This window comes from Helicobacter sp., assembly GCF_014799995.1.
Lineage (GTDB): Bacteria > Campylobacterota > Campylobacteria > Campylobacterales > Helicobacteraceae > Helicobacter_D.
The window spans coordinates 1-46068 of record NZ_JAAVGY010000013.1; the positions used below are offsets into that span (position 1 = coordinate 1).

A 46068-nucleotide genomic window follows, 5' to 3' on the forward strand; every position below is an offset into this window, starting at 1 on the left:
AAGAATTTTACCATAAAAGAATTTAAGAAGCGGCTAAAACATTTTTTCGTTTTTCTCGTGGTTTAGGTAGATTTTACCATAAAAGAATTTAAGAAGCGGCTAAAACCAGTTTGTTAATTAGTTTATCTAAAAGTTGATTTTACCATAAAAGAATTTAAGAAGCGGCTAAAACCTCGTCTGGGTGTAATACAGCCTGTGTCACATTTTACCATAAAAGAATTTAAGAAGCGGCTAAAACTAGCTCTTATAACTTCTGCTTTGCTAAGAATTTTACCATAAAAGAATTTAAGAAGCGGCTAAAACCCCATCGAAATCTTTAATCAATGTTTTAAAATTTTACCATAAAAGAATTTAAGAAGCGGCTAAAACTGTCGTCTATATTAAGATACATCATAGAATATTTTACCATAAAAGAATTTAAGAAGCGGCTAAAACCGAATTTTCTCGTGAATGTCATTTTAGCGTATTTTACCATAAAAGAATTTAAGAAGCGGCTAAAACAAGATAACGTAAAGTATGTTCGTTCATAGAATTTTACCATAAAAGAATTTAAGAAGCGGCTAAAACCCATGATAACCGTTTAGCGTTTTGGCTGATATTTTACCATAAAAGAATTTAAGAAGCGGCTAAAACACGAAATTCATATTTTTATTTGTTTAAAAAATTTTACCATAAAAGAATTTAAGAAGCGGCTAAAACTAAATCTAAACTCACATATTGATTAGTTTCATTTTACCATAAAAGAATTTAAGAAGCGGCTAAAACAAACCCACAATTAAAAGCAGCGAGAGAGATATTTTACCATAAAAGAATTTAAGAAGCGGCTAAAACCGCCCCGTGTTCCACAATTACTGAAACACTATTTTACCATAAAAGAATTTAAGAAGCGGCTAAAACCTAAATAGCTCTCTGGCTATTTCTGTGTTGATTTTACCATAAAAGAATTTAAGAAGCGGCTAAAACTTGGTTAAAATAGTCGCGGGTATATCTTGATTTTACCATAAAAGAATTTAAGAAGCGGCTAAAACCTTTACTTTTAAATGCCTTAGCGCAATGTCATTTTACCATAAAAGAATTTAAGAAGCGGCTAAAACTGTGAATCATACCTATATTAGAGGCAAGAAATTTTACCATAAAAGAATTTAAGAAGCGGCTAAAACAATGCATGTTGTAAAATTTTATACACAATAATTTTACCATAAAAGAATTTAAGAAGCGGCTAAAACTTACGCTCTTGGCGGTAATATGCCCGGATAATTTTACCATAAAAGAATTTAAGAAGCGGCTAAAACTTGCTGTCATATCTGTTGCCATGTCGTCAATTTTACCATAAAAGAATTTAAGAAGCGGCTAAAACGAGCAAGCATAAGTCATTATGGAATCCTAGAGTGAAAATCTATAATTTATCAAAACATTCTGAAGCCAAGCAAAATACACTTATCAAAGTAAGGCAAGACACACATTGCTTTAATGTCGCCGTCAATCCCAATGTCTCGCAAGGTTTCATAATAACGAATATCAAATTGTAAATGACTATTTGCAGTCGTTGAGATTCCTACGCCGTTTTGCTCGTTAAAATAAATAAACCAAGAAATTTTGCTAAAGACTAGCACGAGTGCGTGGAGTTGATTTAAGGATTCCTTTTCTTTGGGGGTTAAGGAATGATAACCCTCACGACTTACAACAATGCGATGACGAAAACGCACGAAATTTCGCGCAAGGGTTTGTTTATGCACTTGAGCATAAAATTGGTCAAAACTCATAAAATTGGGTTGTATTAAAGAAGTATTGGAATCTTGCGCATTGAGCAACAAAGGGAAAGATATAAGAAATAAAAGCCGATTCAAACGCGCCCCGAGATTCTGCAATAGAATCCCAGAGGCAAAACTAAAGCGTCTCAACAATATTTTGAAATTGCTGATAGAATGTTTGGTGTGCATTTTGAAGCGAAAGAGAGATTTTGTCTATTTGGAGTGCTGCACCGTCAAGTGTTGCAATTTTTGTCAAAGTCAAATTAGAATCCTCTAGCAAAGAGGAAAGATTCTTGAGATTTTGAGGCTCTAGGGCAACCAAAACTTGTGTAGGTGCTTCACCAAACCATTCGCTAAAACTAAGATTTGCCACACTTTGAACTCCGATATTGCCCCTTATGCACGCTTTAGCTAGAGCCAATGCTAAGCCACCTTGATAAATATCCACAGCAGCCTTTAATAATCCGTGTTCGTTCGCGGTATTTAATGCACTCCATAAAAACAGCTCGTCTTTTAGACTGATTCTTGCAATTTCGCTTTTGAAAGAATTGCCAAAATATTTTGCTACTAAGCTTGCGCCAAATTGTGGTTGAATGTCTCGTGGAGCTAACCGATAAACTTCTAATCCTGCTTCATTAAAATGAGATTGCAAAACATTATCTACCGCATCAATGACGCCAACGCCTGCAATGCTTGGGGTAGGATAAATGTCTTTACCATTGGTTTGATTGTATAAGCTGACATTTCCACTCACAACAGGAGTATTTAAGGCTTTGCAGGCTTCTTTGATTCCCTCGCAAGATTCTTTGAATTGCCACATTACTTCGGGATTTTCTGGACTTCCGAAGTTTAAACAATCCGTAATTGCTAAAGCGCGTCCTCCGCGTAAAGCAATGTCGCGTCCGACTTTTGCGACAGCTTGCTTTGCACCTTCTTTTGGGTCAAGAAAGCATAATCGGCTTTGGCACGCGACACTCATTCCCAAGCCTTTGCCATTTTCTTTGACGCGAATCACACTTGCGCCTCCTGCGCCACTAGGGATAATCGTGTTGGTTTGCACGCTAGAATCGTATTGAGTATAAACCCAAGCTTTATCGCAAATCTCTGGACTTTTAAGCAAAGATTCAAAGACTTTTTGGGTGTCTTGTGTCTCTAAACTTTGTTTATCTAAAGGCGCAATAGAATCTAAATAATGTGGATTCTCACTTATTGGGCGACGCAAGAGGGGAGCTTTTTCACTAAGCGGAGCGATAGGAATCTCTGCGCATTTTTCATTATACCAGAAGAGCTCCATTTTGCCACTATTGGTAACTTCACCGATAATTGCGCAATCTAGTTCCCATTTAGAAAAGATTTCTATAATTTTTGCTTCGCAACCCTTTTTAGCACAAATGAGCATTCTCTCTTGTGATTCACTGAGCATAAGTTCATAGGGAGTCATTCCACTTTCACGCATAGGCACTTTATCTAGGTGCATTATCATACCGCTTCCGCTTCGTCCTGCCATCTCAAAGCTAGAGCTTGTAAGTCCTGCTGCTCCCATATCTTGGATTCCTACAATTAAATCTTGTTGGAATAATTCTAGGCAAGCTTCTAAAAGTAGCTTTTCGGTAAAGGGGTCGCCCACTTGGACGGTGGGACGAAGAGATTTAGAATCTTCGCTAAAAGAATCGCTGCTCATCACTGCACCGCCCAAGCCATCGCGTCCTGTTTTAGAGCCAACATAAATGACAGGATTGCCAATTCCCTCTGCTTTTCCATAGAAAATTTCATCATTTTTAACGATTCCAAGAGAAAAGGCATTCACGAGAATATTTCCCTCATAACTTGGCTCAAAACTCATTTCGCCCCCAATGGTTGGCACGCCCATACAATTACCATAACCACCAATTCCTGCGACAACACCGCGCAATAAGTAGCGATGTTTTGCGCCCATAGAATCTTTTTTAGTAATATCTCCAAAACGAATAGAGTTAAGGCTTGCTACTACTCTAGCTCCCATTGTGAAAATATCTCGCATAATTCCACCTACGCCTGTTGCCGCACCAGCGTAAGGCTCAATGAAGCTTGGGTGATTGTGGGATTCCATTTTAAACACTGCTCCATAGCCTCCGCCAATATCAATAATACCGGCATTTTCTCCCGGTCCTTGAATCACCCAAGGTGCGCGGGTAGGAAAACCATTGAGATAGATTTTGCTAGATTTATAGCTACAATGCTCGCTCCACATTGCTGAAAAAATGCCAAGTTCTACTAGATTTGGTTCTCGCCCCAAAATACTTAGAATCTTGTCGTAATCCTCTTGCGTGAGTTTGTGTTGTTTTAAAACTTGGGATAGATTTTCCATTTTTTTCCTTAAAACATAGTATGCGATTTTGTGTGCATTTTAGTGTGTAAAATTTACAAAATAAATGAAAGTTTATCAAATGACGCATAAAGTATAGATAAACTAAGATTGAGATAAAGTTAAATTGAGTAGAATATACGCGTTTTATTTCATAAAACAATTTTTATGCAGGAATTTCAAGGAGAAATTTAAGATGAAATACATCAAGTTTTTCAAAGAGTTAAACAACAAAGATGTCCCTATCGTTGGGGGAAAGAATGCAAGTATTGGAGAGATGTTTCAAGAGCTTGTGCCAATGGGAATCAAAGTCCCAAATGGTTTTGCAATTACAAGTGAAGCATATTGGTATTTGCTAGATAGTGCAGGGATTCGAGAGAAAATCAAAGAATTGCTTGATGGGATTGATGTAACTGAAATTGATGTATTAAATGTTCGCTCTAAAAAAATTCGCGATATGATTTTTGGTACTCCATTGCCAGAGGATTTGCGTGAAGAGATTTTAGAAGCTTATAAAATCTTAAGTGCAGAATATAAAATGGAAGAAGCAGATGTTGCGGTGAGGAGTTCCGCAACTGCCGAGGATTTGCCTGATGCAAGTTTCGCAGGGCAACAGGATACTTATTTGAGTGTGCAAGGACAAACAGAATTAATCCACTATGTGAAATCTTGCCTTGCTTCTCTCTTTACCGAAAGAGCAGTGAGTTATCGTGCTTCAAGAGGGTTTGACCATTTCAAAGTCGCCTTATCTGTCGGGGTGCAAAAAATGGTGCGTTCTGATAAGGGAAGCTCTGGAGTTATGTTTAGTATTGATACCGAAACAGGGTTCAAAGATGCGGTGTTTATCACTTCTAGTTGGGGATTGGGTGAAAATGTTGTAGGCGGAACAGTGAATCCTGATGAATTTTATGTTTTCAAGCCCTCTTTGGAATTAGGCAAGCGTCCTATTTTGAAACGTCAATTAGGATTTAAGAATATTAAAATGGTTTATGCTGCGCCGGGAGCTAAACACCCAACTAAAAACATTGAAACCACAGAAGAAGAATTAAAAAGTTTTTCACTAGAAGATGATGAAGTGCTGACTTTAGCGCGTTATGCAATTTTGATTGAAAGACATTATTCCAAAGAAGCAGGCGAATATCGTCCAATGGATATGGAATGGGCAAAAGACGGAAATAGTGGTGAGATTTTCATCGTGCAAGCGCGTCCTGAAACCGTACAAAGCCAAAAAATGAAAAAACAAAGCAATACCTTTGAAAAATACTTCTTCAAAGATAAATGCGCAAAAGAAATTCTGCTGACAGGCAAGGCTGTTGGAGGCAAAATAGGAACAGGTAGGATTCGCGTGATTGATAGTATTTCTAATATGGGAGAATTAAAACAAGGTGAAATCCTCGTTACAGACAATACTGACCCAGATTGGGAGCCTGCGATGAAAAAAGCGGCGGCGGTTATTACAAATCGTGGTGGGCGTACTTGCCACGCTGCGATTGTAGCGCGTGAAATTGGTGTGCCTGCAATTGTGGGAGCAGTAGGAGCAACAGAGAAACTAGAAACAGGTATGGAAGTTACCGTTTCTTGCGCAGAAGGGGAAGATGGCTTTGTTTATGAGGGGGTTTATGAATATGAAATAGAAACCATTGACTTAAGCACTCTTGAGCAGCCTAAAACCAAAGTTTATATGAATATTGGGAATCCCGAAAAAGCATTTTCATTTTCTATGATTCCAAATAATGGTGTAGGGCTCGCTAGAATGGAGTTTATCATTAATAATTACATTAAAGCACACCCTTTAGCCCTCGTGGATTTGCACAATGGGAACAAAGAATTTGAGGGGATAGAGGGCGTGAAAGAAATTATGTCAGGCTACACTAATCCAAAGGATTTCTTTATCAAAAAAATTGCTGAGGGTGTAGGAATGATTACTGCTGCTTTCTATCCAAAGCCTGTGATTGTGCGCACAAGCGACTTTAAATCCAATGAATATTGTCGTATGGTAGGGGGGAAAAGCTATGAACCACACGAAGAAAACCCAATGATTGGATATAGAGGAGCGAGCCGCTATTATTCCGAACAATATCGTCAAGCTTTTGAATGGGAATGTCAAGCACTCGCAATGGCAAGAAATGAAATGGGATTCTCCAATATGAAGATTATGATTCCATTCTTAAGAACGCCAGAAGAGGGACGCAGAGTGCTTGACATTATGCGCAAAAATGGTTTAGTGCAAGGTGAAAATGGCTTAGAAATTTATGTAATGTGTGAGTTGCCTGTAAATGTCATTTTGGCAGATGAGTTTTTGCAACTCTTTGATGGATTCTCCATTGGTTCTAATGACTTGACGCAACTGACACTAGGAGTAGATAGAGATGGTGAGCTTGTGAGCCATATCTTTGATGAACGCAATCTAGCGTTATTGAAAATGTTTAAAATGGCGATTGAAGCTTGCAAGAAACACAATAAGTATTGCGGAATCTGTGGGCAAGCTCCAAGCGACTATCCAGAAATTGCAGAATTTTTGGTAGAAAATGGCATTACTTCTATTTCGCTCAATCCAGATTCTATGATAGAAACTTGGGATAGAATCGTCCAGCTTGAAAAGAAACTCGGAATCTCTTAAGAATAAGCGGAGCTTTTGAGCTCTGCTTGCTTTAAAAAACCTGAAAAAATAAATTAAACTTCATTTTTGAAATACTTTTTATTTTGGCATTGTATAATACTTGTTATTTTAGACTTTAAGGATTCGTTTGAAACTCGCAGTGTTTGACTTTGATTCTACTTTAATGGATGGGGAGACGATTGATTTACTTGCGCGTGCAAATCATAGTGAAGCGGAGGTAAGTCAAATCACCAAAGAAGCAATGGCAGGCAAATTAGACTTTCACGATAGCTTAAAAAGACGCGTGGCAACTTTAAAAGGTATGCCTTTAGAAAAAGTATATCAGGTGTGCAATCATTTGTGTTACAATCTAGGGGCAAAAGAGTTAATTGAGGAGTTAAAAAAACGCAATTACAAGATTGTAGTTTTTAGTGGCGGTTTTGATGAGGGAGTGAGTGCAGGGCAAAAAGCATTGGGCTATGATATGTATTTTTGTAACACTCTGCACCGAAAAGACAATGTATTGACAGGAGAAGTAGGGGGCGAGATGATGTTTGCGTATTCCAAAGGGCGTATGCTTGAGAAGCTGCAAATTTTGCTTAATGCGACTTATGAGACGACAATCGTGATTGGCGATGGAGCAAACGATGTTTCTATGTTTAAATATGCAAGCAAAAAGGTAGCGTTTTGCGCCAATCAGGTGCTACAAGAAGCAGCAAATATCATCATTACTCAAAAGAATCTTATGTTACTTACAGCTTATTTGGATTAAGGAGAGAATATGCAAGAGAGTGCTTTACTTTCGCTTTGGTGTGATTTTATAGAAAGAGATTTCTTAGAAAACGATTTTGTTAAGATGATTGAGGGGGATTTGGTGGAAGGTGCGACAAGCAATCCAACAATCTTTCAGCAAGCTTTTTTGAGCGAAAGTTACCAAGCCCAAAAAGATTCCCTAAAGGGTAAGAGTGCAAAAGAAATCTATGAAGCACTCGCCAAGACCGACATTCAACGCGCTGCAGAATTACTTGAACCACTTTATAATGCGAATCCTAACGATGGCTACATTAGTATTGAAGTAGATCCTAATCTGTGCGAGGATACAAAGGCGACTATTGAAGAGGGTGTGCGATTATTCAATGATATTGGCTATCCTAATGTAATGATTAAGATTCCAGCGACAAAAGCCGGCTTTGGAGCAATGGAGGAATTGATTGCGCAAGGAATTTCTGTTAATGCGACTTTAGTTTTCAGTAAAGAACAAGTTGTGGGTTGTATGGAGGCATTTAAGAAAGGCTATGAGCGATTAAAAAATACGAGCAAAAAAGAGTTTAAAGATTATCCACGTGCGGTTGTTAGTATTTTTGTCTCTCGCTTTGATCGTAAATGCGATTCTATTCTGCAAGAACACGGGATTCCAAGTGCGACATTGGGGATTAAAAATGCGCAATATTTGTATCATATCTTAAATAGTTATTCCCTTTCAGGAGTGCGAGCACTTTTTGCCAGCACAGGCGTTAAGGGCGAGGATTTAGAGCCAGCATATTATATCAAAGAGCTTTACCACCCTTATGCAATCAATACCGCACCACTTACCGCGTTAAAGGCTTTTGTGGAATTAGACGAGATAGAAGAAGCTTATTTGCCAAATTTAGAGGAATTAGAAGAATATTTTGCCATTGTCAAAGAAGCAGGAATAGACTTGAATAAGGTTAGCAAGGAACTCTTGGAGCAGGGTTTGCAAGATTTCAAGGTAGCCTTTGAAAAGATTTTGTCAAGTTTGGAATAAATTTAAATTAAGTTTTAAAAAAATCCGCTATAATGGCGAGTTTATTTTAATTTTAAGGATACGAAATGTTAAGTGGAATAATTAGAGAGAGTATTTCTAAGTCTGATGTCAAGGCTTTAAGAAAAAATGGTTATCTAATTGCCAACATTTATGGAAAAGGCAAAGAAAATATCCATTGTGCTTTTAAGCGTAATGCTTTTATTCGCGAAGTCAAAAGCAAAACAGATTTAATCTTTGAAGTAGAAGTTGGCACACAAAAATATCCTGTTGTCATTCAAGAATATCAAAAAGACCCAGTTACAAGCGAAATTATCCATGTGGATTTAATGCTAGCACAACAAGGTGTGGAGGCAAAATATTCTGTCAAAGTTCGCACGGTTGGCACACCCAAAGGGCTTAAAAACAAGGGTGTTTTGATGATGTCTAAAAAACGTATTAAAGTCAAATCTAAACCTGAAAATTTGCCTAAAGAATACGCAATCAATGTAGCAGATTTAGATGTAGGTGATGTTGTGCTTGTGCGAGATTTGCCAGCATTTGATGGTGTGAAGATTGTGGAACGCGATGATGTTGCGATTGTTGGTGTGATAAAATCTCGCTAAAATGTTTTTAATCGTAGGTTTAGGGAATCCGGGTAAAAAATATCAAAATAACCGCCATAACATAGGCTTTAGGGTTTTGGATTCCTTAATCTCTTCTATTGGTGCAAGTAGGCAAAGTGATAAAAACTTTCAAGGTGAAGTCTATAAATCCAATCAACTCTTATTTTTAAAACCCCAAACTTTTATGAATTTATCGGGCGAATCTGTGCAGAGCGTTAAAAATTTTTATAAAATTGTTCATTTTGCTGTTGTGCATGATGAGCTAGATTTGCCTTTTGGAGCAGTGAAGTTTAAATTTGGTGGAGGAAATGGGGGGCATAATGGATTGAAGTCCATTGATTCTTTATGCGGCAATGAGTATTATAGAATCCGCTATGGAATCAGCAAACCTAAGATAAAATCCGAGGTAAGCCATTGGGTTTTGAGTGATTTTGATACACAAGAGGAATCTACCAATCCAACCCTCATTGAACATTGTGCCAAAGCAGCTTTAGAAATCTCCAAGCTAGAATCGCCCAAAGAGTTGGCAAGCAAAATTTCTAGTCTTTTTACTCTAACTCCAAAATCCTCTGATATGGAATCACAAAAGATTCCTGAAGTAACCAAATGAGTTTATTTTTTCGCTATATTGGATTGTTGTATTTAAAATACTTTTTCTTTTTGTTTGTCTCTTTGGAATGCTTTTTTGTTGTGATTGACTTAGTAAAATATTTGGACGATTTACCGAGTTCTGCTAATTTAATCGTTCTTTTACTGGCTTATGATTTTATGTATGCAAGCCAATTTATTTTGCCTCTCTCATTGGTATTATCGCAAATTGTATTGATGATTGTTTTGCTTAAAAGTTCGCAATGGACTGCATTTTTAGCACTTGGATATTCAAAGTTAAAAATTTTCTTACCCATTTTTACTCTTAGTTTTTTGATAACATTTTTCTTTATTGCTCTCAATGCGACACCCTTTGCTTATGCAAAAGAGCAAATAGATTTAATTATTGACCAAGGATTATTGAGTGATTACAAGAGAAATTTATTTGTAAAATACAACAATACTTATATTTATTTTGAAAAGATTTTCCCCTTATTGCAAAGTGCGGAGGGTGTGCATATATATGAATTTGACAAGGAATATAATTTTGTTTTGCGCATAATGGAATCTCCTAAGGCATTTTTCAATGGTGAGGAGTGGAATCTGCAAAATGTTACAATTACAAATCTTGAGGATAATTTGCAGATTGGACAAAATCCATTAATAATTCAAGAGAAAGAAACTTATACAACCTTAAATGGATTTAAGCCTAAGATTTTGGAGAATATCTACGAAAAAAATGGTAGCACCTCTATCCTAGATGCGTATGAAGCAATTTCGCTTTTTAATGCGCAGGGAGTCAATACGCAAAAAATTCGCGGTTTGCTGTATAACTTGATATTTTTTCCGCTTTTTTCACCCTTAATGATGATTTGTTTGAGTAATTTCACTCCCAATTCTAATCGTTACACTAATTTGGGTTTGATGACATTAAGTATGATTTTAGGAATCTTGATAAGTTGGGGGATTTTTTTTAGTTTTTCAAGATTGTCTATTAGTGGATTCTTGCAGCCAGAGTTTAGCATTTTGTTGCCGATTTTTGCATTGTTTTTAATGAGCTTATTTGTCTTGTTGAGAATGTCAAAGGAATAATTATAAATCATAATATAAGGAGTAGGGTATGACAGCACTTTTGAGTGTAAGCGATAAGAGCGGAATTGTAGAATTTGCGCAAGAATTAGTGAAATTGGGATATGAGATTCTATCCACAGGGGGGACATTAAAGGTTTTAAAAGAAAACAATGTCCAAGCATTAGATGTTGCGCAATACACACAAAGTCCAGAAATGTTTGATGGACGCGTAAAAACCTTGCATCCTAAGATTCACGGAGGGATTCTGCACCGCCGCAATCATAAAGAAGATGTTGCAAAAGCACAAGAATTTGGAATCCGCGATATTTCCTTAGTGTGCGTGAATTTGTATCCATTTAAGGCTACGATTGAGCGCACAAATGATTTTGCGGAAATCATTGAAAACATTGATATTGGCGGTCCTTCAATGGTAAGGGCTGCGGCAAAGAACTTTGAATCTGTTCTGATTCTGACGAATCCTAAGGATTACCAAGAAGTCTTAACGCGCCTTAAGAATAATCAAAACACATTGGAATTTCGCCAAAGTATGATGATAAAAGCTTTTGAACATACTGCAAGTTATGATTGTATGATTGCAAACTATATGAACCAACGTTTTAAAGGTGGGTTTGGCGATTCTCATTTTATTAGCGGAAAGCTCGTCAGCCCTACGCATTATGGGGAAAATCCCCACCAAAAAGGCGCGTATTATGAATTTGGCGATTTCTATTCCACGACTTTTAAAAGACTCAAAGGAGAAATTAGCTTCAATAATCTAACGGATATTAATAGCGCAGTCAAAATCGCCTCTAGCTTTGGCGAGCGTCCCTGTGTGTGCATTGTCAAACACGCCAATCCTTGCGGATTTGCACTAAAAGATAATTTGGTAGAATCCTATGTAGAAGCACTCAAATGCGATTCTATCTCTGCTTTTGGCGGTGTGGTAGCAGTCAATGGAATCGTGGATTTGGAACTCGCACAAGAGATTAATAAAATATTCATTGAAGTCTTAGTCGCGCCAGAGATTACACCAGAAGCTTTGGCACTTTTTGAGACGAAGAAAAAAATCAAACTTTTCACTTGTGGGGGTAAATATTTAAAATTCCCTAAAGATAAACAAGATTTTAAACATATTGAGGGAGGGTTTGTCTTGCAGGATTCCGATAAGATTGCATTAGAGGAAGTGAAAAATGCGCAGTGCGTTAGCCAAAAAGTCGCAAACAAAGCGCAAATGCAAGATTTAGAAATCGCTTATAAAGTCGCAAGTTTAGTAAAATCTAATTGTGTAGTGTATGTGAAAGATTCCGCAATGGTAGCCGTTGGTATGGGAATGACAAGTCGCGTAGATGCCGCAAAAGCTGCCATTAGAAAGGCACAAGAAATGGGATTGGATTTGAGAGGTTGCGTTTTGGCAAGTGAAGCATTTTTTCCTTTTAAAGATAGTATTGAGGAGGCGCACAAAGTCGGTGTAAGTGCTATCATTGAACCCGGTGGCAGTATCCGAGATGAAGAAGTGATTGAATGTGCAAATGCCAATGGAATCGCACTTTATTTCACAGGTAAGCGACACTTTCTGCATTGATTGCAGAATCGCAAAGTGATTAAATAGCCACACAAAATATTAATTTTTGGAATGCAAAGATTCAAAAGTGGCTTGTGCGAGTGTTTGAGAAAGCACTTGCATTAATTCTTCTAAGGTGGCATTATGGATTGCTTCAAAATTACCAAAATAAGACAAAAGCCTATTTTGTGTCGCTTTGCCGATACCCTTGATTTCTAAAATCTTAGATTTTTTCATTGTTTTTTGTTTTTGTTTTTGGTGGAAAGTAATTGCGAAGCGGTGTGCCTCATCACGTAGTTTTTGAAGGAATTGCAAACGTTTATCACTAGAGGGGAGACGATATTCCTGCAAAAGTTCATCACGCAAAATATCCTTTGCCGCTCCTTTAGCGCGGTGGGCTTTGTGGTCTAGCTTTTCCTTTGCGATTCCAATTACCTCTAAATTCACGCCTGCACTGCTTAATAAGTCTTTTGCCAAATTAATTTGTCCAGCCCCTCCATCTAAAACCCACAAATCCGGGGGTGATTCTTTGGCAAAATCTGCGATTCTACGTTCTAGCATTTCGCGCATTTGTGAATATTCATCTGAACCTTTTAATAAATAATGCCGATAAGATTCTTTGATAAAAGTTTTGTTTTCATATACAATCATTGCGCCAACGCATTGCTGCCCTTTGTGGTGCGAGGTGTCAAAAACTTCAAAACGTAAAGGAATGTTTTGTAGGTTGAAGAGTGATTTTAACGCCTCAAGCACTTCTTCTTCATCATTTTTTTGCAAGCGCAAGACTTCTTTACCATTTTGTATAGCAAGTTCGCATAATCTCCTTTTTTCTCCGCTTTTGGGATTATGCAATGGAATCTTTTTGTGGAATTTTTGTTGCAAGAAATTTTCTAGCTCTCTTGCAATCTCTCCCAAGTCAAAAGGAATCAAGATTTGTTTGGGCTTCAGGGGTAAATCACTATCATAATAATTAATTAACGCTTGTTTATAAATTTCACTTTCATCAAATCCCATTTCACTTTTAATCATCTGTGTTGCGCTAGAGACGATTCTGCCCTTACGCATAAAAAACTTTACCAAAACCGCACTTTTTCCCTCACAAACCAATGCAAAGACATCTAAATCCTCTAGGCGAGCAAAATCAACTGATGAAATCGTATGGAGTTGTTGAATCTTTGCGATTTTATCTCGTAAAGCCCCCGCTTCTTCAAAACGTAAATTTTCGGCTAGAAAGAGCATTTTTCCTTCTAATTTTGTAAGGATTTTTTTAGGATTCTCAATGCAGTCTAGCGCATTGTGTAAAATGGAATGATAAGATTCTATGCTAACCCTCCCTTCGCAAGGAGCTAAACAGCGTTTGATTTGATAGAACAAACAGGCTTTTTTGCCTTGTTTGCAAGATTCTTTTTGCACAAGAGGAAAGATTTCATAAAGACATTCTAGCAAGTCGCGCGCGCCGCTAGAATAAGGTCCAAAATAATGTAAGCCTTGCGTTTTTTTCAAGACTTTTCTTGTAAGAATGATACGTGGAAAATCCTCTTGCATATCTACACAAAGATAAGGATAGGTTTTGTCATCACGCAAGAGAATGTTGTATTTGGGCTTGAGTTGCTTAATCAGTGAATTTTCCAAAATCAATGCGTCATTCTCATTTTCTACAATAAGATAACGAATCATTGCGATTTGCTGCACCATTTTTGCGATTCTTAGGCTCAAATTGGGAGCAGGGGCGAGTGTGGGAGTGAAGCGAAAATAGCTTTTGACGCGATTTTTGAGATTCTTTGCTTTGCCAACATAAAGCAATCTTCCCTCGCTATCAAAATAATGATAAACTCCGCTTTTATCTGGAATCTTTTTTAATGTTTCTAAAACCTTATCAGAAAGTGGCGTAAGTTTAGGATTGGTTGTTTTGGATTCCATTAAGTCTCTTAAGCCTCAAGGGATTCTTGATTTTTTAGGATTGCTTGGCGGATATTTTCAAAGATTTTATGGATTTCTTTATCCTGTGCATAATTGATAAAGTTACCGCAAGAGAGCTCACCATAACATTGTTGTGTTGCATTTTCTTGTAATGCTTGCACTTCCTTTTGATAAGCATTATAGGTTACGAAATATTTAATCTCTCGCACTTCTAAAAGATTAGATTTTTCCTTTTGGTAAGTTTTGAGAAGTTGTTTTATGAGGGAGATTTTATGATAAAATTCTTGTTTAAAAGCAGGGTGTCTAAGAGCCAAAAATAAAATATCGTTTTGGATATAGCCAAAAGCAATTCCGCTTTTAATAGTAAGGGGAAGCAAGCGAATAAAACGATTCACTTGGTTGATTTCACGATATTTGTAATAACAAGGAGCACTAAAGAGATGCGACAAAATTTCCGATACATTTTTCATTTTTTAATTATAGCACAGATTTTTTGTCTAAGTTTTTTAAGCGCAGGTTGTGGCTTTAAAGATGACCCTTTCAATCCCCAAAACAAGACAAGCAGTGCAGAGCATTTGGGGAGTAGGAATCTTGCGATAAGTCAAATTAACTAGAAGTAAGGACTGAAATATGTTTTATTTTGATGTGATTATTGTAGGGGCTGGCGTTGCAGGATTGTATGCGTCATTGAATCTACCCAAAAATCTAAAAGTCTTGATTCTCTGTAAGGAGCAACCTTGGGAGTGCAATACCTTTTATGCACAAGGTGGAATCGCAGTTGCAAAAGATGTGAATGACATTCCGCTACACGTCAAGGATACACTCAATGCAGGTGCTGGAATGTGTGATGAAAAGGCGGTAAAAACCCTAAGCGAAGAGAGTTTGGAGGTATTAGAAGATTTGATTGCGCGTCAAACTCCTTTTGATAGAGACGCGCAGGGAAATCTGCTTTTTACCAAAGAAGCCGCCCATAGCACTTCGCGTATCATTCACGCAGGAGGCGATTGCACAGGGAGGGCATTACATTCGCATTTGATTGCACAGATTTCGCATACATTATGGAAAAACGCCACCGTTACAGAATTGTTGATTGAGGGGAATCATTGCTATGGAGTGAGCGTTTTAACCAAGAGAGGGAATTATAACCTTTACGCTAAGCACGTAATTCTAGCTAGTGGAGGAGTGGGGGCACTTTTTGAATACCATACCAATGCTTATACAATTTCTAGTGAATTGCACGGAATGATTTTGGAAAATGGCTTGAAATTGAAAGATATGGAAATGTTGCAATTCCACCCCACCGTGTTTGTGAAAACTCCGCACGCGCGTAAAATGCTTTTGAGTGAGGCTTTGCGAGGAGAGGGGGCGAGGATTGTAGATTTTTTTGGGAATCGCTTTTTGTTTGATTATGATTCTAATGGAGAGTTAGCTCCTCGTGATAAAGTAGCGCGTAGCATTTTTGACTATAAGATGAAATTAGAAGAAAAGAATCCCCAAGCCCCGCAAGAGCAAAAAGAAGTTTATTTGGATTTGAGCCCATTTTCTAAAGAGTTTTTTTATGAACGTTTTCCCAATATTGCACGCAATCTAAGTGCGCTTGGATACGAATTACCAAAGGACAGAATCCCCATTTCTCCTGCCTTTCATTATTGTATGGGAGGGATAGAAACAGACGATGTTGGCAGAGTTGTGGGTATGCAGAATCTCTATGCAATGGGAGAATGCGCCTGCACAGGAGTGCATGGAGCAAATCGTTTAGCCTCTAATTCTTTGTTAGAGGGATTGGTGTTTTCAAGACGCAGTGCAAAAGAGATTTTGGGAAGTTATGGAGTGGGGCAAAATACAATTCAAGATTCTAAATTGCGGGAATTTCCTTTGCATTCTCAAGTCTTGCAAAAGGAACAAGACGAAAACTTAAAGGCGATTTTGCGTCATTTAATGTGGCATAAAGTGGGTATCATTCGTAGAAAGTCTGGCTTGAATGAAGCCTTGGGCGGAGTGGAAGTAATGCTTCAAAGTGGTGTAGGGAGACTTTTGCGTTTGCGCTTATTAACAGCTAAAAATATCATAGAATCTGCTTTGAAACGAGATTTCTCCGTAGGCGCACATTATATTGAATAAGTTTGCTCTGCTGTTTTTATCAATGCAAAGAAAATCGTAAGTGCGAGGGTTTGCCTCAAAACAATCCATAATCTTGCAAAAAGTAAATTTTACAATGAAATCTTTAAGGCGAGATTCTAAATGATAGATTGCCACGATTTCTTACAAAATCTCGCAATGACACAGTGGCAAATGCTCTTTTCATCATTGCGAGGCAAAGCTAAAGTAATCTATAACCTTAATATAGAATGGAATCTTTCAATGTCGTTTGCGACATTTGTAGGCAATTTTCATCAAAAATATTATAAAATAGCTTTTAAACACTAAACTATTTGGATAAAAATGAAAAAATATTCCTTTGGAATTTTGCTTTGTGCGACTTGTGATTCTGCCTTTGTGATTGGTTCAATGATAGCCAATATCAAGGCAAAATGCGGTGAGATGATTGATATTTTTTATTTAATCCACGATGGATTTAAGCAAAGTGATAAGGAAGCTTTGCAAAGAATCGCAGGAACAAGTGCGGTAAAATTCCAGACTTTTACCAAAGAGGATTTCATCTCGAATCTTAATGCTTTCGCCAAAACCCCGCTTGATTTGAAAAACAACAAGTTCTTAGGACGTTGGACGCATATGGTTTATGCGTGTTTTGAGGGTTTTAGATTTTTAGATGAATGCGAATGTGTGGTGTATTTGGATTTTGATATTTTATTGCTTCAAGAGATTACGCATTTAAAGGATTTGAGGAAGCAAGGCTATGTGCTAGCTGCTAGAAAGGGGAAAACAAGTATAGCCAATACAATGCCAGCTTATCAAGGAAAATTTCAAAACACCAATGTTTTTCAAACCCCCATCATTGTCTTTAATGATACTTTGAAGAATCCCCAAGAATGCTATGATTTTATCTATCAAATCAGCGCGCAAAATCCGCTTAACATTAATGACCAAGGCACTTTTTCACTGCTTACTCTTGAGAAAAATTTAAGAATCAAAGACTTGGGCAATCGTTATGTCGGTAGCGTGCTATGGCGCAAGAATCAAAACCCTATCTTAATCCACGCCTATGGCTCAAAGAATCGCTTTTGGAATAATCGGCTTTGCAATCAGATTTGGCAAGAATGGAATCACTGTTACCAACAATGGCTAGAAGCAGGGGGAAGTCAGAATCCGAAGGGATTTGTCGCAAATACAACTTATGGTTACGAGAGGATTCGCTACCATCTCTCCTATAAGCTTGGCTATGCAATCATTGAACATTATAAAAGTTTTTGGGGACGCTTGAAATTGCCTTTTATTTTAGCCTCCATTACCCTAAAGCACAGGCAAGAAGCAAGATTCTATGCACAAATCGTCTTAACCAAGCCACATTTAAAATTACCTCCTTTAGAATCCTATGATGATTACCAAAGTGCGATTAAAGAAAAGCAAACCTTTTCCTATCGTCTAGGAGCGGCACTTATTAAAGCCTGCAAAACAATCCATAAGGGCGGATTATCAAAATTCTTCAATGAAGTAAAAACACTGCAAAAAGAAGCGCGGCAGTTTTCTGTTAAAAATTAAGCTAAGATTGTTTTAGGATTTTGCTTGCGTTTAGGGGTATTTGTCAGTTTAAGCATTGTTTGTTATTGCCTCTGTGTAGGGGTAAGATTCTATTATCCTTTCATCTTGAGTGCCTATCCGCAATATTTCTATAATGAAGCACTTCTGCTCAATACACACGATGGTTATTTCTACGCGCAAGGTGCGAAGCATCTACTCTTCATTGCACAAGAATTTTATTCAAATTTCACTTGGGAATTGTGGCAAAATCCCCAAAAGTTTTTTACGATTCTAAACTCTCCTAACCTATCCCAAACTTCTCCCAAATCTGCTAATGAGATTCTCTCTATACTCACTGCATTTTTGGCTTTTTGCTTGCCCTTTAACCTAGAGCAAATTCTTCACCTTATGCCCGGAATCTTTGGCAGCTTAGTTGTGTTTCCCGTAATGGCTTTAATGCGAAGCTTTGGAGTGATTCCTTGCGCCTTAAGTGGCATTTTGAGCGGCATTAGCGTGAGTTATTATAACCGCACGCTCTTTGGCTATTATGACACAGATATGCTCGTGATTGTCTTGGGTTTGAGCGTAGGAGTGATGATTCTGCGCACTTGGCAAACACAACGCACACGAGACTATGCTATTTTACTCGTTTTAAGTACTTTGGCACTTGGATATTATGCGAATTTGCGTTATGTTCTGCTAGGATATATTTTGATTTTATGCTCCTTTTTCCTAAAAGACTTGTGGGGCAAATCACACAAAGAATCCCAAATACAATGGATTCTTTTGGGCTTGCTTTGGACGCTAACTTTAGAGATTTTTTTGCCGAAACTCACTTTTGCTTGGATATTTTTAGGATTCTTTTTGGGCTTAGGTTTGAAATCTTTATGCCAATATTGCAAGCCAAAGGCTTTATTCATACTCTTTTTCTTGGGCAATCTTGGATTCTTATTGTGGAAATTATTGCCCAATATGTTCTCTAGTGATTATTTAGGCTATTTTTTAGCTTCTGATACTCAAGGCGAGAATTTTCATTATTTAAATGTCCTAGATTCTATTGCAGAGGTTTCAAGCATTGGCTTTGATGAATTTGCCTATCGTGTGAGTGGTGGAATCGTCTGGTTCATACTAGGTACTTTGGGTTATGTTTGGCTTATTTTGGCGTATAAGAGATTCTTAATCTTTTTGCCATTCTTGGCTTTGGGTTGTTTTTCTCTTGTGCAAGGCTTACGCTTTAGCTTTTATGCTACGTCAATCTTTGCCATTGGACTTGGATTTTTACTCTACCAAACGCAAGAGGCTTTAAGGTATTTCAAATATGCAATTCTTAAAAAGATTTTGATTTTTGGAATCGTATTTTTAGCGATTCTGCCCCATTTATGGCATATTAAGAATTATATTATCGCCCCTATTTTAGAGGCAAGTGAAGCAGAGATTCTCCGCGCCATTGATACCAAAAGCGGTGATTTTGCATTAGCTTGGTGGGATTATGGTTACTATATTACCTACTTTAGCGGCTTAAAGACTTTCATTGATGGTGGAATACATTCTGGAAAACAAAATTTTCCTATTAGCCTAGTGCTAAGTTCTAAAGAGGAGAAAATCAGTTACAATGTCGCCAAAATGCTTTTAAATGCAGAATCCTTAGAGGATTATTTAAGGCAAAATGGGATAGAGGAAGGACTAAAAAACCTAAAAACACAAAGGAATTTTGCCAAGACACAAAAGAATCTTTATATTATTTTGCCTTTTCGTATGCTTGAAATTTTTCCAAATATTATGCGTTTCTCTTCTGTGGATTTAAACAATGGCAAAGTGCCAAAGCTTGATTTCTTTGCTTTATCTATCAGCGAAAATAACGAAAGGATAAGTTTCAAAAACGGAATCTATTTCAACAAAATCACGGGTAAAGTCTCTGCACAAGATTTTCAAATCACCATTCAAAAAAGCATAGACTTAAAACACAATCTTACGCAAGATTTTGACGCTACAAGCGCGCTTATTGCGATATTTTTGCCCAATGGCAAAACACTACTTTGCGCAGAATCGTATTTGGAAAGCTTTTATTTTAAAGGTTTATTCTTTGAAAATTTAGATTCTAATTTATTCCAAAAAGTGCTAAAAAATGACACAATTACAATTTATAAACTCTTATAATTCAAGAAAGGAAAGATATGGAACTTACGCATTTAGATGAACGACAAAATCCCAAAATGGTAGATGTTTCGCCCAAAGATTCTACCCATAGAGTCGCTCTTGCAAGGGGGAAAATTTCAATGAGCGCAGAGGCTTTTAGTGCAATCAAAGAGCAAAGAGTCAAAAAGGGCGCAGTTTTGCAAACCGCTATTGTCGCGGCTATTATGGGGGCAAAACGCACTTCAGAGTTGATTCCAATGTGTCATCCGCTTTTCTTAACAAGCGTCCAATGTGAGATAGAAGAAATCGCGAGTGAAAATGCCTTTATTTTGGAAGTGTGTGCCAAATCTTATGGGCAAACAGGCGTAGAAATGGAAGCTTTGATGGGTGTTAATATTGGCTTATTGACAATTTACGATATGGTTAAAGCTATTGACAAAACAATGGTTTTAAGCGAGATTTATTTAATGGAAAAGAGCGGAGGAAAAAGTGGGCATTTCGTGCGCTAAATGAATCTTATCAGATAAAATTATTCAGATTTGTAAATTAAAATGCTTTCCAAAATTTTGTAAAACAAAAAACGATTTTTATTTCATTTTGTTAAATTTGCAACTTCAATACAAATTTTCACAATGGAATCCTTAAAGATTCCTTGTGAAATGAGGTTAATGGAGAAAAGTGATTACGCTTTCTTTTCGCTTACGATTTCTACGATATTGTCTCCCACCATTACCGCAATTTTTGCCATAAACTCTTCAGGACTTGTAAATCCAACGCATGAGCAGTTGATTTCGCCTAAAATATAGCGGTCTGCACCTTTTTCGTCTGTGTCTAGGATAAAGTCTGCTGTCCAAATAAGCGGTAAGTCATAGTTGCCTAGTTTGCTTTTGATTTGTGGAAGTTGTCCTAAGAACCAATCTACCAATGTTTGCCAATCTTTTGGCTCATCGTAGCGATATTTTGCCCCGCTAAAGAGAGTTGCACTAAACGCATCACCACCTTCTGCTGGTTTTTTATGCACAACATACACAGGAGTTTTATAAAGCATAAGGATTCTAATCTCACCCTCTTTAATACGTGGCAAGAAAGTCATATCTACGAGCATACCATTATCGCCCACTAAATAATGCTCACAAAAATCCATAAACTCGCCTAATTTTCGCTCTTCTGTGTGATTATCCTTTGCTTCTGTGCAGATGATTTTAGTATCTAGCGGGAGAGATTCTACTTTATTATAATCACTGCTAGATTCTAGTCTTACGCGCCAAATCCCCTCACCTGTGGAACCACGATTTTGCTTTAAAACCCTTTCACCTTTTGCTAGAGTTTTAGGAAAAGTTTTCTTAAAATCGTGTTTGTCGCTGAAAGTTACTCCGATTCTTTTTGCTTCTGCTGGGTCATAATACGCATAAGTATCACTAGGAACTAAAGGAGTGTCGGCTAATTTTGTCAAAGCATCTTTTGCTCCATAACCAATCATTGCGTCAGGGTGGGGCATACCTACCAATCCATCGGCACAAAGTTTGCGCAAAACATCAAAATAGAGTTTTTCTTCTTTTAAGTTTCCGGGATTGACGCGAGAAACATAACCATCGGCACTTTCACGCACTTTTTTATAGATTTCCTCTCGTTTGGCAGAATCACGCAATGCCTCATCGGTGAGTTGCACTACTTCCGCATCCCAACCTTTTGCTTTTAGGGCATTTACCATTGGCATAGTGTCTTTTCTATGTCCATCTGCACCTTTATCACTACCGCCAACTGCTTCAAAAAAGACAATATTCTTTTTCATACTTTCCTCCAAAAATAAATTATGATTTAGAAGAATATCAAAATAAGTCTTAAACTTATTATCCTTAAGAGCACCCTCCGAGTGATTTCATTTGTGAGTGTTACTAAATTATACAAAATTTGCCTAAAGTTTAACCTTTAGAATTATATTAAGGTTATTTCTTGCTCAAGAGATTTAAAAGTTTTTTGGGATATAATTTCGCCATTAAATTAATCTAATTTTAAGAAATTTTCTTGGATTTTTATTTGGCTTAAAATTTTCTAATTAAGGAATCCAATGCCTGCTGGGATAGAATCTCAACTTCATAGTCTTTTGCTAGTCGCTATCACCATTCTTGCGGTGTTAAATCCTTTTGGCAATCTCCCTCAATTTATTTCTATGACAGACGATTTAGACACAACAACGCGTCAAAGCCTCTTTCGCAATATTCTTTATGTCGCTTTTATGATTGTGATTCTGTTTTTACTCACAGGTCCTTTTATTATGAAATTTCTTTTCAAAATAGAATTGAATCATCTGCGCATTGCGGGAGGATTCCTTTTGATTTTGGTTAGCCTTAAGGGATTATTATTGCCTACACACAAAGATGCGCAACACCACGAGGGTTTAAGCAAGACAGAATTACTCAACCAAAGCATCGTTCCAATGGCGTTTCCTATGCTTGTAGGTCCAGGAACGCTTTCTACGGTCGTTGTATTATCCGAAGAAGAGGGTCTCATTCTCACGATTGTCGCTATCATCACTGCTTTTGCCTTTATGCTTGGACTTTTTCATTTTTCCGCTAGTATTGAGCGCATATTGGGCAAACTTGCATTACACGTACTTTCTCGTATTGCACTTGTATTTATTATGGCAGTGGGGGGTTAAGATGATTATTATCGGCTTAAAGGCTATGTTTTAGGCAATGGAATCCAATGAACTTTTTTCTGCTCTTTTTAGCGCATTAAATGCTAAAAATGCCCAAGAAAAATGTGTCTTAACGCAAGAAATTTGGCAAAATTTCCAAAATTTCACCCTAGAGCATAACCAAATCATTTTGCCCATAAATTCCCCGACTTTTGCACACTTTTGCTCTATCGTGCCACCCTCTAAAGTCCCACAAGGCAAATACCTAAAAACAGACTTAAATGTCGCGCATTTATTGCATTCTGTCGCACACATTGAATTTTCAGCAATTGATTTAGCCCTAGATTGTGCCTATCGCTTTCGGGGATTGCCTCTAAACTTTTATTATGATTGGGTGGAAGTGGCAAACGAAGAGGTTAAACATTTCTTAGCACTCCAATCACTTTTAGAGACTTTAGGATTCCATTATGGAGATTTTGGCGTGCATACTTTGCTATTTGATTCTATGAAAAATTGTAATGTGCTTTTAGACAGAATCGCTCTGATTCCGCGCGGAATGGAAGCCGTTGGCTTAGATGTCAATCCCTTTTTATGTGCAAAAGTTCAGGCAAGCCACCATTCCATTAAAAAAGAGCTTTTGAATACTTTAGAGATGATTCTAAGAGATGAGATTTCACACGTTTTCAAAGGTAGCGTATGGTTTGCTTATGTGTGCGAACAAGAAAAAATCGCACCTCAAGAGAGAGCCTCAAAATACTTTGAAATTCTTAAAAATTATCATTTTTCTTTTCCAAAAGCCAATACGCAATTCAATATCCACGCAAGATTACAAGCAGGATTCAGCCAAGAAGAATTAAAAATGCTAGAAAATGAGATTTTTCTCTCGCAAAATCCCAAATAAAGAGATTAAGATTCCTTGTGCGTTACCCTTTCGTTATTGCGAGATTCTGTAAGAAATCACGGCAATCTATCATTTAGAATCTCGCTTTAGATTTCATTGCAAAATTTACTTTTTGCTAGATTATGGATTGCTGCGTCATTACACTCTTCGCAATGACGCGGTGGTTGGCTTGTCGTCATTGCGAGAAAATTTGAAAAATTTTCGTGGCAATCTATAATCCCACACAAAGCAAGCTACGATATTTTAGAAATCCTACTATTTCATTTTGTAACAGAATCACAAGCAAAAAAACCTAAGCAGATTTTAAAACTATCTTCCTATAATACAGACCCAACTCAAACAAAATTCTATTGACAAGGAAATCTAATGAATATCTTAATCACGGGTGCGTCTTCAGGATTTGGACGCGCCATTGCAGAAGAATTTGGGACAAAAGGACACAAAGTCATCGCACTTGCAAGGCGCAAAGAAGCATTAGAATCCCTTGCGCGCAAGATTCCATACTGCATTCCTCTCCCTTGCGATATTTGTGATAGAATCTCTTTGCAAAAGGCGATAGAATCTCTCCCCCAAGAGTTTAAAACGATTGATGTCCTAGTCAATAATGCAGGGCTTGCACTCGGCTTAGAAAGTGCCGATAAATGCAACTTTGAAGATTGGGAAAGAATGATTGAAGTTAATATTAAAGCCCTTACCTACCTCACGCGTCTAATACTACCCCAAATGGTAGAACGCAAGAGTGGGCATATTATCACGATTGGCTCTATTGCAGGACGTTATCCTTATCCCGGTGGCAATGTTTATGGTGCAAGCAAGGCATTCGTGCGGCAATTTGCTTTGGGTTTGCGTGCGGATTTGAGTGGTACAAATGTGCGAGTAAGCGACATTGAACCCGGACTTGCTGGAGGAAGTGAATTTTCACTCGTGCGATTCAAAGGTGATAAACAAAAGGCTGACGCGCTCTACAAAGGAGCAAACGCCCTCACTCCACAAGACATTGCCCAAGCGGTCTATTGGGTGGCTACCTTGCCACAACATATCAATGTCAATACATTAGAAATTATGCCAACAAGTCAAAGTTTCGCAGCATTAAATGTATATAAAGAAACTTCTTGTTAGCCTCTATTAATTCGCAAGAATCCCTTGCGGATTAAACGAGCAAATTACTTCTTATAATCTCTGCAAAGACGAAAATCTTTCACTAACAGCAAGAAATTTTGATTTTTAAGCAGATTCTTTTACTTAGCGTTATAAACTTTTATTTTAAAACCTCTAAAGGAATCGTATGCAATGGAATCGTTTTGACACGCGTTGGACGCTCTCACTCTTTGGCACAGCAGTAGGAGCTGGTATTTTGTTTTTACCCATTCGTGCAGGGACAGGAGGATTTTATCCTGTGGTGTTGATGACACTTCTTATTTTCCCTATGGTGTGGCTCTCGCACCGCGCACTTAGTCGTTTTGTCAATGAATCCCAAAGCATAGAACACGACATCACACACGCGGCAGAGGAATATTGGGGACGCGGGATTAGTTTCTTTATCACATTCTTGTATTTTTTCGCTATCTATCCTATCTGCCTCGCTTATGGAGTTGGAATCACAAATACTTTCGCAAGCTTTTTTATTCATCAGCTTAACCTCACAAGCCTTTATGATGCAGAGACAATGACACTTTACCCCCTAGTGCGTGCAGGGCTTGCCTTTGTGCTTGTCAGCGCAATGATGGGAGTAATGGTGCTCAAAGAAGAAACGATTACCAAAGCCTGCAATGCACTTGTATATCCCTTGTGCGCGGTGCTTTTTATATTTTCTCTTTATCTGATTCCTTATTGGAAGCTAGAATCTCTACAAAAAATACCGAGTTTGGAGGAGCTTATCCAAGTGATTTGGCTTACTCTGCCTGTGCTCGTCTTCGCCTTTAACCATTCTCCTGCGATTTCAACCTTTACCCTTAGCGTGCGCAAGACTTATGGCGACACTTCACAAGCAAAGGCAAATCAGATTCTTTTCCGCACAGCCATTTTATTGCTTGTCTTTGTAATGTTTTTTGTCTTTTCTTGTATTTTATGCCTTAGCGCAGAAGACTTCACAAAAGCAAGAGAGGCAAACATTCCGATTCTTTCTTATTTTGCCAATCAATTCCAAACTCCAATCATCGCTTTAGGTGCGCCACTTGTGGCATTTTTAGCGATTGTAAGTTCGTTCTTTGGGCATTATTTTGGCGCATTTGAAGGTTTGAATGGAATCGTTAGAAAAGCCATTAAACTAAGCGGCAACGAAACCCCAAATATCCGTAATATCAAGATTTTTAGCACCTTGTTTATGTATGTAACGATTATTCTTGTCGCCTATCTTAATCCTAGCATTTTAGGATTCATTGAGGATTTGGGTGGTCCAATCATCGCTGCAATCTTATTTCTAATGCCAATCCTTGCAATTTGGCGTGTAGAGAAACTTAAAAAATACAAAAACCCTTTATTAGATGGATTTGTATTTATTACAGGATTCCTAACCATTACAAGTGTGATTTATAAGTTTTTTCTATGATTTCGGATTGCCACTGCGTCCTTGCAAAGCCTTTGTGAAAGGGTTGTAATCTATCATTTAAAGATTTCATTACAAAATTTGCTTTTTGCTAGATTATGGATTGTTTTGGCTTTGCCTTGCAAGGACGCGGTAGAAAATGTCATTGCGAGCAAGTTTATAAAACTTGCGTAGTAATCCATAGCTTAGAAATGCAAAAACTTTTACATTGGATTCTTAATTACCACGCGTGATAAATCAGGCTCGTAAGGACAGAACGTGCAAGAATAGAAAAAGCTATTTGCGCAGACAAAAAGTAATTTGCTTATAATGTTCTTTGATTTCGGATTCCTTTTCACGTTCATCAGGCGGAATTTGTTCTATAATCTCTTTTGCTCTAATGCAGTCTTTTAACTTGAAATAGCCCCAAGCAAGAGAATCTAAGTAGTAAGTATTTTGTGGTTCTTTATCTAGGGCTAATTGCACATATTTCATTCCCTCATTAATGCGCCCAGAGTCCTTAAAATCGTGTTCAATCATTAAATATCCTAGATAATTCCAATACAATGCATCATCTAGGCTTTGAGCGGAAATCTTTAAATCGTGTTCAATTTCTGCTAATTTAGCGCGTGGATAGGATTTCAAGCCCTCATAACTCATCATTGCGTAGTATGCGAGATAATTCAAGTCTTGCGTATTTTCATAGAGTAGTTTGGCTTGTTTGAGACTATTTGGGTAGTCTTTTTGTAAGCGATAAATTTCTAATAAGATTTCATCGTGTGCATCAATTTTGGGATTCTTGAGCAAAAATGCTTTGGCTAGATCTAGCCGTTTGAGCCTGAAATAAAATTCCAATGCAATTTTGGCATAATTTTGATCGCCTAGAGATTCATAAAGATTGGTATAAACACGAGCAGCTTCTAAATGGTTTTTGGATTCTGTGTAGAGGAGTGCGAGCTTCTCGCCAATGAGTTTAGAGATTCCGTGTGTTTTGATATGTGTTTCATAGAGCGTGATTGTTTTTTGTGGCTGTTTCAAAAAAAGCAGGTAAATTGCACCCAATCTATCCAATATCATTTCATCTTGTGTGAGTGCGTAAGCGCGACTTAAAGTTTGAATGGCATTGGCGAAATCTTCGCGCAAGAAATAAACAGAGGAAAGCGTTTCGTAATTTTGCGCACTTTTGTTGAGAGAGATTAGAATCTTTGCTTCTTTGAGTGCTGTATCTAAGTCTTTAGAGCCCGTGAGAATCCCTACCAACGCCCCGCGCACTTCTTCATCTTTGGGATATTTTGTTAGATATTCGTAAGCTTTTATTTTGGCGTTTTCAAAGTCTTGTTGCGCAACTAGAATCCCTAAAATTTCTTTAAGATAATTTTTATCCGGGTGGATTGCATAGGCTTTCATAAAGGATTCTTTAGCACTCTGCAAGTCTTGAATGTCTAATGCTGCATAACCTTGCATAATGTAAATATCCTCTTGATTCTCCGGAAAACTTGCGCGTGCAAAAGGCAATTTAAAGTCATTTCTCAAGCAACCCATAAGCCCAATTAATACAATCAAGGCAATACCGCTAAAACTTATAAAAAATTTATTTTCTAACCACACCAATACATTCCTTTAATAAATCTGTCCAATCTTCTTTGTAGCAATCCCAAAAAGGAAATTTTACACATTGTGTCGGACGTTTTTGATAGATTTGGCACATACCGTTTTTGAAAAAAATGCAAGAATATGCGCCATTGGTTTCTAAAACTTCGCACAAAGAATAACGATAGCCGACTTTTTTGACGAAATTTTGACAAAATTTATCAAAATCAAAGCCTAGAAACTCTGCGATTCCTTGTATTTCCTTTGGAGTTACAAAGATATAGCCCCGCTCTCCTGTGCAGCATTTACCTCCACATTCGGCGCATTTGCTTGCGTCAAAACGAAAGGGGAAATTAGAATCTTCTAGCATTTGATACTCCAAGTGTTTGCGCGCTTGTAAATTGCAAGCACTTCTTGTGTGAAATCTAAACCGATATGCACGATGAGTGGAGGTAGAATCTCACATTGACTTTTAGAATTTTTTTTAGAACGACACAATACCAAAGTTGCGCTTTTATCTACCTTTGGATAAACAAAACGTAAGCAAATTGGACGCATTTTGTGGAAATTTAACACATTTAGGAGATGAAAGATTGCCTTTGCGTCATAGCAAAAGATAAATTCTCCTTGTGGTTTGAGTAGGGAATTGACCTTGCAAACAAAATCTAAAAAGGGCAGATTCTGTGCATAGCGCGCACTAAAAATATCAGCATTTTGAGATTTCATCACGCCATCGTGATAAAAGGGTGGATTGCTTAAAATCATATCAAATTGCATTGTGGAATCTGTATTGCGTGGTTTAGTTTCTTGTGCAATTTGGCAAGGGTTGGCGAAGTCGTATTCTAAAAAGTCTGCGCAGATCAAGTGTGCTTTTGTCCGGTTAATGCGTAGGTTGTGCGCGCAGAGTTCTGCCATTTTGGGATTCTTTTCTATCATTGTGAGTTGGCAAGCAGAATCTCGTGCGCACAACAATCCTAAGATTCCGCAACCCGCACCAACTTCTAGGATATGGTAGCGGTGTTTTAAAAAGGGAAGTGCGAAATCATACAAAAATAATGTGTCGCTGTTGTAGCAATAGCCATTTTTGGGTTGATAGATTTGCATTTAAGTCTCGGGTAATGCGTTGATTTCTAGCGCAAATTTTATTTTGGATTGCGGATTTTGAATCTGTAAAAGGATAGAATCTTCCTTGACCTGATAGTGTAATAGGGAGTTTCCTCGCTTAATTATTTGGGTAAAACCGCTAGAATTTGTTTGTTTGTTTTGTCCAAAAAAGATTTCCTCGCCTAAAAGGATAGCCCTGAAATCCAAATCATCAAAAGTATCCTCTCCCAATAAGCGTCTGCTAAAGGATTCTTTGGCATAGCAAGTTTGATTGAGGCAAACTTTGTGTTTGTAGCATTCCATTTGTAGTAGTAGAGTGCCTGCATTGAAAATTTCTAGGGTTGTGTGATTGGGATAAGTCTTAATCAATCCTAAATCATAGAATCTAAAATCTTTTGTGGAGAAAAAAATTGTTTTGGAAACAGAATTTTGTATCTTTTGGGGCGTTTTGGCGCACCCCAAAACCACAAATAAGGCTAAGCAGGAGAATGCTAGCCTTAGAATTGTTCGCCTGTTAAGATACGATACCATCGTTTTCCATCAAGTTTGAGTTCCATACTAACTTGGCAAAGTCCGTCTTTATATACGGTTTCCACGATTTCTGCATTGCGAATCACTGCCAATACTTTTGTTTTCACGGTTGAGTTTTTAAGCACCATATCACGCACGGTGTCTTGTGCATTGACGCGGATTCCATACATTTTTTCACCGATTTGGCGGTAAGCATCTACGATTGCTGCGCGTTTTGCTAGAGCTAGAGCTTGTGCTGGAGAAAGTGTGGTTTCTGGCGCGACACCCATACCAATTGCGCTAATTTCAATGATACTTGAGGGAGTGATGATAGGAGCGTTTGGAATCACAATATCATCTCCGCCTACTTCAATGCCTTGCAAACCTGAAGGGTAATTAGAGTTTCTGCCGTGTGAGCTTGCATAAGGGTTGCTAGGCTGGTTATTTGTGCTTGCAATGACTTGATTGCCTGCGCTACCGATTGGGCTAATGGTTTCACTGCTAGATACAGAATTAATTTGCTGTGCTGCAAATAAACTACTTGCTAAAAGCGTTCCCGCTAAAACTAATGAAATTGATGTTTTTCTTGTCATTTCAATCCTTTTTGACATTTGAGATAAAAACTCTTAAGCAACTAGTGTTCCACTTTTGATAAAAGCACTTCGCGTAAATGGCTCATCATCTCTTCCATTGCCTCTGCATAGAGCATTTGAGCCTTTTGCCAAAGATTTTGCATAGAATCGTGTGGCAAATGCAAGCTTGCAAGAGCGATTGCGTAGAGGAAATGGCTCAAAGTCCCACTAAACAAAATCCCGATAAAAGGATTATTTTGCCCCTCTTTAGAAAGGATTTCAAAGATTTGGTCTAAGACGGTAAAGAGGGATTGTTTGGATTCCACCTTGACTTTGAAGCTATCTTGGATTTTATTTTTGAAAGCAAGTGCTTCAAAGAGGTGTTTTTGCGTCTCTTTGGTATAAAAATTTTCTTTCATTGGGTCTTTAAAAAGAGATTTGAGATTCTTAATTTCTTGTGCCTTATCAATGGATTTTAGCTCAAAATCTTGATAATGCACTGCTTGTGCGCCTGTGATTTTTGCTCCGTCATTGAGATTTAAGATATGAAAAGGTTTCAAAGCCCTAAAAGCTTCTTCTAAGGCGGTGCGTGAGAGGGAATAAAGTGCGTCAGAGTAGATGTCATCACTGAAATTTCCTGCCACAGGATAAGCATCTTTTGGAATCTGTGCTTCTTCCTCTTCATAATAAGAGTTTTGGGCGTGTTTTTTCGCTCCTTTTTTATAACCACAATCCAAGCCGCACAAGAGGACATCACTGCCTAAATAACTTGCGAGTGAAGCTCCCGCATTGCCAACCAAAGGCGCAGTAAAGCGCACCTTGAATTTTGGCGCATTCAAATTTGCCGCACTAGAGCCATCACGTTCAAAAAGATAAATTTCTTTTGCAAGACTTTTTGCCTTTTTGTCTAGCACACTAGCACAAAGCAATGGAATCTCCCCTAGTGGAGCGGCTTCTAGCACCTCGTGCAAATAATTGTGCCGTTCAATTTCTATTTGAAAATCCGGTATAATGCCCGCTTTAAGCAATGGCTTAAGAGCAGTTCCACAACTAAAGAGAATCATTTTTTCTTGATTTTGTTTAATAAAAGGAAGCAAGAAGTCAAGACTAGGACCATTGGCGATAACGCAAATGGGAGCATTAATGCGTTTAGGTTCAATCAGCATTGGCTTGCGAGGAAAGCTTAATTTATTGACGATTCCACGCATTTCATCTTCAAAAGTTCCCCAACCACGCAAAGTTTGTGAGTGTGTTTCAAAAACGATTCCACGCGCACTTTGATTCATTGGTGTTTGATACATCATTAATTCAAAACGGACGATAGAAGTGCTAATCTTGCGCGTTAGAAAGAAGTGGTTAATATAATCGCGCTTGAGCATACTTTCTAAAAAGATATAGCCCGCCCTATGCTCTGTCTTGCTAAATAACAAAGCAAAATCTACGAAAAAGCACGCAATGCGGAATAAATCAAAGGATTCTTCAAAAATAAAAAAATTATGAATCCTTGTGTAGTTCTCCGCTAGAATTTGTAAGAAAATCCCTCCGCCTAAGCCAAAGAGATTCAGGCTTGGCAAAAAATCACTCGGTAGGTGATAAGCAGAAACGCCCCCATTTTCTGTGGCATATTCAAGGATTCCATTGACTAAAATTCCGCTATAAGGGAAGTCTTCGCTCATCATTTCTGCGCGTGAGCCATAAATGCGATTCCATTTTTCATTAATTGGGGGATTGTAAGCGCAGTTTTGGTGCACCTCTAACATACTAGATTTGCCCTCAATGATTGGGAAAAGAAAGCTGTTTTGTGCGAAGTTTAAGATATTGACTCCCTCATTGCCAATATAGAGTTGGTATTCTTTGGCGGGTTGTTGCAAGGCTTCAAAGAGATTGGGATAATCAGATTTAAAAAATGCAAGGTTTTGGTGGAATCGCGAAGAGACAAAGGATTCTATTTCCTCACAATTACTATTCTTTAGTATTTCTACAATGCCTTTGTAATTTTGGTTTTGATGCGTCATTACGATTCCTGAAATTTTATTGCGCGCATTTTAGCAAAAATTTCAAAAACCAATCCACAAAAAAGCAAAAATTTTGAGTTTCTAGTTTATAATGCCCTTTTTGAAATTTTTTTAAAGGCGGCTTATGCAAGATTACAAGATTTTTACAGGGACTGCGCACCCAGAGTTTTCTCAATGTGTTGCAAGGGAATTGGGCATTGAATTATCCAAAGCAGAAGTAACGCGCTTTAGCGATGGTGAGATTGGAATCCGTATTTGTGAGAGTGTGCGAGGCAAAGATGTTTTTGTGATTCAATCCACTTGCGCACCCGCAAACGATAATCTAATGGAGTTGCTCATTATGACAGATGCACTCAAACGCAGTTCAGCAAAATCTATCAATGTGATTACGCCTTATTTTGGTTATGCTAGACAAGACCGCAAAGCCGCCCCACGCGTTCCAATTAGTGCGAAGCTTGTCGCAGATTTATTGCAGCGCGCAGGCATTACGCGCCTTGTGGCAATGGATTTGCACGCAGGACAGATTCAAGGGTTTTTTGATATTCCCGTGGATAATCTTTATGGTTCTATTGTGTTTAAGGAATATATTGTTGCAAAGAAATTCAAGAATCCTATCGTGGCGAGTCCGGACATTGGAGGTGTAGCGCGTGCAAGATATTTTGCCAAACTTTTGGGATTAGAGATTGTGATTATTGATAAGAGACGAGAAAAGGCAAACGAAAGCGAAGTGATGAATGTAATCGGGAGTGTAGAGGGCAAAGATGTCATTTTGATTGATGATATGATTGACACGGCAGGCACAATGGTAAAGGCTGCGAATGCCTTTAAGGAAAAGGGCGCAACAAGCGTCATTGCACTAGGCACGCACGCGGTTTTTAGCGGACCTGCTTATGAGAGAATCCAAGCAAGTAAGATTGATGAGGTGATTGTTACTGATACGATTCCTTTGAAGCAAACTTGTGAAAAAATCAAGATTTTGAGTGTTACCCCTTTGTTTGCAGAAGTGATTAGAAGGATTAATAAAGATGAGAGCGTTAATTCACTTTTTGTTTAAATTGCTAGTGGGATTCTTGAGTATAGAAATCCTAGCCCAAGCACAAGAGCCGCAATCTCAAAAAATCCAAGCCGTCTTAGAAACGACTTCGGGCAAAATCACTTTAGATTTGTTTCCACAAGTTGCCCCTAAAGCCGTAGAAAATTTTGTTACGCATATCAATGAGGGATATTATAATGGCACGATTTTTCATCGTGTGATTCGTAGGTTTATGATTCAAGGAGGAGACCCTAGTGGCACAGGAAGAGGAGGGGAATCTATCTGGGGAAAAGACTTTGAAGATGAGATTGTTAAGGGATATGCCTTTGATGCAGCGGGGATTTTGGCAATGGCAAATGCGGGAGAAAACACCAATGGCAGCCAATTTTTCATCACGACCACACGCACACCACATCTTAATGGCAAGCATACGATTTTTGGTGCAATCAGTGAGGATTCCAAAGAGGAAAGTTTCAAGACTTTGCGCAAGATAGAATACATGCCTACTAATTCCCAAGATAAACCGATAAAAGAACAAAAGATTCTTAAAGCCTACATTATCCAAAGCGATAAATGAGGGGGGATTTGGATATAGTATTCAATGTGCAGTTTAGTTATTCTTGCAAAGTAAGCAATCTATTCCCAAGATTTGCCTCTGCTAGCGGAATCAGTGGATTGCATATTTTAAGATTTTTCATCAAAAGCCAATCTTAATTTTTTTATTCTATAATTATTTAATTTATTTTCTAAAATTTGGTGATAATTTGCAAACACTTCATCAGGCTTTGTTATTAAAAAAGCTATATTTGTTACAATCTTGCGGATTTGTTTATTGCGACCCGCAGTATCTAGTGCCTGCACAAAGAGGATTCCAAAGTCAAAATCAAAAAGATTTAAGAAAATGGATAGAATCTTGTAAATTATGTGTGCAAAAGTCTTCTCCTGCTTGCGCTGGGCTATGCAATCAAAACTCTCAATTAATCTTTCTTACCTTTTTGCCTTTGTTGGATTCTCAATTGCGTTTTGCCTCTAAAAGTGCGCAAATGTTGAAAAATATCATAGAACGTGTGTTTCATCTAAGCTTACAAAATGTCTCTATTCTCTCGCTTTTGAAGTGTGAGATTCCACAAAATGCACAAAAAGATTGTGTGGAATCGTGTATGAGCTATTTTTTGAAGCAAGTTGAGTTTGCGCAAGGCAAAGTGATTGTTTTGCTCGGAGCGGAAGCGTATTTTTACCTAACGCAAGACGGAAGTCGCTATGAGAGTGTGCAAGGCAAATTACTCCAATGGAATCATTTGAGTCTTTTTCCTACCTTTAGCCTAAACCAACTGCTTAGGCAGCCGGAGTTAAAGACAAAGGCACATAAAGAGTTTTTGAATCTTAAAGCATTATTATAAGGAAAGGTTGCAATGCGATTAAAAAGAAAATTAAAAAGAAGTTTGAAAAATTTATGTATGCTCCTAATGGTGGGCGTATTGATTCTACCGCCTTTTGTCAATGCAAGCGGCAAATATCTCTCCCCCCTGCCTGTTCCTAATATAGAAGTTTTAAATGTAGAATCCCAAAAGTGTAATAGCAGTTGTCTTAAAGAGTTTTTGGCAAATGAGCAGGTTTTTTCGTTTATCGCAAATATTGATGAAAGCAATCAAAGCAAAGACTTAATGGAGCAGTTAGACAAGCTGATTTCTCAACTTGAAATTTCTGAAATTCCTTATTTTGTTGGATTGCAAAAGCCGTTTTTCAATATCGCATTATTGTTTCCACGCAAGGCGATTGGACGCTATTCTAGCACGACAATGAATACGATTTTAAGCTATCTTTTGGTTCAAAAAGGACGTTTTAACTTTGAGGTTTTTGATTCTCAAGGAGAATCATTAGAGGATTTGCAAACTGCATTAGAGGAGATATATTCTAAGGGTCATCGCCAAATTATCGCAGTTTTAACCCAAGAGGGAGCAAACAATCTTAACGCAATTAATCCTAGTGTGCCTATTTTTATCCCTAGTGTGCATAAGTCTCAAGTTGTGTCTGATTCTAGTTTGTCGGCAAATCTTACCTTTGGTGGAATCAGCTATGAAGCACAGATTCAAAAACTATCCGCAATGCACCCCCAAGTGAGTGCGACAAGCTTTTATGATTCTGGAAATATTGGAAAACAAATGCAGCAATACACGCAAGAGGCGAATGAAAATTTGAAGTATTCCAAAAGCTTTAGCCTCAAACAAGGTGCGGAACTTCCAAAAGAAATTAAGGCTTTAAAAGGGGCTTTGCAGGGGACAAGATTATTTTTGAATACACCCATTACAAATTCTAGCATTATTCTTTCGCAATTGACTTATAATAGCATTCATCTTGATGGCATTTATTCTACACAGATTAATTATAACCCGAGCTTGCTCTCTATCACGCAAGAACGTGATAGAAAGAATATGTTTATTGCTAATTCTATTTTGCCACTTGATGGATTGCTTGTAGAGCAGGCTAAAATGCTAGATGTGGATTTGGAATATGATTGGATAAATTATGCGACTGCCTTTGGGATTGAGTATTTTTATCTCAAAAGTGCGCCGGGTGCGAAGCGATATTTCAAAGAAAGAATCAGAGAAAATCAAGTGCAATACAGAATCGAGATTCTCACTCCTGCGAATAATCGTTTCGCTCCCCTTTGATGGAGCAGAATCCCTTAAATGTCCAAAAGTTTAAGACTTCCTGAAAATTTCCCTCCCAACCTTACTCTAAAGATTGTGCAAAAAAGAAATTTTAGGCATTTAAGAATGCGCTTTGGTTGCGATTCTGCTTTGATTGTGAATTTGCCAAGATACACCACGCAAAGAGTTTGCGAAGAGTTTATTCAAACAAATATTCAATGGATTCTTACGCATTTTGAAAGAAGCAAACAAGAAGAAGCAAGGATTCCTTTGTGTCAATTCTATCTTTTTGGGCAATGGGTAGAGTTTGAGACGCTTCAGCCTTATTTGGATACGGGATTGGAATCCAATGTACAAAAGGCATTGCAGAAGTGGAATTGTGGGCATTTGCAAGAGATAGAAAGGGATTCTACAAATCTTGTGCAAAGACTATGGCAGGCAATAATGCAAGAGGAGTCGGAGAGTGATTTGCAAGATACAATCTTAAAGGACATAAAGTCCAAAGCCAAGCTCCAATCTCTCCTTGTTGCGATTTATCAGAGGGCTTTAGAATCTTATGTTTCTTTGTGCATAGGGGAGATTTCCCAAAAAATGCAGCTTTTTCCTCATCGTATTACTTATGGGAGGAGTTATCGTCAATTGGGTTGCTGTAAGACAAAGGAACAATCCATTCGGCTAAGCTTGCGTTTGGCACTGATGCCACAATTTTGTATCCATTCTGTCATCATTCACGAATTGGCGCATTTGCGCTATCCCAATCATCAGCGAGATTTTTGGAATCTCGTGCGAACCTTTGATTCTAATCCTAAAGGCATTAATGCGTGGTTGCGCACAAATGCTTCTTTGAATGCACAACTCTATCGGCGAATCTTTAAATAAGTTGCATTGGTTGTGGGATTCCATAAACTCGCATTAATGAAATGGCGCAGAATCTCTATTATAGAATAAAACTAATGTAAAGAGATTTTGGTGTTAAAGATAATGTGCATACTAATCGCGTCAATCAAAGGGTCATTTTGCATTGTTTTCATATAAGCAAGATACAATTTGCGCTTGCATTTCACTCCTAGAATCTTGGTGCTATAAAGCGTATGGGATTGTAGCTCATTTTTGACTTGCATAAAGGGCAAAAAAGCAATATATGGCGTTTGGGATTCTTTGTTTTCTAGCATAAATTGCTTGATTTTATCTAGGCTATCAAAACGCATTTTGACATTGAGGTTTTCTCTTACTAAATGAATCGTTTTTAAGTATTTATAGATTTCGGGAATGATTTGCTTATCCATTTCTAAGCCTATCCAAGTATAAGAGTAGAGGTCTTCATAATGGATTAACTTTGGTAAATTTTGTGTGGAGATTAAGACTAATTCATCTTCTAGCCATTCGCGATAAATAATCTTCTCATTGGGGACATAGGATTCTGTGAGTGCAATGCTACAAAGCCCTTTTTGCAAATCTTCAATCGCTTGAAGTGAAGTAGAGATGTAAGATTCTATATCCGAATAGACTTCTTGTTGCAAGGAGGGCAAACACTTCGGAAAAACAAAGTGCCCAATCGTGTAAGAGCAAGCAATACGAATCGGGTGATTGCGAGAAATGATTTGCAGCATTTGGTGCTGATATTTCGTGAAAGATTTTTCAATATTTTGGGCAATTACGAGCAAAATTTCTCCCTCTTTTGTGAGTTGGATTCCATTTTTCTTGCGGATAATTATTTTGGTGTTGAAATATCTCTCTATGGATTTAATTTGTTGTGTTACAGCGGGTTGAGAAATGCCAAGTTTGGCAGAGGCTTTAGAAAAGCTCTTTTCTTTGGCAATCACGAGGAGTGTTTGTAGTCTAGTAAAATCACGCAGCATTTGCTATCTTTTGAAAAATTTAATTTGGTATTTTAGCGATTCTTGAAATAATCTCTACTTAGAGAAACAAAATTTCTAGGATTTGCAAAGGAAAGGTTACTTTATTGGTATAATTTTTATTTGATTAAACCAATGAGGAATGGAATGCAAGATTCTTTTTTGAAACAACTCAATGAAGCGCAGCTTGAAGCCGTCAAAACCATTGATGGGGCACTTTTGATTCTTGCGGGGGCAGGGAGTGGCAAGACAAAAACTATCACGACACGGCTTGCTTATTTGATTGATGCAGTTGGGATTCCATCAGAGCAATGTTTGACGCTTACTTTCACAAATAAAGCTGCTAATGAAATGCAAAAACGTGCATTAAGTATGATTGAAAACATCACGACACACCCGCCCTTACTCTGCACTTTTCATAAGTTTGGATTGTTGTTTTTGAAGTTTTATATCACAGAGCTTGGACGCAAGACAAATTTTATCCTAGCAGATAGCGAGGATAGTAAGAGGATTATTAAGGGGTTAAATGGAGATTTAGCCCCTCTAGCGTTGGCAATCAGTGAGATTTCACGATATAAAAATTCTCAAATCACTCCACAAGAAGCCTTGAAAAATGCTTACAATGAAACTTATAAGCATATTGCTAAAGTCTATCAAATGTATCAAGAATTTTTGGTGCAAAAAAATATGGTGGATTTTGATGATTTGTTATTGCTTCCTTTGGAGATTATGCAAAAGAATCCAGAAATTGCAATGCGTGAGAGCAAAAAATATGCGTATATTATGGTAGATGAGTATCAAGACACGAATCATTTGCAATATTTGCTGCTTAAACAACTCTGCTCTACGCACCAAAATCTTTGTGTTGTAGGCGATGATGACCAAAGTATTTATAGTTGGCGTGGGGCAAATATTCAAAATATTTTGCAATTTAGTGAGCAATTTAAAGGGGCAAAAATCATTAAATTAGAAAACAATTACCGCTCCACGCAGGCAATCCTAAAAGCAGCGAACCAGCTCATTGCCAACAATAAAGAGCGTTTGGGTAAGGAGCTAAAGGCGACTTTGGAGGAGGGGAAGCCTGTGGAGATTCTGCATTCTAGCGATGAGCAAGCAGAGGTGCGCAAAGTGGCTCAAATCATCAAAGACTTGCTAAGTCGTGGAATCTCTCCTAAAGATATTGCGGTTTTGTTCCGCATTAACGCACTTTCTCGCTCTTTAGAAGAAGAATTTAATCGTGAGCAGATTCCTTATGTCTTAGTGGGAGCGATTCGGTTTTATGAGCGGAGCGAGATTAAAGATGTCTTGAGTTATTTGCGTGTGTTGGTAAATTTAAACGATGATTTTTCAATGACACGTATCATCAATAAGCCCAAACGAGGAATCGGAAAAACAACGATAGAAAAGTTATCCACTTTGGCGCAAAAATACGATACAAGCATTTTTGGTTTGTTTGAGGATTCCAGAGAAAATGTAGAGAGATTACAGAATGTTCAGGAGACTTTAAGCCAAAAGGCGTACAAGACAATCAAGGATTTTTTTGCTACATTGCAAGAATTGCAACAAAGTCTCAAGGAATCAAGTCTGAATTTTGTAGATGAGTTTGAAAGCAAGATTGGGCTTTGTAAGGAGTTTGGAAAAAGCCACGAGGAGATTGATAGGGTAAGCAATATTCAGGAGTTTTATGGCGTCTATCGTGAGTTTATTAAGCAGAATCCCTTAAGTGAATTGGAAGATTTTTTGAATGATTTGGCACTAAGAAGCGACCAAGAAGATGAGGAAATGCGCAAAGAAAGCAAAGGCATAGAGGGAGTGTCGTGTATGAGCGTGCATTCTAGCAAGGGATTGGAATTTGATTATGTCTTTATCATTGGGCTTGAGGAGGGATTTTTCCCAATGATACGAGAGGACAGCAGTTTAGAAGAAGAGCGACGTTTGGCTTATGTGGCATTTACGAGGGCGAAAAAGGAGCTTTATTTGAGTTCTGCGGATTCAAGATTCTATAAAGGGAATCGCGCTTCTTTGTATTCCTCTGTTTTTTTGGCTGAAAGTGGCGTGAAAGGTGAGAGGAAGCCAAAAGTAAGCAATTTTTTATCCCCTAAAGCCTCAAACAAATGTGAGTTTCAGAAAGGAGATTGCGTGCAGCACAAGATTCTTGGCTTTGGTAGGGTGCTAGAAGTTAATCAAAGTAGCAAAGAGATTCGATTAAAAATTAACTTTGGTGGCTTAGAAAAAGAAATTTTTAGTCATTTTGTAACAAAAGTATGAGATAGCAATCTCTGTTATTGCGAGATTTCTTAAGGAATCGTGGCAATTTATAAATAATGTTTGAAGAAATCAAACAATAGAATCTTTAAATTAGATTAGGATTATGGATTGCCACGAAAATTTGCAAAATTTTCTCGCAATGACGCAATTGTAAAATTGTTATAGATGTATTGATTATGGTCTGCTGCGTCATTACAAGACTTCGTCCGAAGTCGTGGCAATCCATATATCAAATTACAATAAAATAAGATAATGGGATCACAAGGATAAAAATCTCGTAATCAAATGAGTAATCTTAAAACTCATAAGTAATTTCTACCTTGAATTGATTTCTATTTTCTGAATCTGTTTCTGGAGCGGCATATCTACCATTGCGTTCGGTTTTTAAGAATGCGTAATAAACGCCAACTTCTAAATTATCATTGTAAGCCCAAGTGAGATTGGGTGTAATCTCATAAAAGTCAATCTTGGTTGTTTGACGCGTTGGAATCTCCTTGACTTTATTCTTTCCGCTGACATAATCAATGCCAATGCTCAAATTTTCAAGCAAATCATAGGCAAGGCTCGCATAGAAAACATCTAAATCTTTGCTTTCGTCTCTAGGAATCGCACCACCAATTGCAGAAAAACTCACTCCTGTGGCATCATAATTATCAAACCATACCGCGCCTGCGAGTTGCAATGCACCCTCATCGTCTAAAGAAACAGCAAAATTATCTTTTGTATTGGTAATGTATCCCAAGTTGAGACTAAGCGGAATCTCAAAACTAGCAAAATCTACACCCGCTTCAAGACTGATAAAGTCGCTTTTTGTCTGCATAAAACTACGACTACCACCCAATGCTTCAATGAGATTCGCCACTCCAGAGCTTTGAGTTTGTGTATAGGCATATTGCCCACTGATATGGAATAAATCTTGATAGTATCCAAGCTGTCCAAAAAACGCAGAATCCACAATATCATCAATCAAAAACCACCAAAGTTGCCCCTCTACATTTCCAAACTCAAGCTCCCAATTCCCCAAGCCTGCAAGAAGATAAAGTGGTTTGGTAATACTTGTTTCCTCCGGTAAATCGTCCTTTAAATCATCTAATGCCCACGAATCAAATGCGCCTGCGACTAGGCTAATGTTTGGCAAGTCGCTATTGACGACTAAAATCCCTGTTCCTCTATCCTCTCCGCTATCGTTAAAAGGTGTATCCAAACGCATTTTGCCTAAGGTGATATTGGTATTTGTGGAATCTGGAGTAATCAATGCGTTAAAGGTGCTCACGCCGAAGCTATTGTCTTTACCCGAGCCAAGCCCATAACCAAAAGCCCCCTCTGAAGAGTCTATCACACCATCTTCATTTAAATCTACTCCTTTACCGTGATTGACATTGTTAGAACCTTCATAGTAGATTCCAAGATTCAAAGCAATATAATCTGCCACAGGGGCTTTAAACTCTGCTTCTGCGTGCCAAGTATGTTCTACATCGCCACTTTTTTCATTATTTTTGTTAAATTGTGGATTCTTAAAGCGGTTATCTTCATATTCATAACGCAAAAATCCGCTTACTTCTACTCCTCTAATGGCTTCCTCTAAGCTCTGTGCGTTTGCATTTGCCACAAGTGCTAGAAGTGCAACTAGACTCAAACTTGATTTTTTCATAGACTAAACTCCTTTTTGAATTTCGAAACTTTCATTTCAATGATGATTAAAATGAGATTGAATCTTACCATTAATAAACTTAAATGAAAATAATTATCATAATAAAATTTCTTTTCCTTAATTCAAGGGAATAAACCGCCACGATTCCTTGAGAAATCTTACAATAACGATAAATCATCGCGTCCTTGCAGATGTAAGCAAAGCAATCCATAATCTTACAAACACAAAATTGCTATATTTTGATATAATTTGCCAATTTTTATTTTTAGGAGCATTGTAGATGAAAAAGTATCTGAAAAAAATTTCCGACCCCAAAATCGTAGGCGCATTTAGCAAAAGTGGCTTGGGGCTAGCTGCTGTATTGTTGATTGTAGGTTGTGATAGCACACAAGACACAGCCAAAAGTAGCATTCAAGATGTAGCTAAAAAGGGCGTAACCGTAACAATTGAAAAACAATCTGATGGAAGTTATAAGATTTTAGATGAAGTGCCAAGTGCGCAAACGCGCGTGATTTTACGAGAGAATGGGAGTGAGCGAATCCTAAGTCAAGCAGAGATTGATGCATTGATTGCAGAAGAAAATGCAGCCATAGAGGCGGGCACTTCAGAACTCACCAATCCGACAGGAGGAGGGCTAGGCTTAGGAGGGACGATTTTAGCAAGTGCGGCGGGAGCGATTTTAGGAAGTTGGATTGGAAATAAACTCTTTAATAATTCAAACTACCAAGCGCAACAAAGAGCAAGCTATAAAACCCCACAAGCCTATGAGCGTTCGCAAAATTCCTTTAAACAAAATGCAGCAAAAACAAGCACGAGTGCGGCAAGCGGACGCAGTGGATTTTATTCGCCCAATAACACAGGCTCTACAAATCGCTCCACAAGCTCTTCAAGCTCAAAAAGCTATGGTGGTTAATAATGCAGATTCTCAACGCACAGCCGCTTAATAATGCAGATTTAGAGGATTTGGGGCTTAGTTGGCATACAGATATTGATAATACTCCTTATGTGAGTGATGAAATTGTTGAAATTAGCGAAGAAGAAGCGCAAGGATTCTATAATGCAGCCAATGAATTATACGATATGTATATAGAGGCGGGGCAACATATCGTTGATAATAATTTGTTTTTTGAGCTTGGAATCCCCTTTAATCTCGTAGAAGCAATTGAGAGAAGCTGGGAAGAGGAAGTGCATTGGCATTTGTATGGACGTTTTGATTTGGCGGGCGGATTAGATGGTAATCCAATCAAGCTTTTAGAATTTAATGCGGATACTCCTACAATGCTCTATGAAAGTGCAATCATTCAATGGGCACTTTTAAAGAAAAATGGATTCAAAGAATCCTTGCAGTTTAATAGTTTATATGAAGCCTTAGGAGATAACTTTAAACGCATCATCACACTAGGCGATGATATTTCTCACTTTAATGAAATTTATGAGGGTTGGAAGATTCTCTTTTCTAGCATTCAAGGAAGTGAGGAAGAGGAACGCACCGTGAAGTTACTAGAAGTCATCGCCAAAGAAGCAGGGTTTGAGACGAATTTCTGTTATGCACACGAAGCGGTATTAAATGAGCAAGAGGGTTTGAGCTTTGGAGGGACAAATTATGAATTTTGGTTCAAACTCATTCCGTGGGAGAGCATTGCAGTAGATGAGCCCGAGTTGGCACAGTTGATGACGGCGATGATTGCCAATAAAAATACAATCTTTTTGAATCCCGCTTATACTCTAATGTTTCAAAGCAAGAGAATGTTAAAGATTCTGTGGGATTTATTTCCTAATCACCCCTTGTTGCTCGAAACTTCTTATGAGCCGCTTCGTCAAAAGCAAGTCAAAAAACACGCCTTTGGAAGAGAAGGGGAGAGTGTCAGCATTTTAGACGCGCAAGGAAAGACATTACATCATCATAGTGGAGAATATGAGAATTATCCTGCAATCTATCAAGCCTTTGCAATGCAAAACAATCATCAAGGCAGTTTGTATCAACCCAATGTTTTTTATGCGTATGAAGCTTGTGCGTTGGGATTCCGCAAGGGTGGGGAGATTTTGGATAATATGTCAAAATTTGTTGCACACAAGATTAGATAATGAATCATCAAAATGAGAATTTGCATTTTAATTTTTAAGGAAAGATATGGAATCTCTAAATCATCTCAATAGTATTAATGACTTTAACGAGGCAAAGCAGGTTATTCCCGGTGGCGTTAATTCTCCTGTGCGTGCCTTTAAGAGTGTGGGAGGCACACCGCCCTTTATCTCAAGTGGGCGCGGAGCATATTTGATTGATGAAGATGGGAATCGCTACATTGATTTTGTGCAGAGTTGGGGACCTTTGATTTTTGGGCATTGTGATAAAGACATTGAAGAAGCAGTTATAGAATCTGTGAAAAAGGGCTTATCTTTTGGTGCGCCTACAACTTTAGAGACTGCACTCGCCAAAGAAGTGATTGACATTGTGGAGGGAGTGGAAAAAATCCGCTTCGTCTCAAGTGGCACAGAGGCGACAATGAGTGCGATTCGTCTTGCGCGCGCCTTTAGTGGAAAAGAGGATATTATTAAGTTTGAGGGTTGCTATCACGGACATAGTGATTCCTTATTAGTTTCTGCTGGAAGTGGATTAGCGACTTTTGGTAATCCCAGCTCGCCGGGCGTTCCGCAGGACTTTACGAAACACACCTTAGTAGCACAATATAATGATTTGTCTAGTGTGGAATCTTGCATTGCTTTAAGCCAAAAACAAGGTAGCGGTGTTGCTTGTATCATTATTGAGCCTATTGCAGGAAATATGGGACTTGTGCCAAGCGAAGAAAAATTCCTAGAGGGCTTAAGAGAACTTTGCAATCAATATGGAATCCTATTGATTTTAGACGAAGTAATGAGCGGATTTAGGGCGAGTCTCTGTGGCTCACAGAAATTTTATTCTGTGCGAGGAGATTTAGTAACCTTTGGTAAAGTGATTGGGGGAGGTATGCCTGTGGGTGCGTTTGGGGGAAGGGCAGAGATTATGGATTTGCTCTCTCCTAAAGGCGCAGTGTATCAAGCGGGGACTTTGAGCGGGAATCCTGTGGCAATGAGCGCAGGGCTTGTTTCGCTACGCAAATTGCGTGAGGATTCTAAAATATATGAAAGATTAGAGAGTTTGGCTTTAAAACTCACGCAGGGATTAGAGAGTATTTGCGCAGAGTTTAAAATTCCACTACAAACCTGCGTTCGTGGTAGTATGTTTGGGTTTTTCTTTAATGAAAAAAAAGTGAGAAATTTTCAAGATGCTTTGCAGAGTGATACAGAAATGTTTGCGCGTTTTCATCAAGGAATGCTAAATAAAGGCGTTTATCTCGCAGCTTCGCAATTTGAAACGGGATTTATTTGCGCCGCGATGAATGAAGAATTGATTGAGGGCACATTGGAGCGCGCACGCGAAGTATTATTGGAGATTAGCACTTATGGAAAATAAGCAGGATTCCATTGTGCAATTCCATAATGAGGGAGAGCAGAATCCCAAAAATCAAGAAAGCGCAGGGGAGGGAGAGACGCAAAAGACAGAATCTAAACCTAAAGAGGAATTGAAATATAAAGACGCGGTGTTAGCTTATTCTAATGCAACTTTAGGCATTTCAATGGTGGTTGCGGTGCTGATTGGCGTAGGAATTGGCTATGGATTGGAATCACTCTTTGGCTCGCGTTGGCTCTTTTGGCTAGGTGTTGTGTGGGGAGTGTGCGCAGCGATTCTTAATGTATTTAAAGCCTACAAGCGTCAAAAGCGCGAATTTGACGAACTCGCAAAAGACCCAAAATATAGTTACAATCCAAAAGCGTTTGATGAGGAGGACGATGATTAAGAGAGAGAAAAAGCTCTTTTTACTTTTTGTTTTGGTAGCAATACTTTGCTTGTGTTTATGGGTTGGCTTTGGCGGAATCTTTGCGCTAAATTTTGTCTTTGCGATTCTCTCCTTTAGCCTCATTGTGTCGATAGTGTTTTATACACAAAAACGCAAAATCCAAAGCCTAATCCAAAATGCAACCCAAGAGGAGCTAGAAGCCTTGAGCGAGGCTTATAAAAGCAAACAAGAAATTGCAGAAGAGGAGGAAGAGGAATTTTGGGAAGAGTTGGAATCCCAAGACTCCAAAAGCCATATTTCAAGCTCTACACCAATCAAACCACAGCAAGACTTCAAGCCCTCAAAGGTTAGATTTTGGCAGAATTTTAGCGCGCAAAACACCAAAACGGGGGCAAAAATGTTTTTTTATCCTTTGCGCCTCCTTGCTTATGGATTCCTCGCACTTGGAATCTTGATTCTAATTCAACACCAGATTTTTCATTCTCTAGCCTTTTTTAGCGGTTTGATTGTCGCAAATATTTTTATCGTATTGGCTCTTTTGATAAGAAATTAATCTTACACAACTATTACGAGACTTGATTAGAATAATGAATTGTTTTGGCTTATACCTTAAGAGAGCAATCAATTTGATTTAGCAATTCTTAAAGCTCTCTTAAGCTTTTCTCTTAAGAGGTAATTATGCAAATATCTCTTGCGATTTAAGAATTACAAAAAGATAAATCATTGCCTCAAATCATAGGAATAGAACAATAAGACAGACAATTAGCAGAGAGCGAAATAAAAATACGAGAGATTCAAAAAGAAACAAATTTGCAATGCCATACTTTATCTAAAAACACTGATACAAGAGACAAGGAAGTAGAAGAGGTGTTAGCCAAATTTTTAACCTTTAAGAATTTACAATCACAAAATCACTTTTCTA

At 38.0% G+C, this 46068-nt stretch carries 39 protein-coding genes, 1 pseudogene and 1 CRISPR repeat array; of the genes and pseudogenes, 27 read left to right on the plus strand and 13 right to left on the minus strand.

Annotation, left to right across the window (positions count from 1 at the left end; translation table 11 throughout):
- Positions 1 to 4 precede the first annotated feature (4 nt).
- Positions 5 to 1357: direct repeats of the CRISPR family, unit length 36 nt; unit sequence ATTTTACCATAAAAGAATTTAAGAAGCGGCTAAAAC.
- 49 nt (positions 1358 to 1406) lie between these two features.
- Together HDT10_RS02555 and purL are read right to left on the minus strand one after the other, a co-directional pair.
- The gene (locus HDT10_RS02555; protein WP_290879630.1) at positions 1407 to 1868 is read right to left on the minus strand and encodes a hypothetical protein; all 462 of its coding nucleotides are present in this window, start codon (positions 1866 to 1868) and stop codon (positions 1407 to 1409) included.
- Positions 1869 to 1887: 19 nt separating this feature from the next.
- A complete protein-coding gene (purL, locus tag HDT10_RS02560; RefSeq protein ID WP_290879631.1) occupies positions 1888 to 4098 on the minus strand; it encodes a phosphoribosylformylglycinamidine synthase subunit PurL in 2211 nt (736 codons plus the stop codon).
- 193 nt (positions 4099 to 4291) lie between these two features.
- On the opposite strand from purL, the gene ppsA reads away from it, so the two are divergent.
- The 7 genes from ppsA (at position 4292) to purH (ending at position 12323) form a co-directional block, all read left to right on the plus strand.
- Positions 4292 to 6715, plus strand: coding sequence for a pyruvate, water dikinase (gene ppsA / locus HDT10_RS02565; protein ID WP_290879633.1), 2424 nt, complete (start codon positions 4292 to 4294; stop codon positions 6713 to 6715).
- Between the two features lie 127 nt (positions 6716 to 6842).
- Positions 6843 to 7466, plus strand: coding sequence for a phosphoserine phosphatase SerB (gene serB / locus HDT10_RS02570; RefSeq protein ID WP_290879635.1), 624 nt, complete (start codon positions 6843 to 6845; stop codon positions 7464 to 7466).
- A 9-nt stretch (positions 7467 to 7475) separates the two neighbouring features.
- The gene (locus HDT10_RS02575) at positions 7476 to 8480 is read left to right on the plus strand and encodes a transaldolase (protein WP_290879638.1); all 1005 of its coding nucleotides are present in this window, start codon (positions 7476 to 7478) and stop codon (positions 8478 to 8480) included.
- Positions 8481 to 8545: 65 nt separating this feature from the next.
- Positions 8546 to 9082: a 50S ribosomal protein L25/general stress protein Ctc gene (locus HDT10_RS02580; protein ID WP_290879640.1), complete on the plus strand. Its 537-nt coding sequence runs from the start codon at positions 8546 to 8548 to the stop codon at positions 9080 to 9082.
- Position 9083: 1 nt separating this feature from the next.
- Complete coding sequence (pth, locus tag HDT10_RS02585) at positions 9084 to 9692, plus strand: aminoacyl-tRNA hydrolase (protein ID WP_290879643.1); 609 nt, start codon at positions 9084 to 9086, stop codon at positions 9690 to 9692.
- Positions 9689 to 10762 (plus strand): LptF/LptG family permease, encoded by a 1074-nt coding sequence (locus tag HDT10_RS02590; RefSeq protein ID WP_290879644.1) that lies wholly within the window; start codon positions 9689 to 9691, stop codon positions 10760 to 10762. The genes pth and HDT10_RS02590 overlap by 4 nt, the downstream gene beginning before the upstream one ends.
- A gap of 28 nt (positions 10763 to 10790) precedes the next feature.
- Positions 10791 to 12323, plus strand: a complete 1533-nt coding sequence (purH, locus tag HDT10_RS02595) for a bifunctional phosphoribosylaminoimidazolecarboxamide formyltransferase/IMP cyclohydrolase (protein ID WP_290879647.1) — start codon at positions 10791 to 10793, stop codon at positions 12321 to 12323.
- A 39-nt stretch (positions 12324 to 12362) separates the two neighbouring features.
- Here the strand turns inward: purH and uvrC are convergent, their stop codons facing one another.
- The gene (gene uvrC / locus HDT10_RS02600; protein ID WP_290879648.1) at positions 12363 to 14222 is read right to left on the minus strand and encodes an excinuclease ABC subunit UvrC; all 1860 of its coding nucleotides are present in this window, start codon (positions 14220 to 14222) and stop codon (positions 12363 to 12365) included.
- A gap of 8 nt (positions 14223 to 14230) precedes the next feature.
- A complete protein-coding gene (locus HDT10_RS02605; protein WP_290879650.1) occupies positions 14231 to 14692 on the minus strand; it encodes a hypothetical protein in 462 nt (153 codons plus the stop codon).
- Between the two features lie 160 nt (positions 14693 to 14852).
- On the opposite strand from HDT10_RS02605, the gene HDT10_RS02610 reads away from it, so the two are divergent.
- The 5 genes from HDT10_RS02610 (at position 14853) to moaC (ending at position 20506) form a co-directional block, all read left to right on the plus strand.
- Positions 14853 to 16343 carry an FAD-binding protein gene (locus tag HDT10_RS02610; RefSeq protein WP_290879651.1) on the plus strand — a complete coding sequence of 497 codons (1491 nt, stop codon included), beginning with the start codon at positions 14853 to 14855 and terminating at the stop codon, positions 16341 to 16343.
- Between the two features lie 120 nt (positions 16344 to 16463).
- Positions 16464 to 16649 carry a hypothetical protein gene (locus HDT10_RS02615; protein ID WP_290879653.1) on the plus strand — a complete coding sequence of 62 codons (186 nt, stop codon included), beginning with the start codon at positions 16464 to 16466 and terminating at the stop codon, positions 16647 to 16649.
- Between the two features lie 15 nt (positions 16650 to 16664).
- On the plus strand, positions 16665 to 17882 hold the full coding sequence (locus HDT10_RS02620) for a glycosyltransferase (RefSeq protein ID WP_290879656.1): 1218 nt from the start codon (positions 16665 to 16667) through the stop codon (positions 17880 to 17882).
- 24 nt (positions 17883 to 17906) lie between these two features.
- Positions 17907 to 20018 (plus strand): STT3 domain-containing protein, encoded by a 2112-nt coding sequence (locus HDT10_RS02625; RefSeq protein ID WP_290879658.1) that lies wholly within the window; start codon positions 17907 to 17909, stop codon positions 20016 to 20018.
- A gap of 17 nt (positions 20019 to 20035) precedes the next feature.
- Positions 20036 to 20506, plus strand: a complete 471-nt coding sequence (moaC, locus tag HDT10_RS02630) for a cyclic pyranopterin monophosphate synthase MoaC (protein WP_290879661.1) — start codon at positions 20036 to 20038, stop codon at positions 20504 to 20506.
- Positions 20507 to 20679: 173 nt separating this feature from the next.
- Here moaC and HDT10_RS02635 read toward each other — a convergent pair whose 3' ends face one another.
- Positions 20680 to 21789, minus strand: coding sequence for a Cj0069 family protein (locus HDT10_RS02635; protein WP_290879664.1), 1110 nt, complete (start codon positions 21787 to 21789; stop codon positions 20680 to 20682).
- A gap of 276 nt (positions 21790 to 22065) precedes the next feature.
- On the opposite strand from HDT10_RS02635, the pseudogene HDT10_RS02640 reads away from it, so the two are divergent.
- The 4 genes and pseudogenes from HDT10_RS02640 (at position 22066) to HDT10_RS02655 (ending at position 26084) form a co-directional block, all read left to right on the plus strand.
- A pseudogene (locus tag HDT10_RS02640) lies at positions 22066 to 22690 on the plus strand (MarC family protein).
- Between the two features lie 3 nt (positions 22691 to 22693).
- Complete coding sequence (locus HDT10_RS02645) at positions 22694 to 23536, plus strand: ferritin-like domain-containing protein (protein WP_290879666.1); 843 nt, start codon at positions 22694 to 22696, stop codon at positions 23534 to 23536.
- Between the two features lie 366 nt (positions 23537 to 23902).
- On the plus strand, positions 23903 to 24655 hold the full coding sequence (locus HDT10_RS02650) for an SDR family oxidoreductase (RefSeq protein WP_290879668.1): 753 nt from the start codon (positions 23903 to 23905) through the stop codon (positions 24653 to 24655).
- A gap of 166 nt (positions 24656 to 24821) precedes the next feature.
- The gene (locus HDT10_RS02655; protein WP_290879670.1) at positions 24822 to 26084 is read left to right on the plus strand and encodes an aromatic amino acid transport family protein; all 1263 of its coding nucleotides are present in this window, start codon (positions 24822 to 24824) and stop codon (positions 26082 to 26084) included.
- Between the two features lie 273 nt (positions 26085 to 26357).
- On the opposite strand, the gene HDT10_RS02660 is transcribed toward HDT10_RS02655, so the two are convergent.
- From HDT10_RS02660 to HDT10_RS02685, 6 genes are read right to left on the minus strand one after another with little or no spacing between them, the layout of a single operon-like run.
- Entirely contained in the window at positions 26358 to 27668 is a 1311-nt protein-coding gene (locus HDT10_RS02660; protein ID WP_290879672.1) for a hypothetical protein, read from the minus strand.
- Positions 27652 to 28020 carry a YkgJ family cysteine cluster protein gene (locus HDT10_RS02665; protein WP_290879674.1) on the minus strand — a complete coding sequence of 123 codons (369 nt, stop codon included), beginning with the start codon at positions 28018 to 28020 and terminating at the stop codon, positions 27652 to 27654. Before HDT10_RS02665 ends, HDT10_RS02660 begins: the two co-directional genes overlap by 17 nt.
- Positions 28014 to 28754 (minus strand): methyltransferase, encoded by a 741-nt coding sequence (locus HDT10_RS02670; protein ID WP_290879676.1) that lies wholly within the window; start codon positions 28752 to 28754, stop codon positions 28014 to 28016. Before HDT10_RS02670 ends, HDT10_RS02665 begins: the two co-directional genes overlap by 7 nt.
- Entirely contained in the window at positions 28755 to 29222 is a 468-nt protein-coding gene (locus tag HDT10_RS02675) for a hypothetical protein (protein WP_290879678.1), read from the minus strand. It abuts the gene before it with no gap.
- Between the two features lie 29 nt (positions 29223 to 29251).
- On the minus strand, positions 29252 to 29857 hold the full coding sequence (locus HDT10_RS02680) for a hypothetical protein (protein ID WP_290879680.1): 606 nt from the start codon (positions 29855 to 29857) through the stop codon (positions 29252 to 29254).
- A 41-nt stretch (positions 29858 to 29898) separates the two neighbouring features.
- Positions 29899 to 31851: a 6-hydroxymethylpterin diphosphokinase MptE-like protein gene (locus HDT10_RS02685; RefSeq protein WP_290879683.1), complete on the minus strand. Its 1953-nt coding sequence runs from the start codon at positions 31849 to 31851 to the stop codon at positions 29899 to 29901.
- A gap of 124 nt (positions 31852 to 31975) precedes the next feature.
- Here HDT10_RS02685 and HDT10_RS02690 point away from each other — a divergent pair, with 124 nt between their 5' ends.
- The 5 genes from HDT10_RS02690 to HDT10_RS02710 all read left to right on the plus strand — a co-directional run bounded on the left by HDT10_RS02690 (position 31976) and on the right by HDT10_RS02710 (position 36414).
- Positions 31976 to 32905 (plus strand): ribose-phosphate pyrophosphokinase, encoded by a 930-nt coding sequence (locus tag HDT10_RS02690; protein ID WP_290879685.1) that lies wholly within the window; start codon positions 31976 to 31978, stop codon positions 32903 to 32905.
- The gene (locus tag HDT10_RS02695) at positions 32877 to 33461 is read left to right on the plus strand and encodes a peptidylprolyl isomerase (RefSeq protein WP_290879687.1); all 585 of its coding nucleotides are present in this window, start codon (positions 32877 to 32879) and stop codon (positions 33459 to 33461) included. The genes HDT10_RS02690 and HDT10_RS02695 overlap by 29 nt, the downstream gene beginning before the upstream one ends.
- A 187-nt stretch (positions 33462 to 33648) precedes the next feature.
- On the plus strand, positions 33649 to 34284 hold the full coding sequence (locus HDT10_RS02700) for a uracil-DNA glycosylase family protein (RefSeq protein ID WP_290879689.1): 636 nt from the start codon (positions 33649 to 33651) through the stop codon (positions 34282 to 34284).
- Between the two features lie 12 nt (positions 34285 to 34296).
- Positions 34297 to 35556 (plus strand): hypothetical protein, encoded by a 1260-nt coding sequence (locus tag HDT10_RS02705; protein WP_290879691.1) that lies wholly within the window; start codon positions 34297 to 34299, stop codon positions 35554 to 35556.
- 18 nt (positions 35557 to 35574) lie between these two features.
- Positions 35575 to 36414, plus strand: a complete 840-nt coding sequence (locus HDT10_RS02710; RefSeq protein ID WP_290879692.1) for a YgjP-like metallopeptidase domain-containing protein — start codon at positions 35575 to 35577, stop codon at positions 36412 to 36414.
- A gap of 71 nt (positions 36415 to 36485) precedes the next feature.
- On the opposite strand, the gene HDT10_RS02715 is transcribed toward HDT10_RS02710, so the two are convergent.
- Positions 36486 to 37394: a LysR family transcriptional regulator gene (locus HDT10_RS02715; protein ID WP_290879694.1), complete on the minus strand. Its 909-nt coding sequence runs from the start codon at positions 37392 to 37394 to the stop codon at positions 36486 to 36488.
- Between the two features lie 144 nt (positions 37395 to 37538).
- On the opposite strand from HDT10_RS02715, the gene HDT10_RS02720 reads away from it, so the two are divergent.
- Entirely contained in the window at positions 37539 to 39659 is a 2121-nt protein-coding gene (locus HDT10_RS02720) for an ATP-dependent helicase (RefSeq protein WP_290879696.1), read from the plus strand.
- A 295-nt stretch (positions 39660 to 39954) separates the two neighbouring features.
- Here the strand turns inward: HDT10_RS02720 and HDT10_RS02725 are convergent, their stop codons facing one another.
- A complete protein-coding gene (locus HDT10_RS02725; RefSeq protein ID WP_290879697.1) occupies positions 39955 to 41310 on the minus strand; it encodes a major outer membrane protein in 1356 nt (451 codons plus the stop codon).
- Between the two features lie 280 nt (positions 41311 to 41590).
- Here HDT10_RS02725 and HDT10_RS02730 point away from each other — a divergent pair, with 280 nt between their 5' ends.
- The 5 genes from HDT10_RS02730 to HDT10_RS02750 are packed head-to-tail and all read left to right on the plus strand — an operon-like array spanning position 41591 to position 45699.
- Positions 41591 to 42223 (plus strand): UPF0323 family lipoprotein, encoded by a 633-nt coding sequence (locus tag HDT10_RS02730; protein WP_290879699.1) that lies wholly within the window; start codon positions 41591 to 41593, stop codon positions 42221 to 42223.
- A 2-nt stretch (positions 42224 to 42225) separates the two neighbouring features.
- On the plus strand, positions 42226 to 43395 hold the full coding sequence (locus HDT10_RS02735) for a glutathionylspermidine synthase family protein (protein ID WP_290879701.1): 1170 nt from the start codon (positions 42226 to 42228) through the stop codon (positions 43393 to 43395).
- Positions 43396 to 43441: 46 nt separating this feature from the next.
- Entirely contained in the window at positions 43442 to 44761 is a 1320-nt protein-coding gene (gene hemL / locus HDT10_RS02740; RefSeq protein ID WP_290879704.1) for a glutamate-1-semialdehyde 2,1-aminomutase, read from the plus strand.
- Positions 44751 to 45146 carry an AtpZ/AtpI family protein gene (locus HDT10_RS02745; protein WP_367159060.1) on the plus strand — a complete coding sequence of 132 codons (396 nt, stop codon included), beginning with the start codon at positions 44751 to 44753 and terminating at the stop codon, positions 45144 to 45146. Before hemL ends, HDT10_RS02745 begins: the two co-directional genes overlap by 11 nt.
- A complete protein-coding gene (locus HDT10_RS02750; protein WP_290879706.1) occupies positions 45139 to 45699 on the plus strand; it encodes a hypothetical protein in 561 nt (186 codons plus the stop codon). The genes HDT10_RS02745 and HDT10_RS02750 overlap by 8 nt, the downstream gene beginning before the upstream one ends.
- The last annotated feature ends 369 nt before the right edge of the window (positions 45700 to 46068 follow it).

Bases quoted from the DNA above. Each gene is read 5' to 3' on its own strand.
- purL (WP_290879631.1), bottom strand. From the start codon at position 4,098: ATGGAAAATCTATCCCAAGTTTTAAAACAACACAAACTCACGCAAGAG.
- ppsA (WP_290879633.1), top strand. From the start codon at position 4,292: ATGAAATACATCAAGTTTTTCAAAGAGTTAAACAACAAAGATGTCCCT.
- HDT10_RS02575 (WP_290879638.1), top strand. From the start codon at position 7,476: ATGCAAGAGAGTGCTTTACTTTCGCTTTGGTGTGATTTTATAGAAAGA.
- HDT10_RS02580 (WP_290879640.1), top strand. From the start codon at position 8,546: ATGTTAAGTGGAATAATTAGAGAGAGTATTTCTAAGTCTGATGTCAAG.
- pth (WP_290879643.1), top strand. From the start codon at position 9,084: ATGTTTTTAATCGTAGGTTTAGGGAATCCGGGTAAAAAATATCAAAAT.
- HDT10_RS02590 (WP_290879644.1), top strand. From the start codon at position 9,689: ATGAGTTTATTTTTTCGCTATATTGGATTGTTGTATTTAAAATACTTT.
- purH (WP_290879647.1), top strand. From the start codon at position 10,791: ATGACAGCACTTTTGAGTGTAAGCGATAAGAGCGGAATTGTAGAATTT.
- uvrC (WP_290879648.1), bottom strand. From the start codon at position 14,222: ATGGAATCCAAAACAACCAATCCTAAACTTACGCCACTTTCTGATAAG.
- HDT10_RS02605 (WP_290879650.1), bottom strand. From the start codon at position 14,692: ATGAAAAATGTATCGGAAATTTTGTCGCATCTCTTTAGTGCTCCTTGT.
- HDT10_RS02610 (WP_290879651.1), top strand. From the start codon at position 14,853: ATGTTTTATTTTGATGTGATTATTGTAGGGGCTGGCGTTGCAGGATTG.
- HDT10_RS02615 (WP_290879653.1), top strand. From the start codon at position 16,464: ATGATAGATTGCCACGATTTCTTACAAAATCTCGCAATGACACAGTGG.
- HDT10_RS02620 (WP_290879656.1), top strand. From the start codon at position 16,665: ATGAAAAAATATTCCTTTGGAATTTTGCTTTGTGCGACTTGTGATTCT.
- moaC (WP_290879661.1), top strand. From the start codon at position 20,036: ATGGAACTTACGCATTTAGATGAACGACAAAATCCCAAAATGGTAGAT.
- HDT10_RS02635 (WP_290879664.1), bottom strand. From the start codon at position 21,789: ATGAAAAAGAATATTGTCTTTTTTGAAGCAGTTGGCGGTAGTGATAAA.
- HDT10_RS02645 (WP_290879666.1), top strand. From the start codon at position 22,694: ATGGAATCCAATGAACTTTTTTCTGCTCTTTTTAGCGCATTAAATGCT.
- HDT10_RS02650 (WP_290879668.1), top strand. From the start codon at position 23,903: ATGAATATCTTAATCACGGGTGCGTCTTCAGGATTTGGACGCGCCATT.
- HDT10_RS02655 (WP_290879670.1), top strand. From the start codon at position 24,822: ATGCAATGGAATCGTTTTGACACGCGTTGGACGCTCTCACTCTTTGGC.
- HDT10_RS02665 (WP_290879674.1), bottom strand. From the start codon at position 28,020: ATGCTAGAAGATTCTAATTTCCCCTTTCGTTTTGACGCAAGCAAATGC.
- HDT10_RS02670 (WP_290879676.1), bottom strand. From the start codon at position 28,754: ATGCAAATCTATCAACCCAAAAATGGCTATTGCTACAACAGCGACACA.
- HDT10_RS02680 (WP_290879680.1), bottom strand. From the start codon at position 29,857: ATGACAAGAAAAACATCAATTTCATTAGTTTTAGCGGGAACGCTTTTA.
- HDT10_RS02685 (WP_290879683.1), bottom strand. From the start codon at position 31,851: ATGACGCATCAAAACCAAAATTACAAAGGCATTGTAGAAATACTAAAG.
- HDT10_RS02690 (WP_290879685.1), top strand. From the start codon at position 31,976: ATGCAAGATTACAAGATTTTTACAGGGACTGCGCACCCAGAGTTTTCT.
- HDT10_RS02695 (WP_290879687.1), top strand. From the start codon at position 32,877: ATGAGAGCGTTAATTCACTTTTTGTTTAAATTGCTAGTGGGATTCTTG.
- HDT10_RS02705 (WP_290879691.1), top strand. From the start codon at position 34,297: ATGCGATTAAAAAGAAAATTAAAAAGAAGTTTGAAAAATTTATGTATG.
- HDT10_RS02710 (WP_290879692.1), top strand. From the start codon at position 35,575: ATGTCCAAAAGTTTAAGACTTCCTGAAAATTTCCCTCCCAACCTTACT.
- HDT10_RS02715 (WP_290879694.1), bottom strand. From the start codon at position 37,394: ATGCTGCGTGATTTTACTAGACTACAAACACTCCTCGTGATTGCCAAA.
- HDT10_RS02720 (WP_290879696.1), top strand. From the start codon at position 37,539: ATGCAAGATTCTTTTTTGAAACAACTCAATGAAGCGCAGCTTGAAGCC.
- HDT10_RS02725 (WP_290879697.1), bottom strand. From the start codon at position 41,310: ATGAAAAAATCAAGTTTGAGTCTAGTTGCACTTCTAGCACTTGTGGCA.
- HDT10_RS02730 (WP_290879699.1), top strand. From the start codon at position 41,591: ATGAAAAAGTATCTGAAAAAAATTTCCGACCCCAAAATCGTAGGCGCA.
- HDT10_RS02735 (WP_290879701.1), top strand. From the start codon at position 42,226: ATGCAGATTCTCAACGCACAGCCGCTTAATAATGCAGATTTAGAGGAT.
- hemL (WP_290879704.1), top strand. From the start codon at position 43,442: ATGGAATCTCTAAATCATCTCAATAGTATTAATGACTTTAACGAGGCA.
- HDT10_RS02745 (WP_367159060.1), top strand. From the start codon at position 44,751: ATGGAAAATAAGCAGGATTCCATTGTGCAATTCCATAATGAGGGAGAG.
- HDT10_RS02750 (WP_290879706.1), top strand. From the start codon at position 45,139: ATGATTAAGAGAGAGAAAAAGCTCTTTTTACTTTTTGTTTTGGTAGCA.